This is a genomic window from Streptomyces sp. MUM 2J, assembly GCF_022414535.1.
Lineage (GTDB): Bacteria > Actinomycetota > Actinomycetes > Streptomycetales > Streptomycetaceae > Streptomyces.
The window spans coordinates 1-51228 of sequence record NZ_JADWYM010000047.1 but is presented as its reverse complement, the minus strand read 5'-3'; the positions used below and the strand labels follow the sequence as shown (position 1 = coordinate 51228).

Annotated in this window: 37 protein-coding genes and 7 pseudogenes; 28 read left to right on the top strand and 16 right to left on the bottom strand. The window is 68.3% G+C overall.

The window, feature by feature from the left end; all coding sequences use genetic code 11:
- Window positions 1-223: 223 nt before the first annotated feature.
- The 3 pseudogenes from I3F54_RS27740 to I3F54_RS32445 form a co-directional block, all read right to left on the bottom strand.
- Window positions 224-1819, bottom strand: a pseudogene (locus tag I3F54_RS27740) (DNRLRE domain-containing protein); the annotation flags it as partial.
- A gap of 400 nt (window positions 1820-2219) precedes the next feature.
- Window positions 2220-3224: pseudogene (locus I3F54_RS27735) on the bottom strand (transposase); the annotation flags it as partial.
- Window positions 3225-3398: 174 nt separating this feature from the next.
- Window positions 3399-3569: pseudogene (locus tag I3F54_RS32445) on the bottom strand (transposase); the annotation flags it as partial.
- Between the two features lie 124 nt (window positions 3570-3693).
- Here I3F54_RS32445 and I3F54_RS27730 point away from each other — a divergent pair.
- The 5 genes from I3F54_RS27730 (at window position 3694) to istB (ending at window position 8461) form a co-directional block, all read left to right on the top strand.
- Window positions 3694-4629 (top strand): transposase, encoded by a 936-nt coding sequence (locus I3F54_RS27730; protein ID WP_240121659.1) that lies wholly within the window; start codon window positions 3694-3696, stop codon window positions 4627-4629.
- Window positions 4512-5171, top strand: coding sequence for a transposase (locus I3F54_RS27725; RefSeq protein ID WP_240121662.1), 660 nt, complete (start codon window positions 4512-4514; stop codon window positions 5169-5171). Before I3F54_RS27730 ends, I3F54_RS27725 begins: the two co-directional genes overlap by 118 nt.
- Window positions 5172-5272: 101 nt before the next feature.
- Complete coding sequence (locus tag I3F54_RS27720) at window positions 5273-5827, top strand: IS5 family transposase (RefSeq protein WP_275676918.1); 555 nt, start codon at window positions 5273-5275, stop codon at window positions 5825-5827.
- A gap of 271 nt (window positions 5828-6098) precedes the next feature.
- The gene (gene istA / locus I3F54_RS27715; protein ID WP_374205972.1) at window positions 6099-7700 is read left to right on the top strand and encodes an IS21 family transposase; all 1602 of its coding nucleotides are present in this window, start codon (window positions 6099-6101) and stop codon (window positions 7698-7700) included.
- 5 nt (window positions 7701-7705) lie between these two features.
- On the top strand, window positions 7706-8461 hold the full coding sequence (gene istB / locus I3F54_RS27710) for an IS21-like element helper ATPase IstB (RefSeq protein WP_275676928.1): 756 nt from the start codon (window positions 7706-7708) through the stop codon (window positions 8459-8461).
- On the opposite strand, the gene I3F54_RS27705 is transcribed toward istB, so the two are convergent.
- The gene (locus I3F54_RS27705) at window positions 8458-8982 is read right to left on the bottom strand and encodes a hypothetical protein (RefSeq protein WP_240121656.1); all 525 of its coding nucleotides are present in this window, start codon (window positions 8980-8982) and stop codon (window positions 8458-8460) included. The genes istB and I3F54_RS27705 overlap by 4 nt on opposite strands.
- A gap of 418 nt (window positions 8983-9400) precedes the next feature.
- On the opposite strand from I3F54_RS27705, the pseudogene I3F54_RS27700 reads away from it, so the two are divergent.
- From I3F54_RS27700 to I3F54_RS27690, 4 genes and pseudogenes are all read left to right on the top strand, one after another.
- A pseudogene (locus tag I3F54_RS27700) lies at window positions 9401-9595 on the top strand (IS5/IS1182 family transposase); the annotation flags it as partial.
- A complete protein-coding gene (locus I3F54_RS27695; protein ID WP_240121655.1) occupies window positions 9592-9990 on the top strand; it encodes a hypothetical protein in 399 nt (132 codons plus the stop codon). The pseudogene I3F54_RS27700 and the gene I3F54_RS27695, both read left to right, overlap by 4 nt.
- Window positions 9991-10155: 165 nt before the next feature.
- Window positions 10156-10287, top strand: coding sequence for a hypothetical protein (locus I3F54_RS32215; protein ID WP_275676917.1), 132 nt, complete (start codon window positions 10156-10158; stop codon window positions 10285-10287).
- Window positions 10288-12161: 1874 nt separating this feature from the next.
- Window positions 12162-14636 carry a LuxR family transcriptional regulator gene (locus I3F54_RS27690; protein WP_240121654.1) on the top strand — a complete coding sequence of 825 codons (2475 nt, stop codon included), beginning with the start codon at window positions 12162-12164 and terminating at the stop codon, window positions 14634-14636.
- 38 nt (window positions 14637-14674) lie between these two features.
- On the opposite strand, the gene I3F54_RS27685 is transcribed toward I3F54_RS27690, so the two are convergent.
- Genes I3F54_RS27685 through I3F54_RS27665 form a run of 5 tightly spaced genes read right to left on the bottom strand, consistent with a single transcriptional unit; the run spans window position 14675 to window position 20861 of the window.
- Entirely contained in the window at window positions 14675-14824 is a 150-nt protein-coding gene (locus I3F54_RS27685) for a hypothetical protein (protein WP_240121653.1), read from the bottom strand.
- Window positions 14811-16115: a cytochrome P450 gene (locus I3F54_RS27680; RefSeq protein WP_240121652.1), complete on the bottom strand. Its 1305-nt coding sequence runs from the start codon at window positions 16113-16115 to the stop codon at window positions 14811-14813. The genes I3F54_RS27685 and I3F54_RS27680 overlap by 14 nt, the downstream gene beginning before the upstream one ends.
- A complete protein-coding gene (locus tag I3F54_RS27675; RefSeq protein ID WP_308374011.1) occupies window positions 16112-17719 on the bottom strand; it encodes an FAD-dependent monooxygenase in 1608 nt (535 codons plus the stop codon). Before I3F54_RS27675 ends, I3F54_RS27680 begins: the two co-directional genes overlap by 4 nt.
- The gene (locus I3F54_RS27670) at window positions 17716-19224 is read right to left on the bottom strand and encodes an NAD(P)/FAD-dependent oxidoreductase (protein ID WP_240121651.1); all 1509 of its coding nucleotides are present in this window, start codon (window positions 19222-19224) and stop codon (window positions 17716-17718) included. The genes I3F54_RS27675 and I3F54_RS27670 overlap by 4 nt, the downstream gene beginning before the upstream one ends.
- Before the next feature lie 41 nt (window positions 19225-19265).
- Window positions 19266-20861 (bottom strand): FAD-dependent monooxygenase, encoded by a 1596-nt coding sequence (locus tag I3F54_RS27665; RefSeq protein ID WP_275676915.1) that lies wholly within the window; start codon window positions 20859-20861, stop codon window positions 19266-19268.
- A gap of 518 nt (window positions 20862-21379) precedes the next feature.
- Between I3F54_RS27665 and I3F54_RS27660 the strand changes: the two genes are divergently transcribed.
- From I3F54_RS27660 to I3F54_RS27635, 7 genes are all read left to right on the top strand, one after another.
- Window positions 21380-22699 (top strand): glycosyltransferase, encoded by a 1320-nt coding sequence (locus I3F54_RS27660; protein ID WP_240121650.1) that lies wholly within the window; start codon window positions 21380-21382, stop codon window positions 22697-22699.
- A complete protein-coding gene (locus I3F54_RS27655; protein WP_240121649.1) occupies window positions 22696-23955 on the top strand; it encodes a cytochrome P450 in 1260 nt (419 codons plus the stop codon). The genes I3F54_RS27660 and I3F54_RS27655 overlap by 4 nt, the downstream gene beginning before the upstream one ends.
- A gap of 353 nt (window positions 23956-24308) precedes the next feature.
- A complete protein-coding gene (locus I3F54_RS27650; protein ID WP_240121648.1) occupies window positions 24309-25796 on the top strand; it encodes a cytochrome P450 in 1488 nt (495 codons plus the stop codon).
- Between the two features lie 33 nt (window positions 25797-25829).
- Entirely contained in the window at window positions 25830-26003 is a 174-nt protein-coding gene (locus I3F54_RS27645; RefSeq protein WP_240121647.1) for a hypothetical protein, read from the top strand.
- A 319-nt stretch (window positions 26004-26322) separates the two neighbouring features.
- A complete protein-coding gene (locus I3F54_RS27640) occupies window positions 26323-27186 on the top strand; it encodes a methyltransferase domain-containing protein (RefSeq protein ID WP_240121646.1) in 864 nt (287 codons plus the stop codon).
- Window positions 27187-27272: 86 nt separating this feature from the next.
- Complete coding sequence (locus I3F54_RS32210; protein ID WP_275676914.1) at window positions 27273-27401, top strand: hypothetical protein; 129 nt, start codon at window positions 27273-27275, stop codon at window positions 27399-27401.
- Window positions 27398-27610 (top strand): ferredoxin, encoded by a 213-nt coding sequence (locus tag I3F54_RS27635; RefSeq protein ID WP_240121645.1) that lies wholly within the window; start codon window positions 27398-27400, stop codon window positions 27608-27610. Before I3F54_RS32210 ends, I3F54_RS27635 begins: the two co-directional genes overlap by 4 nt.
- Window positions 27611-27740: 130 nt before the next feature.
- Here the strand turns inward: I3F54_RS27635 and I3F54_RS27630 are convergent, their stop codons facing one another.
- Window positions 27741-28343, bottom strand: a complete 603-nt coding sequence (locus I3F54_RS27630; protein WP_240121644.1) for a dTDP-4-dehydrorhamnose 3,5-epimerase family protein — start codon at window positions 28341-28343, stop codon at window positions 27741-27743.
- Between the two features lie 303 nt (window positions 28344-28646).
- Here I3F54_RS27630 and I3F54_RS27625 point away from each other — a divergent pair, with 303 nt between their 5' ends.
- The 8 genes from I3F54_RS27625 to I3F54_RS27590 all read left to right on the top strand — a co-directional run bounded on the left by I3F54_RS27625 (window position 28647) and on the right by I3F54_RS27590 (window position 40960).
- Window positions 28647-31922 carry a ferritin-like domain-containing protein gene (locus I3F54_RS27625; protein ID WP_240121643.1) on the top strand — a complete coding sequence of 1092 codons (3276 nt, stop codon included), beginning with the start codon at window positions 28647-28649 and terminating at the stop codon, window positions 31920-31922.
- A 660-nt stretch (window positions 31923-32582) separates the two neighbouring features.
- On the top strand, window positions 32583-33650 hold the full coding sequence (locus I3F54_RS27620) for a glucose-1-phosphate thymidylyltransferase (RefSeq protein ID WP_240121642.1): 1068 nt from the start codon (window positions 32583-32585) through the stop codon (window positions 33648-33650).
- The gene (gene rfbB / locus I3F54_RS27615; RefSeq protein ID WP_240121641.1) at window positions 33647-34705 is read left to right on the top strand and encodes a dTDP-glucose 4,6-dehydratase; all 1059 of its coding nucleotides are present in this window, start codon (window positions 33647-33649) and stop codon (window positions 34703-34705) included. The genes I3F54_RS27620 and rfbB overlap by 4 nt, the downstream gene beginning before the upstream one ends.
- On the top strand, window positions 34702-35577 hold the full coding sequence (gene rfbD, locus I3F54_RS27610; RefSeq protein WP_240121640.1) for a dTDP-4-dehydrorhamnose reductase: 876 nt from the start codon (window positions 34702-34704) through the stop codon (window positions 35575-35577). The genes rfbB and rfbD overlap by 4 nt, the downstream gene beginning before the upstream one ends.
- 1426 nt (window positions 35578-37003) lie before the next feature.
- Window positions 37004-38179, top strand: a complete 1176-nt coding sequence (locus I3F54_RS27605) for a class I SAM-dependent methyltransferase (RefSeq protein ID WP_240121639.1) — start codon at window positions 37004-37006, stop codon at window positions 38177-38179.
- A gap of 371 nt (window positions 38180-38550) precedes the next feature.
- A complete protein-coding gene (locus I3F54_RS27600; RefSeq protein WP_240121638.1) occupies window positions 38551-38952 on the top strand; it encodes a class I SAM-dependent methyltransferase in 402 nt (133 codons plus the stop codon).
- A gap of 93 nt (window positions 38953-39045) precedes the next feature.
- A complete protein-coding gene (locus I3F54_RS27595) occupies window positions 39046-39297 on the top strand; it encodes a hypothetical protein (protein WP_240121637.1) in 252 nt (83 codons plus the stop codon).
- A 277-nt stretch (window positions 39298-39574) separates the two neighbouring features.
- Window positions 39575-40960: an FAD-binding oxidoreductase gene (locus tag I3F54_RS27590; protein WP_240121636.1), complete on the top strand. Its 1386-nt coding sequence runs from the start codon at window positions 39575-39577 to the stop codon at window positions 40958-40960.
- Window positions 40961-41039: 79 nt separating this feature from the next.
- On the opposite strand, the pseudogene I3F54_RS27585 reads toward I3F54_RS27590, so the two are convergent.
- Window positions 41040-42320, bottom strand: a pseudogene (locus I3F54_RS27585) (IS256 family transposase).
- A 310-nt stretch (window positions 42321-42630) separates the two neighbouring features.
- Here I3F54_RS27585 and I3F54_RS27580 point away from each other — a divergent pair.
- A complete protein-coding gene (locus I3F54_RS27580; RefSeq protein ID WP_240121635.1) occupies window positions 42631-43797 on the top strand; it encodes a pyridoxal phosphate-dependent aminotransferase in 1167 nt (388 codons plus the stop codon).
- Between the two features lie 707 nt (window positions 43798-44504).
- On the opposite strand, the gene I3F54_RS27575 is transcribed toward I3F54_RS27580, so the two are convergent.
- Together I3F54_RS27575 and I3F54_RS27570 are read right to left on the bottom strand one after the other, a co-directional pair.
- On the bottom strand, window positions 44505-46004 hold the full coding sequence (locus tag I3F54_RS27575; protein ID WP_240121634.1) for a hypothetical protein: 1500 nt from the start codon (window positions 46002-46004) through the stop codon (window positions 44505-44507).
- Complete coding sequence (locus I3F54_RS27570) at window positions 45997-46215, bottom strand: hypothetical protein (protein ID WP_240121633.1); 219 nt, start codon at window positions 46213-46215, stop codon at window positions 45997-45999. The genes I3F54_RS27575 and I3F54_RS27570 overlap by 8 nt, the downstream gene beginning before the upstream one ends.
- A gap of 100 nt (window positions 46216-46315) precedes the next feature.
- Between I3F54_RS27570 and I3F54_RS27565 the strand changes: the two are divergent.
- From I3F54_RS27565 to I3F54_RS27555, 3 genes and pseudogenes are all read left to right on the top strand, one after another.
- A pseudogene (locus I3F54_RS27565) lies at window positions 46316-46606 on the top strand (integrase core domain-containing protein); the annotation flags it as partial.
- 478 nt (window positions 46607-47084) lie between these two features.
- Window positions 47085-48341: pseudogene (locus tag I3F54_RS27560) on the top strand (IS256 family transposase).
- The gene (locus I3F54_RS27555) at window positions 48338-48835 is read left to right on the top strand and encodes an HAD domain-containing protein (protein WP_240121632.1); all 498 of its coding nucleotides are present in this window, start codon (window positions 48338-48340) and stop codon (window positions 48833-48835) included. The pseudogene I3F54_RS27560 and the gene I3F54_RS27555 overlap by 4 nt, the downstream one beginning before the upstream one ends.
- A gap of 259 nt (window positions 48836-49094) precedes the next feature.
- On the opposite strand, the gene I3F54_RS27545 is transcribed toward I3F54_RS27555, so the two are convergent.
- The 3 genes from I3F54_RS27545 to I3F54_RS27535 are packed head-to-tail and all read right to left on the bottom strand — an operon-like array spanning window position 49095 to window position 51174.
- Window positions 49095-50318, bottom strand: coding sequence for an ABC transporter permease (locus I3F54_RS27545; protein ID WP_240121631.1), 1224 nt, complete (start codon window positions 50316-50318; stop codon window positions 49095-49097).
- Window positions 50315-51007, bottom strand: coding sequence for an ABC transporter ATP-binding protein (locus I3F54_RS27540; protein ID WP_240121630.1), 693 nt, complete (start codon window positions 51005-51007; stop codon window positions 50315-50317). Before I3F54_RS27540 ends, I3F54_RS27545 begins: the two co-directional genes overlap by 4 nt.
- A complete protein-coding gene (locus I3F54_RS27535) occupies window positions 51004-51174 on the bottom strand; it encodes a hypothetical protein (RefSeq protein ID WP_240121629.1) in 171 nt (56 codons plus the stop codon). The genes I3F54_RS27540 and I3F54_RS27535 overlap by 4 nt, the downstream gene beginning before the upstream one ends.
- Between the last annotated feature and the right edge of the window lie 54 nt (window positions 51175-51228).

Sequence of the window (51228 nt, the reverse complement as noted above, 5' to 3'; positions counted from 1 at the left end):
TGAACTCCTCCTTGCGGGACCCAGTATCCCAAAGTGGAAGGTTGTCCATCACACCGGGGCAACTTCACCTGGTCGGGCGGGAAGACGGCGGTGCCGTCGGCGGGCGCGTCGCTCTGCCCCCAGGAGGCGAGGGCCGTCGTCCCAAGCTCCTCGGGGGCGGAGCCGCCGGTGAGCGGGACGCCGTAGACGATGTTCCTCTCGGCAGTGCCGTTGGTCTGGGTGGCACCTCACCGACCTGAGTACCAGTGGCGTTGTCCGCGATCTGGAAGAAGCCCTGTACCTTGTCGTTGTTCGGGTCGGCGAAGGTGTCCCGCAGCGTCGGTGTCAGCGTGTTGACGTACCAAGTGCCGCTCGAGGCCTTGAAGAACGGCGGACCGGCCTGCTGGTCCGTGCCCGTGCGCGGCCGGTAATTGTAGGTGACGACCAGCTTCGGCGGGTTGGACGCCGCGTTCGCGGAGTTCACCCGCTTCCACTGTGCCACCACCGACTCGTCCGATGCCCGCAGCCCCATGTTCGACGTGCTGTTCTTCGCCGACGACCAGGTCTGCGCCAGGTTGGTGACGTCGGCGGTGATCCAGCCGTCCGGCTGCGTCGAACAGCCCGGATTGCCGGTGGTCTGCGCCGACGTGGCAAACTTCTGGTTCCATGCTGGCTGAGAGGTCCACCGGGAAGAAGTCGTGGGCTTTCCGGTGTCCCACACCTCCCACGGATACGCCTTGCAGTCGGTGTTGGCCGAGTGGAAGTTCCACAGGTTCAGCGTGGCCTTGGACACGAGTGCATCGGAGAACGGGGCGGTGTTCCAGGTGATGAACGACCGGGCCGTACGGGGCGTGCCGTCGGCGTTCTTCGTCCCCGGGTTGCCCAGGTCCAGCTCCGTGTCAGCAGACCAGTCGACCGTCTCGCCCTGCTGCACGTAGGTGTCGAAGACGTTCGACAGCGAAGAGGTCGACGGGTCCACGGTGACCGGGTAGGTGGTCTCCGGGTCAGCGAGGAACTTCGCGTCCGGGGTCACCACCAGGTCGATGGAGGAACCCTTCTGCTCCACCTTCAGGCCGACCCTGGCCTTGTGGGTGTGCTCACCGGACCGCTTGTCGACGGTGGCATCCCACATCACCGGCGCGGGCATCATCGCCCGTTTCTTGTTCTTCCTGTCCGTGAACAGCACACTGCCGTCGGACAACTGCTTCGCCTTCAGCCCCTTGGCCTTCAGCGGCAGCGTGTAGGAGTAACCGCCCGCATCGGGGCGCTGCTTGATCTGCACGTACTGCTCGAAGCCCGTCCGCGTGGCCTCGACGACCACGTCCGCACCAGGCACGGCGTTGACGTAATCCGCGCGCGTGCCGTCCAGCGTCGGCTTGGGCAGATCACCCTTCCACTGCAGGGTGATCTGCTGATCACCCGCACCCAGCGTCACCAGATCCGTGGCCTTCGCCGTGCGTGCGGCCTTCATCGACTTCGTCGGCGTCCCGGACCTGCCCGCCAGACGCAGCCCTCGCGGATGTGCCTTCGACTCGACGGACCCGTCCGCGTTCTGGACCAGATTCACATCGACGTTGCGCCACTGGCCCGTGGCCTTGTCCCTGAACCGGACAGGGCCGGCGGTGAGTTCGGTGGTGAGCGAGCCGTCCTTGTTCACCCACGTCGTGGAGGTCTCCGTACGCTCCGACAGCGCCTCCACCCGCCTGCCCGACAGTCGGGCCGCGACCCGCGCGGACGGGATGTCCGCCGCCTGCGTAGCCGCAGCCTTCTTCGGAGCTTTGGAGTTGTGCGGCGCGGAGGCAGCCGCGGCGTACACGCCGTCAAGCAGCGTGACGGTCAAGGCCAGGGACACGGTTCCCGCTATCCAGCGAGTACTTCTCCCAGACCAGGGACGTCTGCGTCTACCAGACGCAGGCTTACGAACCATCATGGTTCTCCCGTTTCTTCACACCATGACAAGGCATCACACAGCTGTGATGTACCTGTAAAGCTACCGTGATCTAAAAGACGCTAAATCAAGGCAAGAAGGGAGTAATGGTGATCTTCCCTCTCCCCTTGCGCTGATCATCTTTATCTGCTCTTGACGGGGACGCCCGGCCCCCCGGGAAACACAGCCTGGGGAGCGGTGGCAGCGACTGACTTGCCGTGCGAGGCGACAAGCGTGTTGCGAGTCAGGCTCCGGCCGTCACACTGAACCCGCCCCGCCACCGTCCAGTGTTGTGAGTTTCTGAGCTTGATCATCAACCTCGCTGCTGTTTCAGGCGCACGTGTTCGGTGAGGGTCTCGATTCGTTTCACGGTCTTCGCCCGGGCTCGTGGCGTGGCGCCGACCTGCGGCTCTTCGAGCCGGGTGGGCGGCCGGGTCCGGGCTTGGAGGGTCTGGGCACGGGCAGTCTTCACGCGAAGGTGCCGGAACCCCCGGCGGACCCGGGCCGGGGTGAGCCGACGTGGCTCGCTGGGCCGCTCCCAGGGCAATCGCAAATCCTCGGCGAGCGGCCGGGCGAGGCGGAGTTGGGTGTGGGCGGCGATGATCAGCCACGTCCACAGGTCGGCCGTGTGCGGATCGCGGACCTTGGGGACGGTCCAGCCCAGGGTCCGTTTGAACAGCCGGAAGGTGTGTTCAAGATCGAATCGGCGGAACGCCTGCCAGCGCACATCGACGTCCTGGCCGGTCATCCCGGTGCGCGAGGACCACCGCCACACCGGCTTCAGGTCGCGGTCACCGGGCAGATACTCGACCTTCAGCCGGATCAACGTGCCGTTGATCAAGGGGAGTTCACCGCAGTGGTCGAGCCAGGGGCCACGGGCCTGCAGGCGGGGGTGCATCCGGTCCCAGGCGAGGGCTTCGGCCGTGCCGCAGCGGGTGGTGTCGCACGTCGTGGCCTGGTCGGGGGTGTGCCAGGAGGCCGGCTTGGAGAAGGTGAGGACGCCGCCGTGCTTGCTGGGCTGCCCGCCGCGCGGAGTCGAGCGGCGCGGGCCGGCGTCCCGGAGCATGACCCGGTCCGAGCGGAGCCGGCCGACCAGCTCGACGGGCAGGTCGGCCAGGACGTAGGCGAGGCGGGTGACGTCGTAGCCGGTGTCCATGACGACGAGGATGTCCGCGTCGCCCGGCCGCCACTGCCCGGCGTGCACCAGCCGGGTGACCACCTCCCGCAGCTGGGCTGCGGTCACCGCGGTGGCATCGTCGGCCGGACCCAGCCGGATCGCATCCAGCACGGCCGTCCAGGACGTGCGTCCCGTCTCCAGGGTGAGGTTCCCCCGTCATGCGGGAGGTGCTGATCAGCTGGTCAGCAGGGGTTGATGGGTGTTCAGATTCGTTGGTTCGGCCGTCGCCTGCTCGGCGTAGTGCTTCTCCTCGAACTCGATCGGGCTGAGGAAGCCGAGCCGGTCCTGGATGCGGCGGGAGTTATAGCTTGGAACTTAACCTTTGCGAGCTTTGAGGCGATTGCGTTCAGTAATGCTCTCGGGGCGTTTGGTCGTCTTGCCCACGTCGTGGCGGGTGGCGGGATGGCGGTTCTTCGAGCCAACTGGGCTTCCGGGGCCGGGTGTTGAGTGTTTCGGTGCACGGGCTGGGCAGTGCAGAGGCTGTCGCACGACTCCCCGCCCTCGACGGTCAAGAGCGATTCGCTGTTCGGTTCCGAAGTCCGTGGGGGCAGCGGAATCTTGCCTGGTGGGGCGGAACTTCTTGTCGTGTGACCGCGAATGTGATCTTGAGATGCCGCAGGATATGCGGGAATGGCTGCCACCTGATCACCTCTGCTGGAAAGTGCTCGACGTCGTCGAGCAGCTCGACCTGTCGGCGTTCGAGGCCGGCTACCGCCGTGACGGACAGGGCGGAGCGTCCTACCCGCCGGGCCATCTGGTCGCTCTGCTCCTGTACTGCTACAGCAAGGGCATCCGCTCCTCCCGCCGCATCGAGCAGTCCTGCTGGGACGACGTGGGCTGCCGGGTCATCACCGCGAACCATCAGGTGGATCACTCCACCGTCGCCCGCTTCGTACGACGCCACCGCACCGCCTTGAACTCGCTGTTCGTACAGGTGCTGGCGCTGTGCGGTCGACGCGGCCTGGTGGACCTGTCCGCCGTGGCAGTGGACGGTTCACCGATGGAGGCGAACGCCTCACGCGACGCCAACCAGCGGCTTCAGCGCCTGGAAGACACCATCGCCCAGTGCGAGACGGAAATCCGTGTGGTACTGGAGGACGCACTCACGCACGCGCGAAGCGTCGAGGCCGATGGGCAGGCCGGCGACGACCATGAGGAAGCCGACGACCAGTGGCCTCGTCTGTCCCGGCTGTGCGACCGGCTCACCCGAGCGAACCTGGCCATGGACCGACTCCGCGAACGATCCATGCCCCCGCCCAGCGAGGTGCGCGAAAAGTCGAAGCCGCCAAGCGCATGGTCGCTCGCGCGGAGAAGCGCCTGGCCGCTGAAACTGCCGCTCACCAGGAGAAACTCAAGAAGTATGAACAGCGGGCCCGGTGCGACCGGGAGGCTGGTCGCCGGGGCGCCAACGGACGGCCGCCGGTGCCGCTGGAACGCAAGACCGTCCTCGTCCGGCAGCGCACCCGAGTCGAGAGAGCGAGGGCCTGGCTCGAGCGGGCCCGCACACCGCAACCCGTCCTCTCACCAGACTCACGAGCCTGCCTGAGCGACCCCGATTCCCGACTGATCCACGGCAAACACGGCGGCTACCTCCAGGGATACAACATCCAGATCGCCTGCGCCCGACGTCAGCTCCTCCTGGCCATCGAAGTCCACGACAACCCGTCCGACAGGACGGCCCTCGTGCCGATGGTGAGCAAGATCCAGCACAACCACCGGGACGCTGATCTCTCCGGAGAGATCCAGCTCTTCCTCGCCGACAACGGATACGCCTCAGCCGCTGCCTTCGAGACACTCGCCGATCTTCCACTGCTGGTCTCGGTGACCAGCGACGCCCACCAGGCCGGATTCCCGGCGAAGCGCCAGGAGGCCCCTGCCGGCCAGCAGGCCATGGCGGCCCGCCTCGCCACCCCCGCCGGGAAGGAGCAGTACCGACGGCGCAGTGCCCTGGTCGAGCCAGGATTCGCCCAGCTCTTCCAACGCTTCGGCCGCTACCTGAACTACCGGAGCCGCAATGCGGTAGAGGCCGAGATCAAGTTCCTCGGCACGGTTCACAACCTCAACAAGCTCTTCACCCACAAGCCCTGAGTGGACGTTAAGTCCGATCTTTCTCGGTTCGTGATCGCTCGATCGTGGTACTGATCGCGAGGTCGATCACTTGCCGGACATGTCCATGCCGAGATGCAGGCATGGAGCGAGAGTCATACCCCAGCGACTTATCGGACGCGCAGTGGGCGTTGATCGAGCCGATGATCACGACCTGGAAGCAGGACCGGGTGGCCCGGTCGGCGACCGGAGATCCCGGGTCCTGTGATCTGCGGGAGGTCGTGAACGCGATCTTCTACCAGAACCGGACGGGCTGCCAGTGGCGCTACCTGCCCCACGACCTGCCGGCCTGGTCGGCGGTGTTCTACTACTTCACACTGTGGCGCCAGGACGGCCTTGACCAGCGGATCCAGGAACTTCTGCGCTGCCAGGCACGGGAGAAGGCCCGCCGATTAGAGGACCCGTCCCTCGTGATCCTCGATACCCAGTCCGTGCGCGCGGCCGCGGGTGTCCCGAAGACCACGACGGGGCTGGACGCCAACAAGAAGGTGTCGGGCCGCAAGCGGGGACTGGCCGTGGACGTGCTGGGGCTGATCGTCGGCGTCGTGGTGCTGGCCGCATCCGCCCACGACAACACCGCCGGCACCGCCCTGCTCGACCAGTGTCGGCGGTCACGTAATTCCCCACGACCTGCATGATCAGCGCCACGTAATTCCCCACCCGCGTGGTCACGATTCCCCACCGGGGCGCCGACCATCGATGGTGCTGCCGACCATGCTCGGACTGGCGTGATATTCCCTGTTTCGAGTGGTTTGATCACTGATTAGTCAATCCTTGCGAATCGGGCGAGTTCCCCATGGGCATGCCGGTGCCCGGGTTGAGGACCTGGACCTCTCGGAGCGTCGCGGGCCCTCAATCCGCGAGCCGAGAGGCCGACGGACGCACCGGATGGCAAGGAGAACATTCACCGTGGTCGACATCGTCGAGATTTACGTGCACTGGTACGCGGGCCGGTCCAAGAGCCAGGTGTCCGCCTCGCTGAGGGTGGACCGCAAGACGATCAGGAAGTACCTGGCACCGGCGGAAAAGGCGGGGATCACCCCGGGCGGGCCGCCCATGAGCGAGACGGACTGGGCCAAGCTGCTCAAGAACTGGTTCCCCGAGCTCACGAGCCGGAAGCTGAACCAGGTCAGGTGGGGCGAGATCGAGCCGCACCGCGACTACGTCAAGGAACTGCTGAAGACGACCACGGTCACCACGATCCACCAACGCCTCCGCGACGAGGGCAAGTTGAAGGTGTCACTGACGACGTTCCGCCGCTGGGTCCACGAGAACCTGCCCGACGAGGCAGCCCGCTCAAAGGTCACGGTGCTGCGGGACGACGTCGAGCCGGGCTCGGAGGCCCAGATCGACTACGGCTTCCTGGGGCAGTGGATCAACCCCACGACCGGGAAACGCCACCGGATCTGGGCGTTCGTGATGGTGCTGCCCGCCTCGCGGCACATGTTCGTCCGCCCGGTGACGCACATGGACCAGCACGCCTGGACCCTCGCGCACGCAGAAGCCTTCCGCTTCTTCGGCGGCGTCCCGCACCGCCTGGTGCCGGACAACCTTAAGACCGGGGTCGACAAGCCGGACCTCTACGACCCGAAGATCAACCGCTCCTATGCCGAACTCGCCACCTACTACGGCACGTTGGTGGACCCGGCCCGCGCATCGAAGCCGAAGGACAAGCCGCGGGTCGAGCGGCCCATGCCCTATGTTCGCGACTCGTTCTGGAGCGGTCGGACGTTCACCTCGCTGGAGCACATGCAGGCCGAGGCCCTTCTCTGGGCCACGAACGTTGCAGGTCAGCGTCAGTGCCGCCCGCTGGGCGGCGCGAAGCCGCTGTCCGTCTTCGAGGCGGTGGAGGCCACGGCCCTGCTGCCGCTGCCCGAGGAGCCGTTTGTGCTGGCCAGATGGTCACAGGCCACCGTCGGCCCTGACATCCACATCAAGGTCGGCCGCACGCTCTACTCGGTGCCTTGGAAGCTGATCGGCCGCCGTGTCGATGTCCGCTCCACCGCCACGATGGTGCAGGTCTTCCACGAGGGCGAGCTGGTCAAGACGCACACGGCACTTGAGCAGGGCAAACGCACGGACAAAAATGACTACCCGCCTGAAAAGATCGCCTTCCAGATGCGCACGCCGATCTGGTGCCGCGGCCAAGCCTCGCAGGTCGGGGACGCCTGCCGTCAGGTGATCGACCAACTGCTGGAGGTCAACGCCCTCTACCGGCTCCAGGCCGCCCAGGGCGTGCTCGGACTGCGCAAGAAGTACGGCGACGCCAGACTCGAAGCCGCCTGCGCGAAGGCGGTCGCGGTCGGTGATCCGTCCTACCGGACCGTCAAGGGCATCCTGGTCGCCGGCACCGAGACCGACCCGGAACCGGAGGCCGGCGACGCCGGAGCCGCGGCCTTCCTGCACGGCCCCGAGGGCCTGTTCGCCGCCACCGTCCCCCTGCAGATCCCCGGCGAGGTTCACGACGACCAGGGTCACGTCGACGCCGGCGCAGAGGAGGCCGGCCGGTGAGCGTGATGACCACCGCCCTGCGCGAGTCGCTGAAGACGCTGCGGCTGTCCGGCATGCTGGAAACCCTCGACGCCCGCCTCACCCAGGCCCAAAAGGGCGAGCTCGGACACCTCGACTTCCTCCAGGTCCTCTGCCAGGACGAGATCACCCGTCGCGAATCCGTCGCGCTCGAACGGCGCCTGCGCAGAGCGAAGTTCGAGCAGCAGGCCACACTGGAGGGCTTCGACTTCACCGCCTCCCCGAAGCTGCCCGCCGCCCAGATCCGCGACCTCGCGGCCCTGCGCTGGCTCCACTCCGGCGAGTCCGTCATCTTGTTCGGGCCCGTCGGGGTCGGGAAGACACACGTCGCCCAGGCCCTCGGCCACCAGGCCGTCCGCCAGGGCGCCAACGTCCGCTTCAGCAAGACCAGCCGCATCCTCAGCGAGCTCGCAGGCGGTCATGCGGACCGCACCTGGGACAAGCGCATGCGCGAACTCATCCGCCCTGACCTGCTGATCCTCGACGACTTCGCCATGCGCCAGCTGACCGCGTCCCAGGCCGATGACCTTTACGAACTCGTCTCCGAGCGGCAAGGACGCTCTCTGATCATCACGAGCAACCGGGCGCCCAGCGACTGGTATCCTCTCTTCCCGAACCCGGTCGTCGCCGAGTCACTGCTGGACCGGCTGATCAACGCCAGCCATCAGGTGATCATGAACGGCCCCAGCTACCGGCCCAACAAGCGGCCCAAGGACCCGACCGGCAAGCCGCCGACCGCCTAGGGTCCGGGCTGGTCGACGTTCCACTCCCTCGGCAGGGTCTCGTCACAGAAGACGCAGACGAAGTCCTCTTCGCGCACGATGTTGAGCTGCTGGCAGGAGAGGCAGCGCCGGAACACCACCTCGTGGGTGAAACCGGACGGGCGATCGATCCCGGCCTGGTCCAGGGCCTCGACGACGGCCGACCATGAGCTGACGTCCGGGCAGTAGCCGGTCGACTGATTGCTGACCTCGTCGACCGCCCACCGCCCGGACTCCTCGCGGAAGCTGATCTCACCAGCGCCCAGTACCGCTTCTCCACCAGCACACACCACGTGCTCACTGCGACGCGGCGCGAGACGCAGGACCCCAGCCTGATCGACAACGAAGGTGAAGGGCTGGGCCAACTCCTCCACCGTCCGAGCCGAAACCCACTCGTGGAAGTCCGCCGGCGACCGCATGCCCTGACCTTCGCCGTCCGGTCGGACGAGGCTCCTCAACTCGGCCGGTCCGACATAGCGATAGCTCCACCCGCGCATGGTCATACTCGCCAACCTAGACCCGACCGGGGCGAGGACCTGGGGAATTACGTGACCGTCGACAACCAGGCCGCCGAGCGGTGCGGGATGCGGCTGGAGAAGGCCCTGGTGGACCAGGGCTTCAAGGACGAAGTCCTGATCCGTGGCGCGTTGTTGGACATTGACGTCGAGGTCGTCCGCCGCAACCCGGCCGACCAGGGCAAAGGCTTCGTCCCGCGGCCGTGTCCCCCGCCGCGGTGTAGCCGATCACGGTCCGTCGCCTCCGCTTCGGAGCCGTCCGGTACGTGCCGCTGCAGTCCGTCGTGCGATCACCGCTGGTCCCAGCTCGGCGAGCCCCAACAGGGCCGCCGGCGAGGGCGATTCGGGCTACGACCTGCGGATTCCGCCAGCTTGATCGGCTACACCACTCGGCGGGACGCCATCCGTCCCGCAACCGAAAAGATGGATCGTGGAGCAGGTCAACGGCACGTTGATGCTGCACCGGCGTCTGGCCCGTGAGTACGACCACCGGCCCGACACGTCCGCCTCACGCGTCTACTGGGCCTCCATCGCGAACATGGCACGCCGCCTCACCACACCGAGTCCGGCCTGGCGCGACACCCTCGGGCTGGCTGCGTGAACATCCTCGAGTTCCTGGCAGGCCTCCAGACACAGCACGAGAGGGCCATGGCTCGGGCCGGTGAACTACGCGACCAGATCCAGCACTTGACCGCCGCCTTGGCCGAGACCGAAGCACGACTCACGGACCTGGCGACCACCCGGAAAGTCATCGCCGAACTCGCACCGGCCCAAGAAGACTCCGAAGCGCCCGAGACGAACAGCGTCTACCAGGCCATCGTGAACGCCTTCAACCAGCACCCCGACCAAGAGTTCCGAGCCCGGGAGCTGCACGCACTCCTCGGCATGCCCACCGACGAGGCATCCGTCAACATCACCCGCAGCCGTCTCGGACGCCTCCTCCGTCAAGGCTTCCTCACCCAGCCCGGACGAGGCCGCTACCAGAAACGGACTTAACGTCCACTCAGAGATCGACGAACTGCAACGAACCCGCCGATCTACGACTGAAAGGTCAGTAGGCCGAGTCGTCGCAGGGCACCGGGCGGCCAATCTCCTTCAGCCACATAGGCAGCAGGTCCAGTACAGCCACACCTGGCGCCCCTGGGCCTCCCGATCGTACGAATGACCGGTGCGAACCCAGACAGAACGGTAAGGATCCAGTACCGCCCGCACCTGATCGAGGGCTGCCTGCGGACCATCGGCCTGGACCTCAAGGGCCTGATCAACCAGCCGGACACCACCGATTCAACCTGAGTGATCGTGCATGCTGGAAGCGCGAAGTACTCCCATCATCGCAGTTCACAAGGCACTTCCCTGTTCCCGCCCCGATCGCAGACGGCGATCACGCGGTGGATCCAGACTGAGTAATGGACCCATCCGCGATTGATCTTGGTCGATGAGCGCGGGGATCGAGAACCACTTCGGCGCCACTTCCAGCACAAGGTGGCCGAAAATCTCTCACAGGAAATCCCTAAAGAGGCTTTTCTTTCTCACGGAAAGCGACATGCCGCTAGCGTACCCCCTACAGCGAAACAGCGAGGCGTAAGTCGGACTCGAAAGACATCGAGGGCAGACTCTATGCGCGCAACTCAGGCGTCCGCCGGCCCAAAGAAACGTACCGCCATCACATGCAGGAAAGGCATTCTCATGTCCGAGGTTCTCTGGGTCGGGACGACGGTTTCCATCCCGGTTCCCAGGCCAGATGATCGATTGTCGGCAGGGTGGGCCCGGGGGACTCGCGAAGGCGGTGCGAAGCCGGTTCCGTCACCGAGCGCACCGAGGCGGCGCCGGCGCTGCAGTAGGTGCCCCTGAGCAGCCGCCCTGTTTCCGCCCTGGCGGATTTCACAGATTTCGAATTCTCAGGTGAAGGCGGTTGCGTCAGGGACATCGGGAGTTTCCCCGTCAAGGTAGCACAGAATCTGGGATATGCCGGAAAATATCCAATCAGGAGATGGGAAGATCCATCGATGCAACACCCAAGCATGAGGGGTATTCCTGGATGCCCAGGAGAACGCCATCCGGCCCGGTGACGACATTGAGCGGACACAATGAAGGGCGCCGCCGACGCCGTACAGGCTGCCCGAGGGTGCGTGTGCCGGGAAGAACCGCACCCCCTCTGCCGTAGCCGTGTCACTACTTCCGTTCCTCCGTGATCATTTTGAGTTACCGTCCTATTTGGGTGGGAGAGACGAAATGGCGCACATCACCTTGTCCGGCTCGGCCGCGGCAAGTGTTCCGACCGTACGGTCCATGCCCGCGACCAGTGCCACGACGGCGCTCACGGTGACCGCGGGACAGGCACGGTTCCAGACCGTGGCCGAAGCCAACGGACGCGGCCCGGCATGCAGGAAGAGACCCATCGCGTCAGGAGGGCGTCACCAGAAGAAACTCCCAGATTGGTACACCGCACCGGGTCCGCACATCCACGCCGCGCGGCCTGTCCCGTCCGAAGTCCCGGCCCACATCGGGCAAGCCGACGACCGAACTCGCACGGCAGCGGACAGGAAGGACGCAGCGGCCTCGACCACCGCCTCCGGCCTCTCCATGGCCGCGCGCAGCCCCCAAGGCTCACACCGGTCTTTCGCCGGGTCCGATGCGCTCACCACCCACACCGACTTCTGGGCCGAGAACCGCGAACTCGCAGACATGGCCCGTCGGGCCGCAGCGTGCCGGATGGTGCGGTGCAGCGACATCGCTGCCGAGTACCGCCCTGCGCAAGCGGTCACGCCACCGGCACTCCCGTGGAAGGCGGCAGTTACGCCCGGCATCACCCGAACAGCAGGTTCACCGGGTGCGGAGCGTCTTGGGGCGCCGACGGGCACGGCACTGCAGGACAGCGATCACCGCTTGTGTACTCGTGCCTCGATACCTACAGCATCGGGGGGAACCTCATGCCACTGACGTCGTCCCGACGGCTCTCCTCCGCTGATGCCGACGCGCTGAGGACCGCAGGGCCCCACGCACTGGCGCACTTCGCGTCAGACTTGCCGCTCCGCGGTCGCGAACACGAAGTAGCACGCCTGTCCAAGATCCTTCAGCGCGTCGCCCTGTCACGAACGAGTGGCGAGATACGCATCCGCGGTCCCCGTGGCATCGGCAAGACCAGGTTGCTGCTCGAGGTGGAGAGAATGGCCGCCCGTTTGGGCTTCGATGTGCTTCGCACCGGACGGGATCATCGGCCACTGCACCTGCCAGGAGCTCCGGCGAACCACATCAGTGGGCGACCGCTGCTGATCACCCTGGACGATGCGAACGCATGGGACCCCGCGTTCCTCTCGGCGTCGGGTGCGGTCGCGTTGCCGGACTCCCGACCGCAGTTGCACGTGCTGACCTGCTACTCGGACAACGGAGTCCCCAACGGGGAATCATTCCGCCGTGGCGCTGCGAACACGCTCGACGTGAGCCTGGACCGCCTGCCCGAACAAGCCGTGTGCAAAGCGGTGGAAGACGTAGTGGGCACGGTTCCATGCGAGGCACTGATGTCCTTACTGGCCTGCGCCGACGGCGTACCGGCGACGTTCATGAGGCTCGTGCACGGTCTCATCCGGGACGGCCGGATAACCGCGGAGGGAAAGCTGGTCGAGTTCGCCTCGGACGAACTCCCTCGGTGTCTTCTCGACTTGGTGTCGGACACGGTCCTTCCCCTAGGGGAGCAGACGCGCGAGATGCTGGTGGCCGCCGCCGTACTGGGCCGGGAGAACAACGCTGAGGACGTCGCGCATCTCCTGGAGGTGCCCGTCGTGTCCCTGGTGGACGCCTTCGTCGAGGCGTCGAACGCACGCGTCCTGTCCGCCGACAGCGAGATGGTCGCCTTCCGTCACGAGCCCGTCCGTCGGGCGTTGCTCCAGGCGCTACCCATCAACATCAGGAAGGCCCTGCACCGTCAGGCAGCAGACATGCTGTTGCGACGAGGCGCTCCGGCGCTCTTGGCCGCGCGGCACCTGGCGGTCGGCGCACAGCAGGGCGACCCACAGGCGGTGGCCGTCATGGCTCGCGCGGCCGGAGAGATCGCGAGCAACTCGCCGCGGGACGCGCTCAAGTTCGCGACACTCGGCCTAGAGCTCGTCTCACCCGAGGACGAAGTCCGACCACTGCTCCTGAGCATCACCATGGAGGCCTACGTCCGCTTGGGTCTCCCCAACCGTGCCGTCGAGCTGACGTCGCAAGCACCACCGCAGCGGCCGAACCCGACGGCGCAGGCAAGGATCCGGTACTGGCTGTCAATCGCCCAGACGCTGAGCGGCCGTCCGCAGGAAGGTTCTGACACTGCCCGCAGTGTGCTCGCCGAACCCGGTGTTCCGGAGGATCTGCGCGGCGAGTTGGTTGCCTCCGAGCACTTCGGTGCCGCTCTGCAGGCGAAGCCCGCGACGGCGCCGGACGACACCCGGGATTCGGCCGCGTCCGTGGCAGTGCACGGACCGCGTTCAGGCGGTGACCTGGTTGTCCGGGCCATCGAGCAGTGGCGGCGGGGACAGGTGACGCAGGCGCTGCGCAGCTGCCGCGACGCCCTGCGGTGCGACTACGCCGGTTCCGGGTTCCACGTGGACGCCCGTGCCGTGCTCTTCGGGTTCCATGTGAATCTGCGGCAGCCCGCGGAAGCCCGTTCGGCTCTCGCCGAGTTGCCTCAGGCCTCCGCCTGGCGCGCCGACGGCATCGTGCGGATCCTCGGCGCCCGGTTGGCACTCGGCGAGGGAAACTACGACGACGCCCTTGCCGAAGCGGAGGCGGTGCTCGCGAACACCGGCACGGACTCACCGTTGTCCCGGTACGCGCTCACCGTCGTCGGCACGCTCTCCTTGTGGCGGGGCGCCTCGGCACGCCTGGCCGAGTACCAGGAGCGGCTGCGGGCCGTGGGGGCCTCATCGCCGTGGCGGTGGTCCGCGGCCGGCGCTTGGCTGGAAGCACAGATCGCGGCGGCGTTTGGCGACCGGGAAGCCCTGCTCGGAGCGCTGGACACGGTCGACGGCGACGAGGCGTCCCGCCTGGTATTGCTGATCGAAGAACCGGCTGCTGCCGCATGGCTTGCGCGTGCCCACATCAAGACGGACGCGCCGGAGCGGGCCATGGCCGTGTCAGACGCGATGCAGCGGCTCGCCAAGGCGAACGCCGAGGTCACAAGCATCACTGCGGCAGCCGCCCACGTGCGTGGGGTGTGCGAGGGGAACGTTGGCGCGCTGGAATCCGCGGTCGCGCTGCACCGGGACCTGTGGGCGCGCGCGTCCGCGACCGAGGACACGGGCACCCTGCTCACACGGAGCGACCGGGACCAGGCCATTCGCCATCTGGACGAGGCGGGCGCCGGCTACCGGGCGATTGGCGCTCAACGTGACGCGGCACGGATCCGCCACCGTTTGAGGGACCTCGGTGTGGTGAGGCGTCACTGGAAGCGCTCCACCTGCCCGCATACCGAGGGGACCAGGTTGACGGAAACCGAACGCAAAGTGGCCGAGTTGGTGGCGGACGGCCTGACCAATAGACAGGTGGCAAAAGCGATGTACGTCTCACCGCATACGATCGCCTTCCATCTGCGGCAGATCTACCGCAAACTTCGAATCCACTCGCGGGTGGAGCTCACGCGCTGGATCCACTCGGGGACACGGTAGGGACCACGGGGCGGCAGTCCCCCGGCTGCCGCCCCGAATCAAGGGGCCGTCCTGAGCAACCGCACGGTGGCGGGCCAGTTCGCCTCGGTCATCAGTGAGCTGCCCCACAGGTCTTCGAGCGGTGTCCGAGCAACCCGCTCGGCCAGGCCCTCCCGCACCCCCGCCAGGATTTCCTCAAGCACGTTCATCGGCGCCGCTCTCCATCGCCGTCTGCGGGCCCGGTACGTCGGCGACCGGGCGGTCGCCCAGGCGCAGCATGATCCGCTCGGGCCCGTGGAAGACCATATCGGGTGCGTAGCGGACCGGTTCGTCAGCCATGGTCATCGCGGGCAGCAGCTTCAAGAACCCGCGGATCCCGGTCGTAGCCTCCAGCCGGGAGAGGGGCGCGCCCAGGCAGTAGTGGATGCCGATGCCAAATCCGGCGTGGCGGCCGGTCTCCCTGCGCGGCCATATCTCGTCGGGTTCGGGGAACCTGCGGGGGTCGCGGTTGGCCGAACCAAGGACGAGGACAGCCTTGTCGCCACGGTGTATGGTGCGCCCGCCGACCTTCTCGTCCCGGTGCGCCCAGCGCGTCACCATCTGCACCGGGGCGTCATGGCGGACGAGTTCCTCGACCGCACCGGGCAGCAGGCCGGGGTCCGCGCGCAGTTCGTCGGCGAGAGCGGGCCGGGCGAGCAGGGCCAGCAATGACTTGCCGAGCAGGTTCGTCGTCGTTTCGTGCCCGGCCGTGAGCAGGTGAACGCAGGTGCCCACGATCTGTGGTTCGGTCAGCCCGTCGGGGGTGTGCACCAGCAGGGAGACCAGATCCTCGACGGGCCGTACACGCCGCTGCCCGATCAGGTCCCTGAAGTAGTCGGTGAGCAGCCGTGCGGCCACCTCCGCCCTCTGGTACGCGTCACGTGCACCGCCGACACGTGCAGAGCTGGCGTGCTGGATGTCGAGGGCGCGGGCGCGCAACCAACGGTGGTCCCATGCGGGCGCTCCGAGGAGTTCGGAGACGACCAGGATCGGGAAGGGCGCGGCGAACTCCTCCACGAAGTCGACGACAGGCCTGGCACCCATCCCGTCCAGGAGTCCGTCGGCGACGGCGGCGACGGCGGGCCCCAGCCGGCGTACGACGCGCGGGGAGAACGCGGCGGAGAGCACGCCACGCAGCCGGGTATGGCGCGGTGGGTCCATGAAGACAAGCCAGTTGGACGCCAGTTGGCGCAGTGCCCGGTACTCCTCGGGGATCGGGACCGGCGCACGCGGCGCTACGCCCTGCGCGGACGCCGGGGCTCGCAGGAAGTACTGGCTCGACAGGACAGCCGTGACGTCCTCGTGGCTGAAGATATACCAGGTGCTGATGCCGCTGTCGGAGGTGGTGCCCAGGTGGACCGGGTCGTACTCGCGGTAGCGTCGGTACACCGGATACGGGTCGGCCGTGTCCTGCGGCGTCCAGCCGGAGATGTCGAAGGGCGGGAGGACCGGGGAGGTCACGGGTGCACCGCCCCTCGGACCAGGTCAGCGAGGTTCTCGGGCGAGGAGGGGGGAGCGTCTCCCCGCCAGGCCACATGCCCGTCGGGGCGCACGAGCACCAGGCGGGAGCCATACGCCTCGGTGGCCTCGGGATGCTCGAGGGTCGTCGTGCTGAAGGGGACACCTCGGTCGACGAACGCCCGTTCGATCTTCTCCCTGCCGTCGGCGCGGCCGAGGGCGAGCAGTCGAAAGCCCGTGCCGAACAGGTCCAGCGTTGAGGTCTGCGGACCCAGCCAGACGTGCGGGGCACGGCGGCCCGGCGCCGCGGCCTCGGGCCACCGCGACGCGTCGTCCCTGGTCTCCTTGGCGATGAGCGGCGAGCGGTAGCGGAAGCTGAGGTGCACGTCCGGCGCGTCGAACTCGCGGGCTGCGCCCTCGCGTTCCATGGCCTCGGCGAGCGTCGCGCGGGCCCGGCGGCCAACCGGGGTCTCGGCGTCCAGCTCGGCGGGCAGTTCCCTTCGGGCCGTACGCGTCAGGTTGGTGTTGGCCTCCTCCAGGTTCCGCAGGGCGATCGGGCGGCGTTCGATGTCGTAGGAGTCGAGCAGCCCCGGGCCCGCCCACCCGGCCAGCTCCGCGTCGAGCTTCCAGCCCAGGTCCGCGGCGTCGGCGATACCGGTGTTGAGGCCGAAGCCGCCCGAGGGCGACAGTGTGTGGGCCGCGTCCCCGGCGAGGAACACCCGGCCTGCCCGGTACCGGTCGGCGACGCGTTGGGTCAGATACCACTTGCCGTCGGACACGATCTCCACCGGGGTCGGAAAGGCGATCGCGCGCGCGAGTAAATCGGGCGCGCTCTCGGCGTTCCCGGAGGCCTCCTCGCCGCCCACGACCAGGTTGTAGAGTCCGTCGCCATCCAGCGCTCGCATCGGGTATCGCATCGCTGGGGGGATGAGAAGGAAGTGGACCATGGCGGGCCGGTGCCCGCGTGCCTCCAGGTCCGCACGCAGCCGCGGTGCACGGAAGAGGATATTGCGGAACACCTGGGGGGCGTACCGGTCGGGCGCGTCGATGCCACAGGCCTTGCGCACCGGCGAGGAGGCACCGTCGCAGGCGATCAAATAACGGGTCCTGACCGTGTGGGTGGTGCCCCGGGCGAGGTCGTCCACCATGACCGAGACGTGGTCATCGGTCTGCGTCCACTCCCGCACCCGGTGGTGGATCCAGAGGGGGCCGTCGGGGTGGGTGCCCAGGGCTTCCATCAGCAATGGGTTCAGCCAGTGCGCTGGGCAGATTCGCTCGTGCTCCGGTGAGTGAGCAGAGGGGGGGCGGTCCCCGGCGGTTCCGCGCGACACGCGCAGGACTTCGTGTCCACCGACTTGTGTCGCCCAGGTCACGTCGAGCAAGTGGTCGTCGGGCCAGCCGGCGGTGCGGATCCGGGGGGCGATTCCCCAGAGCCGGAACAGCTCCATAGAGCGCGGGCCGATGGTGCTCACCTTGGAGTGGGCGACCGAGCCGTCCGTGGCCTCGGCAAGGACGCAGTCCACGCCCCGTGAGCGCAGGTCCAGCGCCAAGGCCATGCCGACCGGTCCTCCGCCCACGATCAGGACGTCCGTCTCGTACCTGCTCACGCGGACTTGCCCTCCTCACACAGGGCAGGCGCATCCGCGGGCCGAGCCGGAACCTCGTACCAGCAGATCTCGTGGACCGCGTCGACGGCGGACTCGATGGCACCTTCGATCCACGCGGGCATCGTCGAGCAGTGCTCACCCGCGAAGAACAGGCGACCTTGGGGACGGGCGGCCGCCTGGCGCTGGGTCTCCTGCTCTTCCTGGTTCTGGCGCCATCGCACGGTGGCCGCGCCACGGCTCCACCTGTCCTCGCCCCACACCTGCTCCACAGTGCCCAGCACCATTCCGGGACGGCACAGCTGTGGGTGCATCGCGGAGACGTCGGCGAGCACCTCGGCGGCCCGGTCCCCGTCGCCCATCGCGCTGAGTGCCTGCGCGTCCGCGCCTATCGTGTAGCTCGCCAGCAGCACGGCACCCAGCGCCGGGTCGCCTTCCTCCGGCAGGTAGTACGTCTGCCGGGCTACACCACCGGTGTAGGAGGCACCGCTGGCGATGCCGTCCGCCTCCCAGAAGGGTTCCCGGCAGTGGAACGCGATCTTCGTCGCGGGCCAGTACTCGGTGTTCCGTATAGTGTCCAGTTTGTCCTCGTCGAAACCGGTCAGCGGCATATGGCGAAGCACCGTCAGTGGAAGGGTGCAGAGCACGTGGTCGCAGTTCCACTCCACGGTCTGGACGCCGTTGTGGACATGTACGGCGACGCCGTCGTCGCGTACCTCGATGCCTCGCACCTCGTGGCCGAGCCGGACCGGGCCCTGGATCCTGGCGGCCAGCGCCCTCGCAAGGGTGTCCATGCCGCCCTGCAGCCGCACTAGGGTGCCGCTCGTCTCATTGAGGACGTCGTCGAGGAACCGGTGTGCCGACGCGCCGCAGGCGTCACGCAGGTGCGGGTGGTCGGCGAAGACCGAGTGGAGTTCGAACCGGTTCCTCTTCGTCCCGCACAGATAGGGGCCGAGATCGATGCGCTCGACGGCGTCCAGTAGCGCCGTGCTGAGGACGTCATCGAGGCCCGCGCGGAATTCCCGGGGCGCGATGGCGTCCATGCTCGCCTTCAGCCACGCCCCGAACAACAGGGTGCGCTCCGTGTACGTGTGCTCGCCCAGCCTTCGGCCGAACTCGCGTACCAGGTGGTCGGGAACGTCCCGGACCCGAGTATGTCCGCCCGCTACGGCTATGTAGGCGCCGTCGTCGGAGTACAAGGTCCGAAACTCCCGGACACGGTCGAGCAGGCCAAGCTTGGCGATGTAGTTCAGCGTCCGTTGGTGCGTGACGGGAATGCGCATGGCGCCCAGCTCCGCCAAGGGGCTGCCTTGTTCCTGGGGGAGAAACCGGTGCGTCCGGATCCGGCCACCGACGTCCCGGCTTCCTTCCAGGATCTCGACGTCGCACTGCCCGAGGCGCTCGAGCTCGTAGGCGGCCACGAGCCCGGCAATGCCCGCGCCCAAGACGGTGACGCGCTTGCGTTCGCCTGAGGTCCGGTTGTGCCGGTGAGAAGGACTCTGCCACATTGCTTCTTCCTTGTCTCTCGGTGTTCGCGCGTCCGGGACCGTCAGCAGGCGCCTCGGACCTTCGCTGCGAGCGTGCTTGCGTCGGCCGGCCATGTGTCGCCCCGCCAGGCCACGTGCCCGTCCGGCCGGACAAGCACGAAAGCGCGTTCATAGAGCCTGGCGATCTCCGGATCGGCGCACACGGTGATGCGCAACGGGACGTGGTGGGCAGCGAACGCACGCTCGAACTCGTCCCGTCCCTCCGGGCGCGCGAAGCACAGCAGGGAGAACGTCCGGCCGAAGAGATCGAGCGTGGAGGTACCCGGACTCAACCACGCGTGCGGGGCACGGCAACCGGGCGCCGCCCTGGGGCCAGGGCGTCGGGGCCCGACGGTCTCCGGGCGCTCAGGCCGGTCGGGGACGATGAGCGGGGACGTGTAGCGGAACCCGAGGTGCACCTCGGGCGCGTCGAATTCCCGCACCGCCCCCTCACGCGCCAGCAGTTCGGCCGTGGCAGCCCAGGCCGCCGGTGCCCCCGCCGGGTCGGGGGCACGGACCAGTGTCCGCAGCAGGTGGGCGTCGGCCTCCTGGAGGGCTTCGAGGGCGACGGCGGACCGCTCGATGCCGTAACTGTCCAGCAACTGAGGTCCGGCCCAGCCCTTGAGTTCGGCCGCGAGTTTCCAGGCGACGTCCGCGGCCCCGCAGATACCGGTGTTCACGCCGAACCCGCCCGCAGGGGGGAGGGTGTGCGCCGCGTCTCCGACTAGGAAGACCCGCTCCGCGGCTCGGAACCGGTCGGCGACGAAGGGGCGCAGTGTCCAGCGGCGGTCGGCCACCACCTCGAACGGCGTGTCCACGGCAAGTACGCCGCGGACCAGCGCCCTCGCATCGGCGGATTCGCGTGGGCCGTCGTCCGTGTCCGTCGTCAGCCGGTACAGACCACGGCCGTCCATCGCGCGGACGTGGAAGCGCGAGGCCAGCGAGCCCATCAGCACGTAGCAGAGCGCCATGCGTTCGCCGAGAAGGGCTTTGAGTTCGGGGGCGCGGAAGAAGATGTGCCGTAGGCGCCGTGTGCCGCAACGGGCTGGTGCCGCCACCCGGCAGACGGCGCGTACCGCGGAGGACGTGCCGTCGCACGCCACGAGAAAGCGTGCGCGAACGGTGGATACCTGCCCGCTGCCGAGGTCACGGACCGCGGCGGTGACCCCGTCCCCGTCCAGGCGGAATCCTTCCATGCGGCAGTGCACGCGGAGCGGCCCGTGCGGATGCACACCGACGGCCCGGGCCAACAGGGGCATCAGCCGGTCCTGCGGACAGACCGCGTCCGGTTCCGGTGTGTGAGCGAAGGGGGGACGCACAGCGGGGGTGCCGCGACGCAGGCGCAGCAGCTCGTGGCCGCCAACGAGCGACACCCAGGCGATGTCGAGCGGGTGGTCCCGGGCCAGCCCCACCGTGCGGATCGCGTCCGCGAGACCGTGGCGCCGGAAGATTTCCATGGACCGCGGACCCAGAGTGCTCACGGTCGGTGGTGCGGAGCAGGGGCCGCCCGCATCCACGAGGATGAAGTCAACTCCCCGCCAGCCTAGTTCGAGGGCCGTCACCATTCCCGCCGGCCCCCCGCCCACGATCAAAACGTCCGCATCATCGGTGTGGTTCATTCGGTCTCGATCTCTTCGCAGGGCGCTCCGTCGCCGCCCCAGTATTGAGAGCGGGCCCAGGGTGCACATCCCCTGATCGAACGGCGGAGCCGGTCCGGCCGCCGGTCGAGCGACCGGCCGGGCAGCCTCCCCGATCGGCCCGCCCTGCACCTCGGAGCGGGCGGCCGAGAGACGCCCGTCCGCTCCTATGCGTGGTGTCACGCCGGCAACTGCACACCGATCACACCACTGAGCCAGTCGAGGGTCCCGCCCACCGCAACCCGCAGAAGTCACCATGAAGCGGCCCCACCGATCGTTACGGACGCCTCTCACGCCCCACATCCCACGGGGCACCACCAGATTGAGTGGTTTCTGGCCGCAGGCGACAGCGTTCGGACCGGCTGACGACACCAAGCTTGACGGTCCTTGGGCTCAGCCCTTCCTACGCCGCTCTCCACGACCGCAGCATGCTGCTCGGCGGGTGAGTCCGCCCTACGGACAAGCGACACGAGAGATGACGGAAGGCGACCGTGGCACACGTGCTGATCGCAACCACCCCGGCCGACGGCCACGTCAACCCGCTGCTCCTCGTCGCGCGGCACCTCACCCGACGCGGACACAAGGTGCGCTGGTACACCGGCCGGGCCTACCACGACAAGGTGGCCTCGACCGGTGCCGTGCCCGAGCTGATGCGGACCGCCTACGACTTCGGCGGCCTGAGCAAGGAGGAAGCCTTTCCGCATCATGCGGGGCTGACCGGACTGGCCAACTTCCGGGCGGGTATGCAGGACGTCTTCTACGGCAATGCCGTGGGCCAGATGAAGGACCTCCTCACGGTCCTTTCCCGATTCCCGGCCGACGTGATCGTCTCTGACGACATGTGCTACGGCGCGTGCTTCGCCAGTGAGTACACGGGGATCTCGCAGGTCTGGATAGGCAACTCCGTCTACATCCTCGGCAGCCGTGACACGGCTCCGCTGGGCTACGGCCTCGCACCGTCCTCGTCACGGCTCGGCCGGCTTCGCAACCGGCTGCTCGCGCTGACCGGGGATCACCTGACGCTACGTTCGCTGCGCAAGCACGCTGACACCGTGCGGGCCGAAGCGGGACTTCGTAGGATGGACGCTCACGCCATGGAGAACATCGCGCGCAGGCCCGACATGTATCTCGTCGGTACCATCGAGGCGTTCGAGTTTCCCCGCTGCGATCTCCTCAAAGGCACCCACTTCGTGGGCCCGCTCGGTCTGGCGCCGCCGGACACCGCCTTCCGGCCGCCTGCCTGGAAGGACGAGCTCGGCCACGGGCGGAAGGCCGTGCTCGTCACCCAGGGCACGGTCGCCAATGACGTGGAACGGCTTCTCGTGCCGACCATCCGGGCATTGGCGGACATGCCGATGCTCGTCGTGGTGACAACGGGCAACCATCAGCTGGACACCGCTACCACGGGGTCACTGCCGGACAACACGCGGGTGGAACGGTTCGTGCCCTACCACTGGCTTCTGCCGCACATCGACGTGATGGTGACGAACGGCGGTTTCAACGGTGTCAACGCAGCGCTCGCGGCCGGTGTGCCGCTCGTCGTCGCAGGGGCGAGCGAGGAGAAGGCCGATGTGGCCGCTCGCGTGAAGTGGACGGGCGCGGGAATCACGCTCGGTCGTCGGCCCCCCACCTCAAAGCGTATTCGGGGTGCGGTCGGTGCCGTCCTCTCCGAGTCCCGCTACCGCGAGGCTGCGGCACGTCTACGGGAGGAGCACCTGGGCCACGACGGGCCACGACGGGCTGCCGAGCTGATCGAAGAACTGATCGACACCTCACCCGACTTCGGGTCGGCAATTCCACCCACTGGAGGCGAGTTGTGAAGGCCGAAAAGCTGCTGGACGCGCCATGCGTCGACATGCCGACCGTTCCGGTCTCCGTCGACTGCATGCCGAGCCTGGCGGCAGCAGGGCGAGCGGCGCCGATCGTCAAGGTCGACTACTACGGCGGGACGGCCTGGTCGGTCTGCGACATCGATCTCGCCCGTGCCGCCCTGACCGACCGAAGACTGAGCAAGGACATCGAGCTCATGCCCGAGTGGATGCGGGTCCCGGGCGTCATGCTCGGCTCGCAACCGCGCGCCGAAGTGGCCCGCACCATGGTGATGAGCGAGGGACCTGAGCACACCAGAATCAGGCGGCTCCACACACAGGTCTTCACCCCGCGCAATGTGGCGAGGTGGGGTGAGCGGCTTTCCGCCCTCGCGGAGAAGCTGCTGGACGAGCTCGCCGCCGAGGTCACCGCGGACGGCGAGGTGAACCTGGTCGAGCGCTACACCTATCCGCTTCCCCTGGGCTTCTTCTGCGAGATGCTCGGTTTGCGGTCACAGATGCACGCCGCGCTACGCCGGGCCACCGACGACATCATCTATTCACCGCACCAGCCCGTGCGGGTGGGTGGTGTCGCCACGCTTGCCCGGGCGGTGGCCGAATGGGCCGGTGATCCGTGCTCGCTGGACGACGGACTGATCACCGGGCTGCTCGAAGCCGTCGACGGTGACGAGGCGATCACCCCCAACGAGGTCGTGACGTGGACGGTAGGCCTGGTGATGGCCGGATACGAGTCGACAGCCAGCCTGATCTCCTCAGCGATCATGGAGGCGTTGCGCGCACCCGTCGGCTCCCGCCCGCGCACCGAGGCGGAGATCGGTGCGTGGATCGAGGAGACTCTGCGCATTCACCCGCCCTTTCCGCATGCCACTTGGCGCTTCGCTACAGAGGACATCGGTCTTGGCGGCTATCTCATCCCCCAGGGCGCCCCTGTGCAGATCAACGTGGCGGCAGCGAACCGCTGCCCGCACGGGCAATCCGCATCGGAGTTCAGCCCGGGCGAAGCCCGCAACCACATCAGCTTCGGCTTGGGGCACCACTACTGCCTGGGAGCGCCGATGGCCCGGCTGGAGGCGAGGATCGCTCTGAACGCCTTCCTGGCTCGTTTCCCTGAAGCCCGGCTGAGCGAGACCACCGAGGTGCAGTGGCAGTCCGAATGGATGACTCGGCGCATCAGTCATCTGCCCGTCGTACTCGACGCCGCCTGCTCGTCCTCCCCTGCTCACGGAAGGTCCGAGGCACGTGACTGAGACATCGATCGCATCCGTACTCGCCATCACGGTGCAACCCGACCCGACGAAGTACGCCGCCACCGCGCCGTGTGGAGCGGCGCGGATCGCCGGCATCGTGCTCACCGAAGTGGCCGGACCGACGCGCGTGCTCTCCGGACCGGACGACAAGGTGCCGGTCCAGCGGAACATCTGTACGCTCCGCAACAGGCCAGGGCGCTGCACGGCGCCCAGGACGGCACCGGGTTCCTCGCCTCCCTTGCGGTGGCCTTCGGGCCGTTGGACAACGTCATCGGCGGCGGCATCCTCCTGAAGCACCACGTCCTCACGTCATTCACCGCTCTGTTCCCGAACCTGCGGGCCGGCGGCCCTTCGTGATCGAGGGCGTGGGCCGTCTCCCACTGGCCGGGCTGGATCGACAGCAGCAGCCTCAACTCCCCTACCACCCAGCCAGGTTCGCGAATTCCCTGCCCGACGGCCTCATCCACCTGCAGCCCGTGCCGGATGCCGAGTACGAGCCCACCGTCACCGACCGGACCGTCTGGGGCGTCCACATGCAGCACCACATCGCGTTCATCAAGAAGGGAGTGTCAACACCGAGCGTGGGATCCCCGCATGGGGGACGTTCGCAGAGTCGGCGCTCTTTCTCTGACGAAAAGACGAATATGACACGGATACCTTCTCTCCCTGAATTCCCCTTCGTCGAGTCGGGCGCGCTCGACACGGACACTCTCGGCGTCGAGATGCTGGACCGCGCCCCGGTGGCGCGCGCGCGGACGCGGGACGGCACTGAAATCTGGGTCGCCCTGAGCAACGACGTCGCACGCCAGGTTGTCACCGACCCCCGTTTCAGCAGACGGGCGGCAGTAGATCCGGACGGCCGCCAGATCGGCAACGCGGTGCCCGATCTGCTGATCAGCATGGACGGCGAGGAGCACGCGCACGTGCGGCGCCTGTTCGCCAAGGCGTTCACACCGCGCATGGTGGAACGGATGCGCCCGTGGATAGCAGACTTGGTCGGCGAACTGCTCGACGCGATGGAGAGGAAGGGACCGCCTCTCGACCTGGTTGAGTACGTCACCGCCCCCCTGCCGGTCACCGTGATCTGCCAGCTCCTCGGCGTGCCGTATGACGACCGGGACCAGTTCATGGAGTGGACCGACCGGATGCTCGGCGACACCGGATTCACCCGCGAGGAGATCGCCGAAGGCATCGGCAACCTTCAGCGCTACATGCAGCAACTCGTCGAGCGCAAGCGACGCGAACCCGGCGACGACCTCACCACCGAACTCATCGGCGTCTCCGAGCAGGGCGACCGCCTGACCGAGGACCAGTTGGTCAAGAACCTCTTCCTCATGCTGGGTGCCGGCCACGACACCACGCTCAAGCAGCTGTCGAACTCTCTCCTGCTCCTGCTGACACGCCGGGAGGAGTACGTCCGGCTGGTCGGGTGCCCCGAGCTGATCCCCAATGCGGTCGAGGAACTGCTGCGCTTCCTGCTGCTGTCCCCGTCGGGGCTGCCCGTGCGGGTGGCTGTGGAGGATGTCGATCTGGGCGGACAAACGATACGTGCCGGTGAGACGGTCGCGGTGCTCCATCATGTGGCCAATCGCGACCCTGGGTTGTACACGTGCCCGAACGACCTGGACCTCGGTCGGTCTGACGCGGTCAAGCACATGTCGTTCGGAGCAGGTCCACACTTCTGTCTAGGGGCTCCGCTGGCGCGACTCGAGCTGCAAACGGCACTGCTGCAGCTGACCCAGCGTGTTCCGACGCTTCGACTGGCGGTGCCGCCTGCGGAAGTGGAGTGGAAGGAGGGCGGTCTGCAGCGCGGGCCGCGGATCCTTCCCGTCGAATGGTGATGGGCCTGCGGGCGTCACCGAAGGGTACTGAGGATGACCGAGCTTCCCCTCTGCCTGTTCGCGCTGGCCGAAGCCGATGAACACGACCCGGCCGCGGTGGCATCGAGCGAATGCCCCGGTGGTTCGGACCCTGACGCAGCAGGCAAGGAGGTCCGCCTCGTCCTGACCTGCGAGTCCGCCCGGCAGGCGGTCGGCGCCCGCGACTGAGCACGCCGGCCGGCTTCGACGAGGGAGCGCCACGGACCACCGCCGCCCAGGCCACCCCGTGCTTGACCATCCGTGTGGACGGGTAGCACGCACGCGCTCACGCAGGCACATGACGAACACACTCAATCAGGGCACCGCTCGCCCGCGTTGTGCCGCAAGAAGCTCCGGGTGTCCTGATCGCGCACTTCCCCGGATCCGCATGGCGGTGCCGTGGGAGGAACTGAGTTGCAGCGGGACAGCCTTCTGCGCCGTCCCATGACCATCCCTCTCGAGTGGTGATCAAGAACGTGTCCCTCGCAGCGAGAACAAGGAGATACTGATGACTGAATCACAAAAGGGCGTGTTCGACGGCGTCTTCGACAAGGTCGCAGACAAGTACGACACCGAGGGAGTCGTCTTTTTCAGGCCGCTTGCCCTGCGGTTGATCGAGCATCTCGGCGTCCAGCCGGGAGCCAGGGTGCTCGATGTCGGGTGCGGACGCGGAGCCGTGACGTTTCCGCTTGCTGAAGCGGTTGGAGCCAGCGGGTCGGTGGTCGGCATCGACCTGTCACAGGGGATGATTGATGCGATCGCGGCCGACGTGACGTCCTCCGGGCTCGGCACCATCAACGTGCTGCAGATGGACGGCACGAACCCCCACTTCCCGCCCGGTGACTTCGACGCGATCACCGGCAGTATGAGCATCGTGATGATGCCGGACCTGCCCACGGCATTCGGCAACTACCGCACGCTCCTTCGACCGGGCGGACGTCTCGCGTTCACCGCCCCGGACACCCGCAACCAGACAGGGGCCTGGCGCACGGGTCCGGTCGACATCGGCCGGCTCGCTGCGGAGATCCCGTCCGCCGTCATGGCCAGTCACCCGATGCTCGCCAGACTCGTCGAGGGCAACCTTCTCGACCTGTCCAGCATCCCGGGGATGCTGGAGAAGGAGGGGTTCGTCGATATAGAGGAGCACCGCGAAGAGGTGCGCGTCGTCGGGAACTCCCCGGAAGGAGTCGTCCGCTGGACCCAGCAGCACGGCATGCGCGCCGTATGGGACGCCGTGCCGGGGGAGCGCAGGGCGTCCCTGGAGCAGGAACTCATCGACGAAGCGACCCGGGAAGCAGACAGCGAGGGCCGGGTGACCTTCGGTTTTCCGGTGGCGTACGTCCTGGCACGGACCGCAAAGCAGCACGACTGAGTGCCCGTCGGCGCCGAATGCGGCCCGCCGCCGGGCAGCGGCGGGCGCAGACGCGTCGGCGGCGTCCGCCACGAGGAGGGCGAAAGGTGAAGGCCCTCTTGCCGGCCCGGCCCCGGCGCTTCCCCCTCTTCCTCCCGGTTGAGCCGGTGACTCCTGCCGACATGCGCGGGACCGGCTTCGCCAACGACCCCGAGTATCTGGAGGTGGCCTGGTGACTCAGGAGAAGGCGCCGCGCGTGCAGGTGAAGCGCGATGCGTGCATCGGAGCAGGTCTGTGCGCGGTGACGGCTCCTGCGGTGTTCGACCAGTCGGAGGACACCGGCCTCGTCGTCCTCCTCGACGCCACGCCGGGCGTACAGCACCTCACGAGCCTTCGGCAGGCCGTGGCCAGCTGCCCGGCTCACGCCCTGGGCCTGGAGGAGTGACCATCCCGTTGACCCGGAAACCACTCGCGGCCACGGCGGAGACAGCGTCAGCCGTCGCGGCCGGTACCTTGCGGCCGCTGTTCGGAGGCGCCCGAAGAAGGCGAACGCGGCCGGACGGTGCGATACCGGTTCAGCCGAGCGTGGGCCCCTCAAGCTCCCTGCATCGTTCGTAGTCGGGCAGCAGTCCCCGTTCGCGTGCCTCGGCCAGCGTGATCGCGGCACTGTCCCGCTCGGACATCACGGGCTCGATGTCCGCGGGAAACGACAGTCCCAACTCGGGATCGAAGACGGAGATGGCACGCTCGGCCTCAGGCACGTAGCTTGTGGACAGCATGTAAGATATGACGGTTTCATCACGCAGTGCGATGAATGCGTGGCCCACTCCGCAGGGGATGTAGACGGCCCGGAACTCTCGCCGGTTCATCGCCACCGCCTGCCAGCAGCCGAAGGTAGGCGATCCGATCCTGAGGTCGACCACGATGTCCAGTGCCTCGCCGGCCGCGCAGTACACGTACTTCGCGGCGCCGGGCGGGACCGCCGTGTAGTGGATCCCCCGGATCACTCCACGACGGGACACGCTGTGGTTGGTCTGCGCGACGGTGAACAGCGGCCCGCCACGGGCCGCTGCGAACACTGCTTCCTGGAAGGTCGTGACGAACAGGCCCCGCTCGTCGACGAACGCGGAAGCGCGGAACTCGAGGGCTCCCTCGACGGCGAGCTTGCATGCTTCCATGATTCCTCCGGTGGTCCTGCCCGCCTGACCGGGCCCTGCCGTCAATGCTGCCTCCCCCGGCACAGCCGGCCGGCCGGTTCCTCGAGACCCGTGCGTTCGTGCGGGGTGCAGTGGTCTGCGGCACGCCCGGTGGACCGCTCACGCAGTCGCCGCCCCCCACGGCGGACGCCCACTGGGGGATGCGGAGCGCGCAGGAGCTCTCGAAGAATGGGCGGCATGGCGGTCCCGACTGACACAGGGCCGCGTGCCCATCGTTGCCAAGGCGCACGTCCGCGGACGGACGAACCCAGGGAGCTGCCGAGCGTGAGCGTCTTCGAACTGCCGCGGTTGCACTTCCGCGGAACAGCGACAACCCATCTCCCCACCGGTCCGCACAGCGGCCTGGTCGATCTGGCGACCAACACGGCGCTCACGGCCGACGGTCGGCCGTTCCCGGTCGACCGACCACCCACCGAGTACCACGACTACCTGGACCGGCTCGGCCCGAGGTTCGACGCACAGGGCCGCATCACACCGGACGGGCCGTTCAGCGCAGCCCGGGGGGAGAACTTCGCGGGCAGCGGCCACTTCTCGGTCGACGCGCGCATCATCAGTGTGGAGACCAGTCCCGGACGCGTCGACGTCAGCGATCCGGTGACCGGGCGGTTCGTCGACATGTGGGGGCACTACAACGAATACCTCGCCAGCACGGTCAACCGGGCGCGGGTGTTCGACGTGGACCCCGCCTCGGAATGGACGACGACACTCATGGTCGGTCAGTCCTGCTTCGGCCGGGACGGGCGCTCCCACGACACCGGCTACATGGCCAGCGGTTCGGTTCACGGCTTCCACCCCCCGCGCTGGCACAACTTCCGGCACGTCCGGGCGTTCGAGGAGCATGCCCTGGCGAAGCGGCTGCGCCGCTCCGTCGTGCACCAGTTCGTGATGTCCGCGGACGACGACCTGACGTGGTACGACCAGGCGGACGCCTCACCCGCCGTACGGCGGCTGCGCGATGTCGTGGCGTCGGACGCGTGCTCCGGTCTCGTCGTCCAGTTCGCGCTGAGCGACATGGCGCCGCCGCAGGCACCCGACCGCCCCGGCCGGTGGCACATCCGCGGGACGATCGCTCCCTGGCGACCGGACGAGCTCGCGACCTACCCAGCGGGGCGGCTGCTCGTACCGCACCGGGTCGACGGGGGTGTGCGGGCGGACAGCCCGCACACCATGACCGTCGACCTGACAGGCGGGCACGCCATCTTCAACATGATCACCGCTGTGCCCTCGCTGCGCCGTGACGACCCCTGCGAACCACCCGCGCTGGTCGACCTCGGCGACCTGGAGCTGCGCACCGCCGGCACCGGGCGGCTGGTGGCCCGGTTGCCCAGGGAGGCGTACCTCGACAAGGGCTACCACCTGACCAGCGGCATCGTCATGGTGCCAGGTGAGACCGGGGCCGAGGCCATGCGTGCGGAGGCGCTCTGCCTGGTCTCCGCGGGCCACCGCAGCGGGGAGCCGTGGCTGCGCGAGCGGGAGATCAATGTCCAGACCGACGAGGCGAGCCTCATCGTGGAACACCCCCGCGGCCCCGACGACCGCGACCACGACGTCGAGGTCGCGGTCCGGTCCTACGTACGGGGGCGTCCTGCGCCCGTCCAGCGGATCGTGGTCAGGCAGTTCTTCAACCCCGCGGCCCTTCCCCGCGACGAGGCCGCGCGCTCCGCCGGGGCGCGGTGCGGCGACGTCTCGGTCGCACGTCTGCGCCCGGGCCGGCTCGGGAAGCCCGGTACCTGGTCGGATACCTGCGTCATCGACACCGGCCCCGCGGGCCGCGGGTGGCTGACCCTCCGCGGAGCGCGCGCTGGCACCGCCCGCGTCCTGCTGTCCACCGGCCCGGACGACCTGCCCTGCGACCCCGAGCAGACCGGCTCTGCCGCCATCGGTTACGACCACGACGACGCCCTCGGGTTCTGGCCCGGCGCCGGGCACCTCTCGCTGCGCGTGCTGCCCGACGACTGGCATCTGGCCGACGCGCAGCACCGGGACGTGACGTTCCAGCACATCTACGCGGAAGTCTTCGCCTACTACGAGCAGGTGTACTCGTTCATGAAGACGGAGGTCTTCGCGCTGGCGGACCAGTGCCGGGCGGAGACGTACGCCCAGCTGATCTGGCAGATGTGTGACCCGCACAACAAGGGTAAAACATACTACATGCCGCCCACCCGTGACCTGACCCACCCCCAGTCGGCCTTGCTGCTGGATTTCCTGCGGACCCAACAGCAACCGCACGAAGTGACGCGGGTCCTACCGTCGTCCCACCGGCCGGGCGGGGGAATGGACAGCCGGGGCGAACTGGTCACCGCGTTGCGCCAGGCGGTCACCCTCGAACTGGCCGTGATGCTGCAGTATTTGTACGCGGCATACTCCGTTCCCACCCACGGTACTGCCCTGGAGTACGTGCGGCAGGAACTGTGGACACCGGAGCAGCTCCGGCTCGTCTGCGGGGACGGCGGCAAGACGACGGACGGCGGGTTCCGGGGAACGCTCCTCGCGGTCGCCCGCGAGGAGATGATCCACTTCCTGCTCGCCAACAACATCCTCACGGCGATCGGTGAGCCCTTCTTCATCCCGGTCATCGACTTCGGGACGCTCAACGGCGAGTTGAGCGTGCCACTGGACTTCTGCCTGGAGGCACTGGACCGGGCCAGTATCGAGCGGTTCCTCGTGATCGAGCAGCCGGACGACCTCGTGGGCGAGGTACGTCGCGGCGGCCTGGCGCCGGTGCCGGCCGCTCGTGCGGGGGTGGGCTACGGCTCGATCAGCGAGTTGTACGGAAACATCCGGGAAGGACTGCAGCGCGTCCCGGACCTCTTCCTCGTCGACCGCGGCAGCGGAGGCGGTGAGCACCACCTCTTCCTGCGCGAGTCGATCAACCGCCGGCACCCCGACTACCAGCTTCAGGTGGACGACCTGCGCAGCGCGCTGTTCGCCGTTGACGTGATTCGCGAGCAGGGGGAGGGCGGTGTGCTGGCCGAGGGGCACGAGGAGGACTCGCACCACAGCGCGTTCCTGCGGATCGCCGACGCGCTGGCGACCGAGACCAGCGCCAGACCGGGTGGCTCGCGCCGCCGACGATGGAGTCCCGCGTACCCGGTGGTGCGCAACCCCACGCTCCGCCAGGGGAACCATGCTCTGCAGACCGTCACCGATACCGATGCCCGCGCGGTGATGCGGTTGTTCAACCGTGGCTACTTCCTGACGCTGCAGTTGATGGCTCAGCACTTCGGCGAGGGTCCGGACCAAAGCCTTCGCAGGTCCGACCTGATGAACTGCGCCATCGACGTGATGGCGGGCGTCATGCGTCCGCTGGCAGAACTCCTGGTGACCCTGCCCTCGGGCCGCCGCGGTAGGACTGCCGGACCATCGTTCGAGCTGGACTCCCAGCCTGCCTGCGTCCCTCACCCGGACGTGGCGCGACGCGGCATCGCACTGCGCTTCGACCACCTCGCCGCGGCCTGCCGTGACAACCCCCTGATTCCGACACAAGTGGCTGAGGTCAGCGCCTTCTGGGCGGACCGCTTCCGCGCCGCCGGTGGCTGACCGCGTCGGAGCGAACGCCGGACACGTCAGCCGATCGGAGCGGTCTCCCACCACTCGGGATCGGCCGGCGCCGCCTCGGGGACGGCCGGTTGGCCCCGCACCGCAGGCGGGTGGAGAACCGTCCCCTCAACCCGCACATTCGGACGGGTTCCGAACCCTCACCTCCCACGTGCGACGCCGCCGGCGCATGCTGTGAAGGGCTACGAACCGGCACCGTGGACGAGGTCCTGAACGAGCCGCGCCAGGCACCGCCGACCGTGGACTCCAGGCCGGACACGGGGAGTACGACACGTCCGCCCGCGCCGACGAACTGATGGGGACCCTCGTGGCCTCCAGCTGACACGCCGTCCGGGCACGATGGCCCTCCTCTGATTGCCCCGCCTGCCCCTCCAACCTCCCCGGTGCATCGGACACAGAGATTCAGATCGGAGCAGTGGTGATGACCGCTGATGTGCTATCGCAAGCCCCCGTGTTCTCCAAGCGCACCGCGCACGCCGGCGGTGACTGCACGCCGGAGATGCCGGACCCTCTCGACCAGCGTCCGTCGGACGCGTTCCCTTCGCGGGACGGGAAACGCGGGTGGTGTGCCAACCCGCGACACCTCGGGCGGTGTCGTCGGCTCAGCCCCCTGCCGGCGCGCCAGCAGGGGGCCGGTAGGCCGTGAAGGCTCTCGTACTGGCCGGCGGGTCAGGCACGCGATTGCGCCCCATCACCCACACCTCGGCCAAGCAACTGGTACCGGTCGCCAACAAGCCGATCCTCCTCTACGGTCTCGAAGCGATCGCCGAGGCCGGTATCACCGAGGTCGGAATCGTCGTCGGCGACACCGCGGACGAGATCCAGGCAGCTGTCGGCGACGGTTCGAAGCACGGCCTCACCGTCACGTACATCCGGCAGGACGCCCCCTTGGGGCTGGCGCACGCGGTCCTCATCGCCCGCGACGTCCTCGGCGACGACGACTTCGTGATGTACCTCGGCGACAACTTCATCCTCGGCGGCATCACCGGCCTGGTGGACGAATTCCGCTCGCGTCCGGTGGACGCGCAGATCATACTCACCCGGGTGTCCGACCCCTCCGCGTTCGGCGTCGCGGAACTCGACGCCTCCGGACGGGTGGTGCGCCTGGAGGAGAAGCCGAGTGAACCCCGCAATGACCTGGCCCTGGTCGGCGTCTACGTCTTCGGGTCGGCCATCCACGAGGCTGTACGGGCCACCAGGCCCTCTTGGCGAGGCGAGTTGGAGATCACCCACGCCATCCAATGGTTGATCGACCACGGCAGGGACGTCCGGTCCACTGTCATCTCCGGTTACTGGAAGGACACCGGCAACGTGACGGACATGCTGGAGGTCAACCGACTGGTGCTGGAGCACCTGGACGGCGCGGTGCGGGGCACGATCGACGAGGCCAGCCAGATCATCGGCAAAGTGCGGATCGAGGAGGGGGCGGAGGTGACCGGCAGCCGGATCGTCGGCCCTGCGGTGATCGGCGCGAACACCGTTGTGCGCGATTCCTACGTCGGTCCGTTCACTTCCGTCTCGGAGGACTGCCGCGTCGAGGACAGCGAGATCGAGTACTCGATCGTGCTCCCCGGCTCCTCGGTGACCGGGGTTCGGCGCATCGAGTCATCCTTGATCGGCCGCAGCGTCGAGGTCACTCCCGCCCCCCGCTCCCCCGCTTCACACCGTCTCGTACTCGGCGATCACAGCAAGGTGCAGATCTCGTCATGACCACACGGATCCTCGTCACCGGCGGTGCCGGGTTCATCGGTTCGCACTATGCGCGAACCGTGCTCGGAGCCGAGGGGTCGGACGCGACCGAGGACGTACGGGTGACCGTCCTCGACACGCTCACGTACGCGGGCAACCCGGCCAATCTCGATCCGGTGCGCGAGCACCCGGGCTTCTCCTTCGTGCGGGGCGACATATGTGACGCCCCATTGGTCGACGAGCTGATGGCCGAGCACGACCAAGTGGTTCATTGCGCTGCCGAGACCCACGTGGACCGCTCGATCGACGGCAGCGCCGAGTTCGTCCGGGCGAACGTCGTCGGCACGCACACGCTGGTCGACGCCGCGCACCGGGCCGGTACCGGGACGTTCGTCCACGTCTCCACGGACGAGGTGTACGGCTCGATCGACGAAGGCTCGTGGACGGAGACGGAGCCCCTGCGACCCAACTCGCCCTATGCGGCGTCCAAAGCCTCCAGCGAACTGGTCGCCCTGTCCTACCACCGCACGTACGGGTTGGACGTCCGGGTGACCCGCTGCTCCAATAACTACGGGCACCACCAGTTCCCGGAAAAGCTCATCCCGCTGTTCATCACACACCTGCTGGACGGCAGGAAGGTCCCGTTGTACGGCGACGGGCGCAACGTACGCGACTGGTTGCACGTCGACGACCACGTCCGGGGCATCGAGCTGGTCCGGGCCAAGGGCCGGCCAGGCGAGGTATACAACATCGGCGGAGGCACCGAACTGTCCAACGTAGAACTGACCGGGCTCCTGCTGGACGCCCTCGGCATCCCGTGGGAGGAGAACGTCGAATACGTCGCCGACCGCAAGGGGCACGACCGGCGCTACTCGGTGGACTGCACCAAGATCCGCGAGGAGCTGGGATATGCGCCCTGCAAGGACTTCACGGTCGGGCTGGCCCAGACGGTCCAGTGGTACCGCGACCACCGCGCCTGGTGGGAACCGCTCGCTGAACGCCTCCTCCTGCCGGACCGGGCAGGCCTCGTGGCGGGCGCCGGGAACGAGCATGGGCGAAGGAGGACCCGGGCATGAACGGCGACTGGCTGGTGACCGGGGCCCGCGGCATGCTGGGTCAGGACCTGATGGACCGTCTTGGCCGCGGCGGAGAGCAAGCGGTGGGCACGGCCCGCACCACCCTCGACATCACCGATCGCGAGGCGGTGTTCGCCGCTGTGGAGAGGTACCGCCCTGCCGTCGTCGTCAACTGCGCCGCATGGACGGCTGTGGACGACGCCGAGGACCATGCGGACGAAGCCCTGCGTGTCAACGGCATCGGCCCCCGTCATCTCGCCGAGGCGTGCGCCCGGCACGGTGGTGTGCTGCTGCAGGTGTCCACGGACTACGTCTTCCCGGGTGAAGCCACGACCCCCTACGCAGAGGACGACTCCACGGGCCCCAGCAGCGTCTACGGGCGCACCAAACTCGATGGGGAGCAGGCAGTCCGCTCGCTCCTGCCGGGTCGCGGTTACGTCGTGCGGACCGCGTGGCTGTACGGCCGAAGCGGGTCCAACTTCGTCCGCACGATGATCGGACGCGAGTCCGACGATGACACGGTCGAGGTGGTGGACGACCAGCACGGACAGCCGACGTGGACCGTGGATCTCGCCGACCGTCTGATCCGGCTCGGCCGGGCGGCAGCAGCCGGTACGGCTCCCGCGGGGATATACCACGGCACGAACAGCGGCTCGACGACATGGTACGGGCTGGCGCGGGAGGTCTTCCGTCTGCTGAATGCCGACCCGGCCCGGGTTCGTCCCATCACCGGGGCGTCGCTTGACCGGCCGGCGCCGCGTCCCACGTACAGCGTCCTCGGGCATGGCCGCTGGGCGGACGCCCGTCTCCCCCCCATCCGGGACTGGCACCAGGCGTTGCGGGAAGCACTCGACAGCCTGAAGAGGGCATAGCCGACTCGTCGACGCCGACCAAGTCGGAGGGGCGCCACAGACCGGGAAGGTTGGCCGGGTCCAGGCCCCGGGGCGTTCGGTCCTCACCCGTAGCCGGTTCCGGTATTTCCTGGCAGGTCTACGGGGCGAAGACGCGACGGGCGTTGCCGGCCAGGAACAGCTCGCGCGTCTGCTCGTCGAGTTCCCGGTGCCCCGGATACTCCAGCGTCTGGGCAGCGATGATCACCGGAGTGTTCATGCCGAACAAGGCTCTGCACCACCCCCGGCTGCTGCCGCCGCCCGGCGAAGCCCTTGTCGGAGATGAGCAGCATGCCGTGCTGTTCGGCGACGGCGTCCGCCTGGACCTCCAGTATCGGGGTCAGCACCTCGTGCTCGCCGGGCTTCGGGCCCGCCAGTGCGTCGTCGAGCGCCGAAGGCGCACACACCATCATCAGCCTCGACGCGCCGGGTCACACCCCTCGTTCGATCCGCGTCTGGACGGGCCTGTCCTGGGACGGGCCCGTCCCAGCGGTGTGCAGCCTGCACGAGTGAACGGGTTCTGGCCCGCGTCCGCGTTCCGCCTCGGCCAGGGGGCCAGACTCACGGCACCCGGCGAAGAAGCAGGCACGAAAACGGAGATGATGGTGACACGTGTGCTGATCGCGGCCCCAGCGTCGGACGGACGCGCGGCCCATGGCGTGCGTCGCCCGGACGCTGGGCTCAGCGAGGGTGAGGACCGCAGCAGGATCCGGCGGCAGCACGCTCCGGCCTTCAGCCCGCGTCGCTCCAGGGGATGGATACGCGAACTGCGGGGTATCGCGGGCGATCTGCCTGCCCGGTTCGCCGGTGCGGACGCCCAGGAGGCCGCGACGGTCACGGACCACAAGGTGGTCACCTGGACCGTCGGGCTGGCCGAGGCCGCGTACGGGTCCACCGCCAGCCTGATCGCCGCCGCGCTGTACGTTGCCCTGCGCCGAGCGGTCGACAGCCGGCGCAGAACCGAAACGGATATCGAGGCCTGGGCCGAGGAGGCGGTCCGGGTGTACCCACCGTTCCCGCATGTCACCTGGCCCTTCGCGACAGAGGGTATCGACCTCGGTGGATGCCTCATCCCCGAGGGGGCTCCGGTGCAGGTCAACCTCGTGTCGGCCAACGGGGCACCGGGCGAGGACGCCGACGCCTTCGATCCCTGTGGGCGGGTGGCAGGGGCACCCCGGCTCAGGGTTCGGCACCCACGACCGCCTCGGTGCTCCTTACGCCCGGTCTGGCGCGAAGGCCGAGCCCTACGCCTTCCTCACGTGGTTTCCACGGCACGCCTCGGCCCGGCCTCAAGCGGTCCGGTGCCAGTCCCAGCCGATGACCCGCCGGCTGAGCGTGCTGCCCGTGGACTGCACGCAGCCCCGCCCGGACGGTCCGGGACCGGGCGCTCAAACAAGGGAGCGACACCATGAAGAGCAGCATCGAACGAATCCCGGTGCAGGGCATTATCGCCGCCGCGGGCTCCAGAACCTCTGCACTGACGGAGATCGGGGCCCACGGGCCGGAGTGTGTGGCAGAGATATTCCTGGCGGAGCTGGTCTCCCGGATGAGTCTTCTGGACGAGCCGGAGGATCCGGCGGTGGTCCAGTGGGACCTCGGATTCGCCGACAACCGGATCGGTTTCGTCCTGGAGACCGGGACCGGGACGGTCCGGGCCGGGTGGGCAGCCGAGCCGGACGTGGTCGTGCGGCAGGACCTGCCGGAGGCCTTGCAGGCAGTGTTCGGACCCGCAGGACCGCACCAGGCGACCCGGGAAATGTTTGTCGAGGTCCCGGGCGGGCGGCCCGGCTTGGACCCGGGTGATCCGCTGGTCGTCCGGCACGCGAGCGCCGTGCGGGCCGCCAAGCTGGTCCGCGACGTGCTGTCCGGTCCCCGCCTGGACCTCGCCGAGATCGCGATACGGGCCGGGGCGGACAAGTGGGGCACGCACTGGTACACCGACCTCTACGAGCGCTACTTCGGCTCCTTCCGCGACCACCCTGTCTCGGTCCTGGAGATCGGCTGCGACGGCGGCGAGTCCCTGCGCATGTGGGCCCACTACTTCTCCCGTGGCGTGATTCACCGGCTCGACACCCAGCCCGGGCACGGCGGTGGCGCACCCCGTGCACGCATCGTCGAGGGCGACCAGGGCGACGCGGCATCCCTGCGGACGCTCGCCGAACGTTTCGGCCCCTTCGACATCGTGATCGACGACGGTACCCACGTCAGTGAGCACGTCATCACCTCGTTCACCACGCTCTACCCGCACCTGAATCCGGGCGGCCTGTACGTCATCGAGGATATCGGCTCGTCGTACTGGCCGAGCTGGGGCGGCAGCAGCGTCGACCTCAACCGTCCTGACACCTCCTTGGGATTCGTCAAGACGCTCGTCGACGGACTGAACCACCAGCAACTGGTCCGCGACGACCCGTACGAACCCACGCTCACCGACCGGACAGTCTCCGGAGTGTGTCTCCACCACAACATCGCCTTCATCGAGAAGGGCGTCAACACCGAGCGGGGGGCGCCGGCGTGGGTGTCCGCCGCAGGGCCCCTGGCAGCCTCCCAGGCACCGCGCCGACGAGGAGGAGCATCCACTTGCTGATTCGGGTGGCTTTGCAGGACGAGGAGACTCTGCTGCGCGATTCCAACGACCGCACTTCTTCATCGGAGCACCGCTGGGCCGGCCGGAGATGCAGACGTCCCGGAAACAACTCACCCGGCGGTTCCCCACGCTGTGTGCCTCGCTGTGCCGCTGCCAGAACTGGCGTGGGAGGAAGGCAGCCCGGCCCGGGGCCCCAAGCGCTCCCGGTGACCTCATGACACACACGAACGCATCGAGTGATGACGACACGGAGCTCCCATGGACGGAACGACGCAGAACGCCTTCGACGGGGTGTTCGACAAGGCCGCCAACCACTACGACACCGGCAAGGTCCGGTTCTTCCAGCCCGCGCCCGACGGCTAATCGAGCACGTGCGGGTTCCCGAAGGGGCGCGCGTCCTCGGCATCGGCTGCGGGCGCGGTGCGTTGCTCTTCCCGCTCGCCGAAGCCACCGGACCCCGCGGATCCGCCGTGGGCATCGACTTCGCCGAGCCCATGGTCGAGGCGGCGGCGCGGGAGGCGGAGGCCCGAGACCTGGACCACGTGACCGTGCACCACGTGGATGGGGAGGCTCCCGACTTCGGGCCCGGGAGCTTCGACATCATCACCGGCAGCATGAGCATCGTGATGCTGCCCGACCCGCCGGCCGCCTTCGCCGACTACAGCAGGTTGCTGGCTCCGGGAGGATGCCTGGGCGTCACCGCCCCCGACACCCGGACCGGCCTGGGTGCATGGCAGATGGGTCACCTGGACATCGGCCGGGTGGCCGAGTAGGCCGATCCGGCCGTCATAGAGGCGAGCCCCCCGCCCTCCAGGCTCGTCGCCGGCGATCACCTCGACCTCGACGGGACACCCGAACTGCTCTGCATGACCGGATACTCCGGGATCGTGGTGCACCACGGGGAGCTCCAGGTGGTCGCCCGGTCCGCCCGGGATCTGGTGCCGTGGACTCAGGAGCACGGGATGCGGGCGAACTGGGAGCTTGTGCCGCCCGGGCGGCGGCCCGTGGTGGAGGACGAACTCGTCGAGGAGGTCGAGCGGTCGCAGGGCACCGACTCGGCGGTGACGTTCGGTTTCCCGGTCGCGTACTTCCTCGCGCACACGGCGTTCAGCATCTAGCGGGACGTTCCCGCCCGAAGGGTCCGAACGGGAGCCCGGGCGCTGGCGGCCCAACCGGGCCGAACGTGAGGACGAACCACGATGCGGCCCCGGTGCCGGCGGCTGACGGGCACACGAGCCCGAAGCCCTCCCCGGGTCCGCCGGTGCACCGTCCCGAGCCGGGCACCGAGCACGGGTGTGCCCCGGGCACGACGGCTGGCCGGCACGGGGGAACGACGTCCCCGTGATGTTCGATTCTGCGGAGCGCTGCTCCGTTCCACGTGGAAAGGGCTATGTCATGATCCAGGTCTCCGAAGCGGAGTCCCTTGCGTCCCGGATCTCGGGAGAGGTGTTCCTGCCCGGTCAGGAAGGGTTCGATCAGGAACGCACGGGTTATCAGCTCGCCGTACGGCACAGTCCCGACGTGATCGTGGCCGCAACTACCGCTCAGGACGTGGTGGCCGCGGTGGACTTCGCTGTAGGACACGACCGGCCGGTGGGCGTTCAAGCGACCGGCCACGGAGTGTCGAACGCGTTGGACGGCGGCGTGCTGGTATCGACGCGACGGATGTCGGACGTACGGGTCGACACCGGGGCCGGCACCGTCCGGCTGGGAGCGGGGGCACGCTGGGAGCAGGTGATCCCGGAAGCCGCACGTCACGGACTCGCTCCCCTGGACGGTTCGGCGCCGCACATCGGGGCGGTGTCGTACGTACTGGGCGGTGGTCTGGGCCTGCTGGGGCGGACCTACGGATGGGCGGCCGATCACGTTCGGCGCATGGAGGTGGTCACCGCCGACGGCAGACTGCGCCAGGTCACCCCGGACAGCGAGCCCGACCTGTTCTGGGCGCTGCTGGGGGGACGGGACAACTTCGGAGTGGTCACGGCGCTGGAGATCGGTCTGCTCCCGGTCACCCGCCTCTACGGCGGTGGCATGTACTTCGACACCGAACACGTCGAACGCCTCCTGCACACCTGGACGGAGTGGACCGCAACCGTCCCGGAGGCGATGAACTCGTCGGTCGCCCTGTTCCGCATGCCGGACGCCCCCATGCTGCCTGCCCCGTTGCGGGGCCGGTACGTCGCCCACCTCAGGATCGCCTTCACAGGAGAGCCGGAGGACGGCGAGCGGCTCATCGCCCCGCTCCGGGCAGTCGGTCCACCCCTCGTGGAGAAGGTCACCGACATGCCGTACACCAAGAGTCCGACCATTCACAACGATCTTCCGCGATCCATGCCCTGGTATGCGGACACCGCGATGCTCGACGACCTCACCGCCTCCGACACGTCCGCTCTGCTGCATGCGGCCGGTCCCGACGCGCCGGTTCCCTGCATCCTCGAACTGCGCCACCTCGGCGGCGCGCTGGCCCGCCGCAACGGCGTGCCGAACGCGGTCGGCCACCGTGACGCGCGGTTCATGTTCTACATACTCTCGCCCCTCGGCGAACCGTTCGACGCCGAAGTCGTCGCCCCAGTGCAGCAGAAGGCCCTCACCGCGGTGCGCTCACGGACGACGGGCCGCCTGCTCAACTTCATGGGAATAGGGCAGAACGCCGGCCCCGAGCAGGTCTGCAGCGCGTACGACGACGACGCCCACCGGCGCCTCGTGCGGTTGAAGGCCGTCTACGACCCCGCCAACGTCTTCCGCGCCAATTACAACCTGCCTCCAAGTCCGTCCGCCTGAGGGGTGTCAGGAATGAGGCCCCGTCGCACATTCCGTGACGGGGTCTGTCCAATCAACGGCTGATCTTGGTTGTTGAGGGTCAGTGGCTGGTGGGGGTGAGTCGGCCTTCGAAGGCGATCTGGAACGCGTTCAGTGGTGCCTTCCAGCGCATCGTCCAGCGGCGTCGTCCCTTCCCGGTCGGGTCCAGGCTCATCAGCGCCATGCAGACGCACTTCAACGCGGCGCCCTCGGACGGGAAATGGCCCCGAGTCCTCACGGCCTTGCGGATGCGTGCGTTGACGCTCTCGATCGCGTTCGTGCTGCAGATGACCTTGCGGATCTCGACGTCGAGGGAGAGGAAGGGCACCATCTCGGCCCAGGCGTCGGACCACAGCTTGATCACGGCCGGATATTTGGGGTGCCCCACTTCTCGGAGAACTCCAGGAACCGCTCGGTCGCGGCGGCCTCGCTCGGGGCGGTGTAGACGGGCCTGAGATCCTTGGCGACCTTGTCCCAGTCCTGACGAGCGCAGTAGCGGATGCTGTTGCGAATCAAGTGAACGATGCACGTCTGGACGACAGTTCGGGGCCAGACCGTCTCGACCGCGTCGGGCAGTCCCTTCAGCCCGTCGCAGACGAGCATGAGGACACCCTCGACACCGCGGTTCTTCAGCTCGGTGAAGACCTGGAGCCAGTGCATGGCGCCCCCGCCGCCGTCGCCGGCCCAGATCCCGAGGATGTCGCGGGTGCCCTCGACGGTGACAGCCATGGCCACATAGATGGGCCGGTTGGCGACCTTGCCATCGCGAATCCTCACGTTGATGACGTCCACGAAGACCACGGGGTAGACGCGATCGAGCGGACGGGCCTGCCATTCGGCCATGCCCTCCATCACCTTGTCCGTGATCGTGGTGATGGTCTGCCTGGACACCTCCGCCCCGCACACCTCGGCCAGATGAGCTCGCGGACAGGGAGAGCACCATCTCGTCCACACCGGTCAGACGGCGCTGCCGCTTGCGGACGACCTGCGGCTCGAAGGTGCCGGCGGTGTCGCGGGGCACCCTCACCTCGACCGGGCCGACATCGGTCAGCACGGTCTTCGACCGGGTGCCGTTCCGGCTGTTGCCGCTGTTGCCGCTGTTCCGGCCGGCCGCGTCGCGCTTGTCATAGCCGACGCGATCGGTGATCTCGCCCTCCAGGGCGGACTCCAGCACCCGCTTCGTCAGCTGCTGCAGCAGCCCGCCCTCCCCGGTCGGCTGCAGCCCGTCGGAGCGGGCACGGTCGACCAGCATCGCGATCAACTGCTCGTCCGACACCGCCTCCGCGGCCGACCCGACGGCCAGCTCCTCCACGGCCTCGTGCTCGGTGATGGACTCGCTCATCAGGCGTCTCCTTGATCATCGGATCCGCCGTCTATTGGACACTCCCCTTCCACGCGATGACCGAACCCCTGCACGCCGCGGCCCGACTCCTGGTCGCCAAGATCGCGACGCTGCACACTCTGCGGGACGCACTACTGCGCGACATCTCGGCGGAGGCCGGCGTCCTCCGAGAACCGACAACCGAGCCGGAAGAGCAGGGCGCTCCTGCTCCTCGCCCCACTGCGGCCCCCTCACCACGGGGGTATGACCGGCAATGAGTCAGGATGGTTCCCTGAGAACCGACAAGCATCCGCGTGAGAACGGTGGAGACATGAACGCCAGGCCGCTGCTGAACCGAAGGCTGGACGGACTCGGGACAACGATCTTCGCGGAGATGTCGGCGCTGGCGACCGCGAGGGGCGCGATCAACCTGGGCCAGGGCTTCCCCGACACCGACGGGCCCGAGGAGGTCCGCGAGGCCGCCGTCCGTGCCCTGCGGGAGGGGAAGGGCAACCAGTACCCGCCCGGCCCCGGCATCCCTGAACTGCGCTCCGCAATCTCCGACCACCAGCAGCGCTTCTACGGCCTCTCCTACGATCCCGGCACCGAGGTCCTGGTCACTGCTGGCGCGACCGAGGCCATCGCCGCCACCATGCTGGCGCTGCTGGAGCCGGACGATGAGGTCATCGCCTTCGAGCCGTTCTACGACTCCTACGCGGCCTGCATCGCGATGGCCGGCGCGAAGCGCGTACCGCTCACCCTGCGTGCCCCGTCCTTCCGACCGGACCTGGACGAGCTGCGCGCCAAGATCACCCCGCGGACCCGTCTCCTTCTCCTCAACACCCCGCATAACCCGACCGGCATGGTCCTCACCGGCGACGAACAGAGCGCCATCGCCGCACTCGCCATCGAGCACGACCTGCTCGTCGTCACCGACGAGGTGTACGAGCACCTTGTCTACGAGGGCACACACCGCCCCATCGCGGCACTACCCGGAATGCGCGAACGCACGGTCACCATCGGCTCGGCCGGCAAGACCTTCTCCTTCACCGGATGGAAGGTTGGCTGGGTCACGGCGAACGGCCCGCTCGTCTCCGCCGTCCGAACGGCCAAGCAGTACCTGACGTACGTCAGCGCGGGCCCGTTCCAGTACGCGATCGCCGAAGCTCTGCGACTGCCGGACTCGTACTTCGACGGCTTCCGCGCCGACCTCCGCCGCAAGCGGAACCTGCTCGGTAACGGCCTGCGTGCGGCCGGATTCGAGGTCTACCAGCCCCAGGGCACGTACTTCATCACCACCGACATCACCCCCTTCGGTGAGAAGGACGCATACGCCTTCTGCCGCGCCCTCCCCGAACGCTGCGGCGTCGTCGCCATCCCCAACTCCGTGTTCTACGACGACCCCGACGCCGGCCGCAGCCAGGTCCGCTTTACCTTCTGCAAGAAGGACGACGTTCTCCAGGAGGCCGCTGACCGCCTGCAACGCCTGACGCCCTGACCTCACGCCCCTTCGCCGCGATGAGACTGCCAAGACCGTCATCGGCGTGAGCGGGCCCCGACTCCCGGGCCGGTCTGAACCCATTCGAGGGCAGACCGGCCGATCGAACTCGGCAGTCTCCAGAACCCCGTAGCGTCGCCAGAGTGGAGTCCAGACGCGTAGCCCAAGGCGTACCGCTTGAGGAGTACCAGTTGACGCGTGCGGATCACCGTCGGCAGGAAGAAGCGGTGGCCATGGCGGACTGGGTACAGCGCCAAGTGTCCAAGCCACCGCGATGGTCCGACGCAGAGTTCAAGGCCATTCAGGAACTGCTGGGTCCGCCTCCTCGCTCCTCGGAGTTCGCACGCTGGCGCGTGCGCCTGTACTGCGGACGCATCCGCGAGGTCAGGCGTTCGCGGAGCCAGGAACGGCCCGACGGAGGAGTCACCGATCAAGTGCGCTGCACGGAGTGTGGCCTCGCCCCCTCAGTGATCGTGGCATTCGAACCCCTTGTCGGCGACGGTTGAACACCCGTTGCTGCTTCGGCGGCCGATCAATGGCCCTCGCTCGCTTCGCCTCGGGCTACGGCTCACAGTGTGGCGGCCGGGGCCCGGCCAAGCCAAGGTCCGACAGGACTTGGTGGGCCAGGTCGAAGGGCCGGTTGCGGGGGCCGTGGGGTACGGAGGTGGCAGATTCGAAGCCGCGCTGTGCGGCGAGGGCTCTGGGGCCTACCAGCCCGGTGAGCCGATAATGCCGCCAGAGGGGAATCGGCCGGCGGGCATCGACCACGGTGAGGTCGGGCCGACGCCAGACGACCAGCGCCCAGGCTCCCCCGCTGGAGTCCGAGCCAGAGTCGGCCCAGGCCCCGACCAGGGGCGCATCCTCGGCGGCGCCGACTGCTTCGAGTGCCACCAGCGCGGGGTTGCTGAAGCGTCCGGTGACACGGAGGAGGAGCGGAACAAGCCCACTACGACCAGGCGCACACGGCTGCCCGCATCGGCCGGAGCCGTCACCGTCAGCGTGGCCTGTCCGGGCGGGATGTCGGCGATGCGCTCCCATACCTCCGGCGGTGCTGCGGCCTGGGACAACTCCAGGTGAGCGGTGTCGGAGAGAGGCCGGGCCACGCTGATCTCCAGGCCGTCCGGTACGCGTAGGGCACCGAGCAGCAGTGGCCCACTGCCGGCGATGGGACGGGGAAGGGGCGGGACCGTGTGCAGCCGGGCGGCGGGCTCGTCGGTGTCCTCCGGAAGGAGGGTGGAGGTGATGGGGGCGATGATGCCGAGTTCGCAGTTGCCGCCGTCGCTCTGGGAAAGCAGCAGGGCCGCAGCGGAGAGGTTCGGGCTGCCGGTCAGGGCCCACCGCTGCCCCTCGGAGACCCACTCGACGAGTTTCCCGTGGCGGTACCGCTGGTCGTTCTCGCTGATGACGCGTCCGTCGTACTCCTTCATCAGGGCGGCTACCGACGGACCGTCGAGATCGCTGAGTCCGGGCTGGTAGGCGAGGGTGAACCGGCTCGGACGGAAGCGTTCGAGCAGCCGCCGCAGTGCCATCGAGCGCCGGTCGTGGAAGGGCGCGAACACGGCCAGTTCGTCGACGGGCCCCTGCGGCAGCTGATCGATGATCGGCGAACGCAGACTGCTGACGACGCGGACCTGTGGCGCCGTGGATGTCCTGTCGCGGTGGAGCCGGTCCAGCAGTGCTGCGACCCGACCCAGCGCCTGCGGCACTCCGGCGGAGAACCTCACCTCTTCCGAGAGGTCGCGCAGCCATGCCGACAGCTCCGGAACCGCGGTGGGACTCTGCTCGCCGTCCACCCGCAGAACCGTCCACAGTTCGGCGTTGGCCTGCCACCCGGCCAGCGTGGTGTTGCCGGAGCCGAGGGCGATGGTGGCGTGCGCCGGTCCGGCGAGAACCATCAGCTTGGGATGGAACGCGGCACCCTGGGCGTAGGCCAGACCGGCAAGGTAGCTGCGGCCAGCCCGCCGGACGGACCGGGGATCGTTCCGGGGCATGGAGACGTCTCCCGCCACCGTGACGCGTGCGATGGTGGCCTGAGTGACGCCGAGGGCGACCACCTCGAAGAAGCCGAGATCGGAGGTGAAGCTGAGGAAGAGCGCTTCTTCCAGACTCCGCCCGCCCGTGCGCTCCTCGTCGAGGATGAGGGTCAGCGGAGAGGCGAACGCGGTCGGTGGCTCCACCACTCCCGGTGCCGGTGCGGTCTCAGTCAACGAGAGCCCTCCCGTTACTGGTCACCGACCAGTGCTGGTCGTGGCAGTGCAGTACGCCGCAGGTGGCCAGGACGGTCCCGAGCTGGTCCAGCCGTAGCCCGACGTCACCGCGCCCCTCTTGGCTCGTCCGGTACAGCAGCCCGCCCCGTTCGTGCAGCCGGGTCGGCAACCACAGCGTGCCGTCAGCCAGTCGGCGGGCAGCCCGAGCCACACACCCTCTGCGAGCCGGGCGTGGACTGGTGCCTCTTGGTCAGCGACCGTACAACACACCTCTCTGATCAGGGGTGTTGCAACGACTGGTTGAACCCGGGCAATTCCGGTCCCGGAAGTTCGTCCGGGCGCTCGACCGCCACCGGATGGCCGGATCGATAGGGAGAGTCGGGGCAGCCGGCGACAACGCGGCCATGGAGTCCTTCTTCAGCCTGCTGCAGAAGAACGTCCTCGACCGCCGCAGCTGGACCACTCGCGAGGAACTGCGGATCGCGATCGTGACCTGGATCGAGCGGACCTACCACCGACGCCGCAGACAAGCCGCACTCGGCCGGCTGCCCCCCATCGAATACGAGACCGTCATGACCACACCGGCCCTCCAGGCCGCGTGATCAAACCTGTCACCCGAACCTGCACCAGACCCCTCCCGCGCGCCGTGCGGTGCGGTGGTGCGGAGGGTGGGAGTGCACGGCATCGTCAGCAGGCGCACCGGTGCGCCCGGTGAACCGCACCGAGCGCACCGGGTGCCGGGATGTTCCGCGCTCCCCCACCGGGTGGGGCGCACTGGAGTGGACCAGCCGATCCGCACGACCGTGGTCTCCACTCATCCCCGGCGACGGCCCCGCGCGGTGCGCCACAGGTTCGGCCGGCCACCGGGGTACTGCCGGGAGCGGGAGCGGCGCCGGGCGGGCATCGGCTTCGGCGACGGGAACAGCGCCATGCGCAGCCGGCCCGCGAGCAATGCTCAAGACCTGTGGATCGGGCTCGGGAGGGGTGCCTCGCGGAACGCGGAGGGCGTACCTTCCCGAGTGATCGACTTCTGGTCATCGAGTAGGCCCGCGTTGCAGCGCGGGTCGGGAAGGCACGCCCGTGCTGAGCGTAGTCAACGAGGACGGCACCACCCAGAGCGGCTCCCTGATGGACGACATCGTCCGTGAGGGAGCCCGTCGGATGCTCGCCGCGGCCCTGGAAGCCGAAGTCAACCAGTACATAGCCGAGTTGGCGGGCGAGCGGGACGAGGCCGGTCGCCGTCTGGTGGTCCGCAACGGCCACCACCGCGAGCGGACGGTGACCACCGCCGCCGGACCGATTGCGGTGAAGGCGCCGCGGGTGAACGACAAGCGGGTCGATGGCGAGACGGGCGAGCGCAAGCGGTTCTCGTCCAGGATTCTCGCCCCCTGGTGCCGGAAGTCCCCGAAGATCAGCGAGGTCCTGCCCCTGCTCTACCTGCACGGGCTGTCCTCCGGCGACTTCGTGCCCGCGATGGAGCAGTTCCTCGGCTCGGCCGCCGGGCTCTCGTCGGCAACGGTGACCCGGCTGACCAAGCAGTGGAGCGAGGACCACTCCGCCTGCCAGGACCGGGACCTGTCCGGATCCGACTACGTGTACGTGTGGGCCGACGGCGTCCACCCCAAGGTCCGCCTCGGCCAGGCCCGCTCCTGCGTCCTGGTCCTCATGGGCGTGCGCACCGACGGCAGTAAGGAGCTGATCGCGCTCGCCGAGGGCCTGCGAGAGTCGACCGAGTCCTGGGCCGACCTCCTGCGGGACTGCCGCCGGCGCGGCATGCGCGATCCCGAGCTCGTCGTCGGCGACGGAGCCATGGGGCTGTGGCGGGCCCCTGGCCGAGGTGTTTCCGCAGGCCAGACATCAAAGGTGCTGGGTTCACAAGACACGGAACGTGGTCAATGCCCTGCCGAGATCGGCCCAGCCCGGCGCGAAGAAGGCACTGCAGGAGATCTACAACGCCGAGGACCGCGATCACGCCGAGAAGGCGGTGAAGGACTTCGGGCGCGCCTACGGCGCGAAGTGGCCCAAGGCCGTCAAGAAGATCACCGCCGACGTCGATGAACTCCTGGCGTTCTACGACTTCCCGGCCAAGCACTGGGTCCATTTGCGCACGACGAATCCGATCGAGTCGACCTTCAGCACGGTGAAGCTGCGGACCAAGGTCACCCGCGGTGCCGGCAGCCCGGCCGCGGCCCTGGCGAGGGTGTTCAAGCTCGCCGAGTCCACCCAGGCCCCCGCTGGCGCGCGATCACCGCACCCCACCTCGTCGCCCTCGTCCGCAGCGGCGCCCGCTTCGAACGTGGCGTCCTGGTCGAGCGTGAGCGGGAGGTTGCGGCATGAGTGAGCCCAAGGAACTCCCGCTGCTGTTCCTGGACGTCGACGGGCCTCTCCTGCCGTTCGGCGACGGCCCGCAGCGCGAGCCGTCAGGCACCGCGACAGATTCGCACCTGACGCGGCTCGACCCGCACCTCGGGCCTCGCCTCGCGGCACTGCCGTGCGAGCTTGTCTGGGCCACCACCTGGGAGGAGACGGCGAACACCGACATCGCACCGCTGCTCGGCCTGCCGCCGCTGCCGGTCGTGCACTGGCCGGAACCCTCCGACGCGCAGGAACGCGAGGACCAGTGGTTCGGGCTCCACTGGAAGACCCGAACCCTAGCGGCATGGGCGGACGGACGCCCGTTCGTCTGGGTCGACGACGAGATCACCGACGCCGATCGGGACTGGGTGTCCACCCGCCACCCCACCCCAGCCTTCCTCCACCGCATCGCGTCGTCCCGCGGCCTCACCAACGAAGACTTCGCAGTCCTCGATCAATGGCTGCGGGCCACTTGAGGCTCCCCACGGTGATCCACAGGAATTGACAATTGCTCCAGGCGCTCGCGCTGCTCCGGTGACAGGTGCGGCAGGGTCAGGGCAACCATGGGGCCTCCGGCCCACTCCTGCCGGGACACCTGGCGGGCGAGCGCACCATCGGGGTTACCGGCGTCCGCCTCGCCGGCATTCGACAAGGCGCAGTACCGTCGTCGCAACGCGGTCGAGCGGTGTGTGAACAAGTGGAAGCAGTTCCGCGCGGTGGCCACCCGTTACGCTGCTACCAGTCGCGAAGGACGGTAACCGGGTCAAGTGAGGCAGCCCGCCACAACGGTCGCAGAGCCCCGATCAGCACGGCGGCGACCGACAGGATCACCGTCGCCGCCACCTGCCACGCAGGGGGGAAGACCCAGCCGTCGGGAAGCTGCTGCCGGAATTCCTCCAGGCCGGACAGACCAACGGCGCTGCCACCGCCGATCAGCGCGCCGAGTACGGCTGAGATCACTCCGGCCGCCAGGGCCAGGATGCCGATCTCCGCCGAGAAGGCCCGGAAGATTTCGGTCCGGGTGTAGCCGATGGTGCGCAGGACACCGACCTCCCGTGTGCGAGTGCGTACGACGGCACCGCCGATTCCCAGTCCGGCCAGGATGCCGACGAGGGCAAGCAGCGCCAGCAACCCCTTGGACAGCCACTGGAACAGGCCGAGGATTCCGGGCAGGTCCGCGACACGGTCGCGCACGCTGACGGCGAAGTACTTCTTGGCCGTCAGCTCGGTCAAGACGGAGCCGACTTGGTCTTGTGTTTTGGCGACGACGGTCGCGCTGTTGTAGCCCTGGCTCGCGAGGAAACGCTCAGGAGTCTCCCCGGCCCGAGCGGCCGCCCACGCCTGCACGTCCGAGGGCGCGGCATGGGCGGCGCTGGGGCCGTCGAGCTGCCACTGGGGGTCGCTGATCCCGACGACTTTGACCTGCACACTGGCACCGGTTCCCTGGCCTTCGCCCGTGCGCCGGGTGTACTCACCCATAACTGTCTTGCCCAGCAGGTCGGACAGGTCTTCCCCATCTGCAGTGGCGGGAAGCACGATCTCCCCGGGCTGGAGGGGGAAGACCTTGTCGCGCACTGATGCCTTGAGCGGGGGAAGTACTGAGGGGCGGGCAAGGTTGGCGTACAGCAGTACCGGGAACCCGTCGCCGTTCTGGCCCACGGTGATGGAGGCTGTCAGGGACGGCTCCACACTCTCGACGCCGGCCATGGCTCGGATCTCCTCGAGGTGGGCGGTGGTGAGCCGCTTGGCCGTGTCTCCACTGTCACTGAATTTCTGCAGGTCGATCTGGCGCAGCCCCGACCCGGTCCGCAGGCTCGCGTCGGCCTGCTGAGAGCCCGCGGCAGAAAGGGTGCCGGCGGCCAGCGCGATGGCTCCGCACAGCACCAGGATGATCAGTGAAGCGGTCAGACGGCGGGCGTAGCGTGCCGCGTTGACCATTCCGAGCGTGATGCTCCTCATGCCTCAGTCACCTTCCGTGTGGCCGACATGGTGACGTGACCGGCCTGCATCACTGCCACTGTGTCGGCGAACTCAGCCACGCGCTGGCTATGGGTGATCAGCACGACACCACACTCACTGTCGGCGGCCCGCCGGAACTGGCTGAGGGCTTCGCCTTCGGTCTCCTCGTCGAGGTTGCCTGTCGGTTCGTCGGCCAGAAGGAGGGTAGGCCCGTTCACCATGGCCCTCGCGATGGCCACGCGCTGCTGCTCACCGGCGGACAGTTCGCCAGGGCGGTGTTCGGTGCGGTGGTTCATCCCAACGGACTCCAGCACCTCCAAGGCCCGGGAACGGCCTCCACGCAGTCCCTTGACGGAGGCGAGCGCGACGTTTTCTACCGATGACAGTTGTGGCAGCAGGTTGAAGGACTGGAAGACAACCCCGATCCGGTCCCGCCGGAAGATGGTGCGGGCTGTGTCGTCGAGGGCCAATACGTCGGTTCCGTTGATCGTCAGACTTCCTGAATCCGGCCGGGCCAGCAGTCCGGCAACATGCATCCACGTGGTCTTTCCACTTCCGGAGCGCCCCAACAGCGCGACGATCTCGCCGCGGTGCACGCGGACTTCGCCGCCTTGCAGCGCCCTTACATCCTTGGACGCTTCGCTGAAGCGCAGCGATAGGTCGTTCGCGTGCAACAAGAGGTCGGTCATGTACGGTCCTTGGAGTTGGGCGGCGCCGCGGGGCCCCCACCGGGGACCACGAGCAGATTCGACAGGCGAGCCGCGGCCAGCGTGGCAGAGATGGTGCACTCGTCGCCGCTGACCAGATCGCGCACCAGCAGCGAGCCTTCGGCACACCCCGTCCCGGTAGCTGTCAAGTCAAATGAAACGTATGTGCGACTATGAGTTGTGTTGCTGTGGTTCACGCCGCC

Bases quoted from the DNA above. Each gene is read 5' to 3' on its own strand.
- I3F54_RS27730 (WP_240121659.1), top strand. From the start codon at position 3,694: ATGCCGCAGGATATGCGGGAATGGCTGCCACCTGATCACCTCTGCTGG.
- I3F54_RS27720 (WP_275676918.1), top strand. From the start codon at position 5,273: ATGGAGCGAGAGTCATACCCCAGCGACTTATCGGACGCGCAGTGGGCG.
- istB (WP_275676928.1), top strand. From the start codon at position 7,706: ATGACCACCGCCCTGCGCGAGTCGCTGAAGACGCTGCGGCTGTCCGGC.
- I3F54_RS27705 (WP_240121656.1), bottom strand. From the start codon at position 8,982: ATGACCATGCGCGGGTGGAGCTATCGCTATGTCGGACCGGCCGAGTTG.
- I3F54_RS32215 (WP_275676917.1), top strand. From the start codon at position 10,156: ATGACCGGTGCGAACCCAGACAGAACGGTAAGGATCCAGTACCGCCCG.
- I3F54_RS27690 (WP_240121654.1), top strand. From the start codon at position 12,162: ATGGCCGCCCGTTTGGGCTTCGATGTGCTTCGCACCGGACGGGATCAT.
- I3F54_RS27685 (WP_240121653.1), bottom strand. From the start codon at position 14,824: ATGAACGTGCTTGAGGAAATCCTGGCGGGGGTGCGGGAGGGCCTGGCC.
- I3F54_RS27670 (WP_240121651.1), bottom strand. From the start codon at position 19,224: ATGTGGCAGAGTCCTTCTCACCGGCACAACCGGACCTCAGGCGAACGC.
- I3F54_RS27665 (WP_275676915.1), bottom strand. From the start codon at position 20,861: ATGAACCACACCGATGATGCGGACGTTTTGATCGTGGGCGGGGGGCCG.
- I3F54_RS27645 (WP_240121647.1), top strand. From the start codon at position 25,830: ATGACCGAGCTTCCCCTCTGCCTGTTCGCGCTGGCCGAAGCCGATGAA.
- I3F54_RS27640 (WP_240121646.1), top strand. From the start codon at position 26,323: ATGACTGAATCACAAAAGGGCGTGTTCGACGGCGTCTTCGACAAGGTC.
- I3F54_RS27630 (WP_240121644.1), bottom strand. From the start codon at position 28,343: ATGGAAGCATGCAAGCTCGCCGTCGAGGGAGCCCTCGAGTTCCGCGCT.
- rfbB (WP_240121641.1), top strand. From the start codon at position 33,647: ATGACCACACGGATCCTCGTCACCGGCGGTGCCGGGTTCATCGGTTCG.
- rfbD (WP_240121640.1), top strand. From the start codon at position 34,702: ATGAACGGCGACTGGCTGGTGACCGGGGCCCGCGGCATGCTGGGTCAG.
- I3F54_RS27605 (WP_240121639.1), top strand. From the start codon at position 37,004: ATGAAGAGCAGCATCGAACGAATCCCGGTGCAGGGCATTATCGCCGCC.
- I3F54_RS27595 (WP_240121637.1), top strand. From the start codon at position 39,046: ATGACCGGATACTCCGGGATCGTGGTGCACCACGGGGAGCTCCAGGTG.
- I3F54_RS27590 (WP_240121636.1), top strand. From the start codon at position 39,575: ATGATCCAGGTCTCCGAAGCGGAGTCCCTTGCGTCCCGGATCTCGGGA.
- I3F54_RS27580 (WP_240121635.1), top strand. From the start codon at position 42,631: ATGAACGCCAGGCCGCTGCTGAACCGAAGGCTGGACGGACTCGGGACA.
- I3F54_RS27555 (WP_240121632.1), top strand. From the start codon at position 48,338: ATGAGTGAGCCCAAGGAACTCCCGCTGCTGTTCCTGGACGTCGACGGG.
- I3F54_RS27545 (WP_240121631.1), bottom strand. From the start codon at position 50,318: ATGAGGAGCATCACGCTCGGAATGGTCAACGCGGCACGCTACGCCCGC.
- I3F54_RS27540 (WP_240121630.1), bottom strand. From the start codon at position 51,007: ATGACCGACCTCTTGTTGCACGCGAACGACCTATCGCTGCGCTTCAGC.